This window comes from Pseudomonas sp. Soil_N_39 (assembly GCF_057655955.1).
Genome location: NZ_JBDGLI010000004.1, coordinates 314,974 through 371,279, shown reverse-complemented (window position 1 = coordinate 371,279; position 56,306 = coordinate 314,974). Strand labels below are relative to the sequence as shown.

General features: G+C 61.6%; 53 protein-coding genes and 1 pseudogene (1 of these 54 running past the window's edge). 34 read left to right on the top strand and 20 right to left on the bottom strand.

The features are described 5' to 3' along the window. The 3 genes in view from napA to AC3A5O_RS08935 are tightly spaced (at most 11 nt apart) and all read left to right on the top strand, a layout consistent with a single transcriptional unit that may run on beyond the window. On the top strand, positions 1 to 1,169 hold the final stretch of the coding sequence (gene napA / locus AC3A5O_RS08945; protein ID WP_305467438.1) for a nitrate reductase catalytic subunit NapA. It extends 1,336 nt beyond the left edge of the window; only the last 1,169 of its 2,505 coding nucleotides appear in the window; the start codon falls outside the window, past its left edge; its stop codon occupies positions 1,167 to 1,169. Positions 1,170 to 1,180: 11 nt separating this feature from the next. Next, positions 1,181 to 1,666 (top strand): nitrate reductase cytochrome c-type subunit, encoded by a 486-nt coding sequence (locus AC3A5O_RS08940; RefSeq protein ID WP_305467439.1) that lies wholly within the window; start codon positions 1,181 to 1,183, stop codon positions 1,664 to 1,666. 9 nt (positions 1,667 to 1,675) lie between these two features. After that, positions 1,676 to 2,272, top strand: coding sequence for a cytochrome c3 family protein (locus AC3A5O_RS08935; protein ID WP_163858287.1), 597 nt, complete (start codon positions 1,676 to 1,678; stop codon positions 2,270 to 2,272). Between the two features lie 72 nt (positions 2,273 to 2,344). Here AC3A5O_RS08935 and AC3A5O_RS08930 read toward each other — a convergent pair whose 3' ends face one another. Next, positions 2,345 to 3,127, bottom strand: a complete 783-nt coding sequence (locus AC3A5O_RS08930) for a hypothetical protein (protein WP_305481775.1) — start codon at positions 3,125 to 3,127, stop codon at positions 2,345 to 2,347. Between the two features lie 244 nt (positions 3,128 to 3,371). Here AC3A5O_RS08930 and AC3A5O_RS08925 point away from each other — a divergent pair, with 244 nt between their 5' ends. The 4 genes from AC3A5O_RS08925 (at position 3,372) to AC3A5O_RS08910 (ending at position 8,337) form a co-directional block, all read left to right on the top strand. Then, positions 3,372 to 3,788, top strand: a complete 417-nt coding sequence (locus AC3A5O_RS08925; protein ID WP_122565813.1) for a DUF1810 domain-containing protein — start codon at positions 3,372 to 3,374, stop codon at positions 3,786 to 3,788. A gap of 240 nt (positions 3,789 to 4,028) precedes the next feature. Then, positions 4,029 to 5,735 carry a molecular chaperone HscC gene (locus AC3A5O_RS08920; RefSeq protein ID WP_305481776.1) on the top strand — a complete coding sequence of 569 codons (1,707 nt, stop codon included), beginning with the start codon at positions 4,029 to 4,031 and terminating at the stop codon, positions 5,733 to 5,735. Next, positions 5,732 to 7,396, top strand: a complete 1,665-nt coding sequence (locus AC3A5O_RS08915) for a J domain-containing protein (protein WP_305490679.1) — start codon at positions 5,732 to 5,734, stop codon at positions 7,394 to 7,396. Before AC3A5O_RS08920 ends, AC3A5O_RS08915 begins: the two co-directional genes overlap by 4 nt. After that, complete coding sequence (locus AC3A5O_RS08910; RefSeq protein WP_487753113.1) at positions 7,393 to 8,337, top strand: DUF3829 domain-containing protein; 945 nt, start codon at positions 7,393 to 7,395, stop codon at positions 8,335 to 8,337. Before AC3A5O_RS08915 ends, AC3A5O_RS08910 begins: the two co-directional genes overlap by 4 nt. A gap of 46 nt (positions 8,338 to 8,383) precedes the next feature. Here AC3A5O_RS08910 and AC3A5O_RS08905 read toward each other — a convergent pair whose 3' ends face one another. The 4 genes from AC3A5O_RS08905 to AC3A5O_RS08890 form a co-directional block, all read right to left on the bottom strand. After that, entirely contained in the window at positions 8,384 to 8,884 is a 501-nt protein-coding gene (locus tag AC3A5O_RS08905; protein ID WP_305471225.1) for a GNAT family N-acetyltransferase, read from the bottom strand. 685 nt (positions 8,885 to 9,569) lie between these two features. Next, the gene (locus AC3A5O_RS08900) at positions 9,570 to 10,814 is read right to left on the bottom strand and encodes a saccharopine dehydrogenase family protein (protein WP_122565818.1); all 1,245 of its coding nucleotides are present in this window, start codon (positions 10,812 to 10,814) and stop codon (positions 9,570 to 9,572) included. Positions 10,815 to 10,839: 25 nt separating this feature from the next. Beyond that, a complete protein-coding gene (locus AC3A5O_RS08895) occupies positions 10,840 to 11,937 on the bottom strand; it encodes a carboxynorspermidine decarboxylase (protein ID WP_122565819.1) in 1,098 nt (365 codons plus the stop codon). Between the two features lie 252 nt (positions 11,938 to 12,189). Further along, entirely contained in the window at positions 12,190 to 13,125 is a 936-nt protein-coding gene (locus tag AC3A5O_RS08890; RefSeq protein ID WP_122565820.1) for a Ppx/GppA phosphatase family protein, read from the bottom strand. A gap of 209 nt (positions 13,126 to 13,334) precedes the next feature. On the opposite strand from AC3A5O_RS08890, the gene ppk2 reads away from it, so the two are divergent. The 6 genes from ppk2 (at position 13,335) to phnE (ending at position 19,502) form a co-directional block, all read left to right on the top strand. Further along, positions 13,335 to 14,252, top strand: a complete 918-nt coding sequence (gene ppk2 / locus AC3A5O_RS08885; RefSeq protein ID WP_122565821.1) for a polyphosphate kinase 2 — start codon at positions 13,335 to 13,337, stop codon at positions 14,250 to 14,252. Between the two features lie 66 nt (positions 14,253 to 14,318). Next, complete coding sequence (locus tag AC3A5O_RS08880) at positions 14,319 to 15,938, top strand: inorganic phosphate transporter (protein WP_487753112.1); 1,620 nt, start codon at positions 14,319 to 14,321, stop codon at positions 15,936 to 15,938. 330 nt (positions 15,939 to 16,268) lie between these two features. After that, positions 16,269 to 17,120 (top strand): putative selenate ABC transporter substrate-binding protein, encoded by an 852-nt coding sequence (locus AC3A5O_RS08875; protein WP_122565823.1) that lies wholly within the window; start codon positions 16,269 to 16,271, stop codon positions 17,118 to 17,120. Continuing rightward, positions 17,117 to 17,917, top strand: coding sequence for a phosphonate ABC transporter ATP-binding protein (locus AC3A5O_RS08870; RefSeq protein ID WP_305467451.1), 801 nt, complete (start codon positions 17,117 to 17,119; stop codon positions 17,915 to 17,917). The genes AC3A5O_RS08875 and AC3A5O_RS08870 overlap by 4 nt, the downstream gene beginning before the upstream one ends. Next, positions 17,911 to 18,738, top strand: coding sequence for a PhnE/PtxC family ABC transporter permease (locus AC3A5O_RS08865; RefSeq protein ID WP_305467453.1), 828 nt, complete (start codon positions 17,911 to 17,913; stop codon positions 18,736 to 18,738). The genes AC3A5O_RS08870 and AC3A5O_RS08865 overlap by 7 nt, the downstream gene beginning before the upstream one ends. Beyond that, positions 18,735 to 19,502, top strand: coding sequence for a phosphonate ABC transporter, permease protein PhnE (gene phnE / locus AC3A5O_RS08860; RefSeq protein ID WP_487753111.1), 768 nt, complete (start codon positions 18,735 to 18,737; stop codon positions 19,500 to 19,502). Before AC3A5O_RS08865 ends, phnE begins: the two co-directional genes overlap by 4 nt. Positions 19,503 to 20,046: 544 nt before the next feature. Here the strand turns inward: phnE and AC3A5O_RS08855 are convergent. Beyond that, positions 20,047 to 20,970, bottom strand: a complete 924-nt coding sequence (locus AC3A5O_RS08855) for a LysR family transcriptional regulator (protein WP_122565827.1) — start codon at positions 20,968 to 20,970, stop codon at positions 20,047 to 20,049. Between the two features lie 113 nt (positions 20,971 to 21,083). On the opposite strand from AC3A5O_RS08855, the gene AC3A5O_RS08850 reads away from it, so the two are divergent. The 5 genes from AC3A5O_RS08850 to yghU all read left to right on the top strand — a co-directional run bounded on the left by AC3A5O_RS08850 (position 21,084) and on the right by yghU (position 25,952). Next, positions 21,084 to 22,079, top strand: a complete 996-nt coding sequence (locus tag AC3A5O_RS08850) for an aldo/keto reductase (RefSeq protein WP_305467458.1) — start codon at positions 21,084 to 21,086, stop codon at positions 22,077 to 22,079. Between the two features lie 123 nt (positions 22,080 to 22,202). Beyond that, positions 22,203 to 22,961: a substrate-binding periplasmic protein gene (locus AC3A5O_RS08845; RefSeq protein ID WP_122565829.1), complete on the top strand. Its 759-nt coding sequence runs from the start codon at positions 22,203 to 22,205 to the stop codon at positions 22,959 to 22,961. A gap of 1 nt (position 22,962) precedes the next feature. Beyond that, on the top strand, positions 22,963 to 24,306 hold the full coding sequence (locus AC3A5O_RS08840) for a GGDEF domain-containing protein (protein WP_122565830.1): 1,344 nt from the start codon (positions 22,963 to 22,965) through the stop codon (positions 24,304 to 24,306). A 28-nt stretch (positions 24,307 to 24,334) separates the two neighbouring features. Beyond that, entirely contained in the window at positions 24,335 to 25,069 is a 735-nt protein-coding gene (locus tag AC3A5O_RS08835; RefSeq protein WP_122565831.1) for a substrate-binding periplasmic protein, read from the top strand. 43 nt (positions 25,070 to 25,112) lie between these two features. Continuing rightward, positions 25,113 to 25,952, top strand: coding sequence for a glutathione-dependent disulfide-bond oxidoreductase (gene yghU / locus AC3A5O_RS08830; RefSeq protein WP_487753110.1), 840 nt, complete (start codon positions 25,113 to 25,115; stop codon positions 25,950 to 25,952). Positions 25,953 to 26,265: 313 nt separating this feature from the next. Here yghU and AC3A5O_RS08825 read toward each other — a convergent pair whose 3' ends face one another. Next, positions 26,266 to 27,372: a hypothetical protein gene (locus AC3A5O_RS08825; RefSeq protein WP_487753109.1), complete on the bottom strand. Its 1,107-nt coding sequence runs from the start codon at positions 27,370 to 27,372 to the stop codon at positions 26,266 to 26,268. A gap of 323 nt (positions 27,373 to 27,695) precedes the next feature. Here AC3A5O_RS08825 and AC3A5O_RS08820 point away from each other — a divergent pair. Both AC3A5O_RS08820 and AC3A5O_RS08815 read left to right on the top strand, forming a co-directional pair. Beyond that, positions 27,696 to 28,850: pseudogene (locus tag AC3A5O_RS08820) on the top strand (FIST signal transduction protein); the annotation flags it as partial. A 195-nt stretch (positions 28,851 to 29,045) separates the two neighbouring features. Beyond that, positions 29,046 to 29,723: a methyl-accepting chemotaxis protein gene (locus AC3A5O_RS08815; protein ID WP_487753133.1), complete on the top strand. Its 678-nt coding sequence runs from the start codon at positions 29,046 to 29,048 to the stop codon at positions 29,721 to 29,723. Between the two features lie 212 nt (positions 29,724 to 29,935). Here AC3A5O_RS08815 and AC3A5O_RS08810 read toward each other — a convergent pair whose 3' ends face one another. Further along, positions 29,936 to 30,331, bottom strand: a complete 396-nt coding sequence (locus AC3A5O_RS08810; protein WP_003202818.1) for a DUF4280 domain-containing protein — start codon at positions 30,329 to 30,331, stop codon at positions 29,936 to 29,938. Between the two features lie 197 nt (positions 30,332 to 30,528). Between AC3A5O_RS08810 and AC3A5O_RS08805 the strand changes: the two genes are divergently transcribed. The 3 genes from AC3A5O_RS08805 (at position 30,529) to AC3A5O_RS08795 (ending at position 33,731) form a co-directional block, all read left to right on the top strand. Next, complete coding sequence (locus AC3A5O_RS08805) at positions 30,529 to 31,596, top strand: phosphotransferase family protein (RefSeq protein ID WP_122565836.1); 1,068 nt, start codon at positions 30,529 to 30,531, stop codon at positions 31,594 to 31,596. Between the two features lie 24 nt (positions 31,597 to 31,620). Beyond that, positions 31,621 to 32,388 (top strand): SDR family oxidoreductase, encoded by a 768-nt coding sequence (locus tag AC3A5O_RS08800; protein WP_003180553.1) that lies wholly within the window; start codon positions 31,621 to 31,623, stop codon positions 32,386 to 32,388. 233 nt (positions 32,389 to 32,621) lie between these two features. Next, complete coding sequence (locus AC3A5O_RS08795; protein WP_354338383.1) at positions 32,622 to 33,731, top strand: Gfo/Idh/MocA family protein; 1,110 nt, start codon at positions 32,622 to 32,624, stop codon at positions 33,729 to 33,731. A gap of 187 nt (positions 33,732 to 33,918) precedes the next feature. On the opposite strand, the gene AC3A5O_RS08790 is transcribed toward AC3A5O_RS08795, so the two are convergent. Continuing rightward, positions 33,919 to 35,361: an FAD/NAD(P)-binding protein gene (locus tag AC3A5O_RS08790; protein ID WP_305481784.1), complete on the bottom strand. Its 1,443-nt coding sequence runs from the start codon at positions 35,359 to 35,361 to the stop codon at positions 33,919 to 33,921. 17 nt (positions 35,362 to 35,378) lie between these two features. After that, a complete protein-coding gene (locus AC3A5O_RS08785) occupies positions 35,379 to 35,942 on the bottom strand; it encodes a helix-turn-helix domain-containing protein (RefSeq protein WP_305481785.1) in 564 nt (187 codons plus the stop codon). A 12-nt stretch (positions 35,943 to 35,954) separates the two neighbouring features. On the opposite strand from AC3A5O_RS08785, the gene AC3A5O_RS08780 reads away from it, so the two are divergent. From AC3A5O_RS08780 to AC3A5O_RS08745, 8 genes are all read left to right on the top strand, one after another. After that, complete coding sequence (locus AC3A5O_RS08780) at positions 35,955 to 36,959, top strand: DMT family transporter (RefSeq protein WP_305483191.1); 1,005 nt, start codon at positions 35,955 to 35,957, stop codon at positions 36,957 to 36,959. A 343-nt stretch (positions 36,960 to 37,302) separates the two neighbouring features. Next, a complete protein-coding gene (locus tag AC3A5O_RS08775; RefSeq protein ID WP_305481786.1) occupies positions 37,303 to 40,227 on the top strand; it encodes a monovalent cation/H+ antiporter subunit A in 2,925 nt (974 codons plus the stop codon). Then, entirely contained in the window at positions 40,227 to 40,571 is a 345-nt protein-coding gene (locus tag AC3A5O_RS08770) for a Na+/H+ antiporter subunit C (RefSeq protein WP_003202835.1), read from the top strand. Before AC3A5O_RS08775 ends, AC3A5O_RS08770 begins: the two co-directional genes overlap by 1 nt. Next, positions 40,568 to 42,253: a monovalent cation/H+ antiporter subunit D gene (locus tag AC3A5O_RS08765; RefSeq protein WP_305467468.1), complete on the top strand. Its 1,686-nt coding sequence runs from the start codon at positions 40,568 to 40,570 to the stop codon at positions 42,251 to 42,253. Before AC3A5O_RS08770 ends, AC3A5O_RS08765 begins: the two co-directional genes overlap by 4 nt. Beyond that, the gene (locus AC3A5O_RS08760) at positions 42,250 to 42,738 is read left to right on the top strand and encodes a Na+/H+ antiporter subunit E (RefSeq protein WP_122565842.1); all 489 of its coding nucleotides are present in this window, start codon (positions 42,250 to 42,252) and stop codon (positions 42,736 to 42,738) included. The genes AC3A5O_RS08765 and AC3A5O_RS08760 overlap by 4 nt, the downstream gene beginning before the upstream one ends. Beyond that, on the top strand, positions 42,735 to 43,013 hold the full coding sequence (locus AC3A5O_RS08755) for a K+/H+ antiporter subunit F (RefSeq protein ID WP_003202841.1): 279 nt from the start codon (positions 42,735 to 42,737) through the stop codon (positions 43,011 to 43,013). Before AC3A5O_RS08760 ends, AC3A5O_RS08755 begins: the two co-directional genes overlap by 4 nt. Then, positions 43,010 to 43,363 (top strand): Na+/H+ antiporter subunit G, encoded by a 354-nt coding sequence (locus AC3A5O_RS08750; protein ID WP_460078016.1) that lies wholly within the window; start codon positions 43,010 to 43,012, stop codon positions 43,361 to 43,363. Before AC3A5O_RS08755 ends, AC3A5O_RS08750 begins: the two co-directional genes overlap by 4 nt. Before the next feature lie 734 nt (positions 43,364 to 44,097). After that, entirely contained in the window at positions 44,098 to 44,502 is a 405-nt protein-coding gene (locus AC3A5O_RS08745) for a hypothetical protein (protein WP_487753108.1), read from the top strand. A 125-nt stretch (positions 44,503 to 44,627) separates the two neighbouring features. Here AC3A5O_RS08745 and AC3A5O_RS08740 read toward each other — a convergent pair whose 3' ends face one another. The 3 genes from AC3A5O_RS08740 to AC3A5O_RS08730 all read right to left on the bottom strand — a co-directional run bounded on the left by AC3A5O_RS08740 (position 44,628) and on the right by AC3A5O_RS08730 (position 46,976). Then, positions 44,628 to 45,065, bottom strand: coding sequence for a DUF3995 domain-containing protein (locus AC3A5O_RS08740; RefSeq protein WP_122565845.1), 438 nt, complete (start codon positions 45,063 to 45,065; stop codon positions 44,628 to 44,630). Between the two features lie 299 nt (positions 45,066 to 45,364). Next, positions 45,365 to 46,375 (bottom strand): ABC transporter substrate-binding protein, encoded by a 1,011-nt coding sequence (locus AC3A5O_RS08735; protein ID WP_122565846.1) that lies wholly within the window; start codon positions 46,373 to 46,375, stop codon positions 45,365 to 45,367. Between the two features lie 151 nt (positions 46,376 to 46,526). Beyond that, a complete protein-coding gene (locus AC3A5O_RS08730) occupies positions 46,527 to 46,976 on the bottom strand; it encodes a hypothetical protein (RefSeq protein WP_305467476.1) in 450 nt (149 codons plus the stop codon). Between the two features lie 427 nt (positions 46,977 to 47,403). Between AC3A5O_RS08730 and AC3A5O_RS08725 the strand changes: the two genes are divergently transcribed. From AC3A5O_RS08725 to AC3A5O_RS08715, 3 genes are all read left to right on the top strand, one after another. Continuing rightward, the gene (locus tag AC3A5O_RS08725; RefSeq protein WP_122565847.1) at positions 47,404 to 47,640 is read left to right on the top strand and encodes a hypothetical protein; all 237 of its coding nucleotides are present in this window, start codon (positions 47,404 to 47,406) and stop codon (positions 47,638 to 47,640) included. Between the two features lie 130 nt (positions 47,641 to 47,770). Beyond that, entirely contained in the window at positions 47,771 to 48,001 is a 231-nt protein-coding gene (locus AC3A5O_RS08720; RefSeq protein WP_122565848.1) for a hypothetical protein, read from the top strand. 87 nt (positions 48,002 to 48,088) lie between these two features. Further along, positions 48,089 to 48,325 carry a DUF2789 family protein gene (locus AC3A5O_RS08715; protein ID WP_122565849.1) on the top strand — a complete coding sequence of 79 codons (237 nt, stop codon included), beginning with the start codon at positions 48,089 to 48,091 and terminating at the stop codon, positions 48,323 to 48,325. A 173-nt stretch (positions 48,326 to 48,498) separates the two neighbouring features. Here AC3A5O_RS08715 and AC3A5O_RS08710 read toward each other — a convergent pair whose 3' ends face one another. From AC3A5O_RS08710 to AC3A5O_RS08680, 7 genes are all read right to left on the bottom strand, one after another. Continuing rightward, complete coding sequence (locus AC3A5O_RS08710; protein ID WP_436278766.1) at positions 48,499 to 49,722, bottom strand: methyl-accepting chemotaxis protein; 1,224 nt, start codon at positions 49,720 to 49,722, stop codon at positions 48,499 to 48,501. Between the two features lie 560 nt (positions 49,723 to 50,282). Further along, complete coding sequence (locus tag AC3A5O_RS08705; RefSeq protein ID WP_003202859.1) at positions 50,283 to 50,687, bottom strand: TraR/DksA family transcriptional regulator; 405 nt, start codon at positions 50,685 to 50,687, stop codon at positions 50,283 to 50,285. A 328-nt stretch (positions 50,688 to 51,015) separates the two neighbouring features. Continuing rightward, a complete protein-coding gene (locus AC3A5O_RS08700) occupies positions 51,016 to 52,038 on the bottom strand; it encodes an ABC transporter permease (protein WP_122565851.1) in 1,023 nt (340 codons plus the stop codon). Positions 52,039 to 52,072: 34 nt separating this feature from the next. Next, positions 52,073 to 53,626: a sugar ABC transporter ATP-binding protein gene (locus AC3A5O_RS08695; protein ID WP_122565852.1), complete on the bottom strand. Its 1,554-nt coding sequence runs from the start codon at positions 53,624 to 53,626 to the stop codon at positions 52,073 to 52,075. 74 nt (positions 53,627 to 53,700) lie between these two features. Next, positions 53,701 to 54,627, bottom strand: coding sequence for a sugar ABC transporter substrate-binding protein (locus tag AC3A5O_RS08690; RefSeq protein WP_305467479.1), 927 nt, complete (start codon positions 54,625 to 54,627; stop codon positions 53,701 to 53,703). A 51-nt stretch (positions 54,628 to 54,678) separates the two neighbouring features. After that, a complete protein-coding gene (locus tag AC3A5O_RS08685; RefSeq protein ID WP_163006706.1) occupies positions 54,679 to 54,831 on the bottom strand; it encodes a hypothetical protein in 153 nt (50 codons plus the stop codon). Positions 54,832 to 54,973: 142 nt separating this feature from the next. Next, entirely contained in the window at positions 54,974 to 56,026 is a 1,053-nt protein-coding gene (locus AC3A5O_RS08680; protein ID WP_487753107.1) for a Gfo/Idh/MocA family protein, read from the bottom strand. Positions 56,027 to 56,306: the final 280 nt, after the last annotated feature.

Sequence of the window (56,306 nt, the reverse complement as noted above, 5' to 3'; positions counted from 1 at the left end):
AGAAAATCTGGAAGCTGCCCGCCGGCACCATCCAGGAAAAGCCTGGCTTCCATGCCGTCGAACAGAGCCGCATGCTCAAGGACGGCGTGCTCAACGTCTGCTGGACCCAGGCCAGCAACAACATGCACGCCGGGCCGAACATCATGCAGGAAGTCCTGCCGGGTTGGCGCAACCCGAACAACTTCATGATCGTCTCCGATGTCTATCCGACCGTCTCCGCCCAGGCCGCCGACCTGATCCTGCCCAGCGCCATGTGGGTGGAAAAGGAAGGCGCTTTCGGCAACGCCGAACGCCGGACGCAATTCTGGCACCAATTGGTGAGCGCACCGGGAGATGCCAAGTCAGACCTGTGGCAGTTGATGGAATTTTCCAAACGCTTCACCACCGATGAAACCTGGCCTGCCGAATTACTGGCCAAGGCCCCAGAACTCAAGGGCAAGACCCTCTTTGAGGTACTGTTCAAGAATGGCCAGGTCGACCAGTTCCCCGTCGAGCAGATGGAAGCCGGCTACAAGAATGATGAAGCCAAGGCCTTTGGTTTCTATCCACAAAAAGGCCTGTTCGAGGAGTACGCCCAGTTCGGTCGCGGCCACGGTCACGATCTTGCCACGTTCGACCGCTACCACAGCGAACGTGGCCTGCGCTGGCCGGTGGTCGAGGGCAAGGAAACCCGCTGGCGTTATCGCGAGGGGTTGGACCCGTACGTGGAGAAAGGCAGCGAGGTGCAGTTCTACGGTTACCCGGACAAGAAGGCGATCATCTTCGCCCTGCCCTACGAGCCGCCCGCCGAATCCCCGGACGCCGACTACCCGTTCTGGCTGTCCACCGGCCGCGTCCTGGAACATTGGCACACAGGCACCATGACCCAGCGCGTCGAGGAGCTGTACAAAGCCGTGCCGGACGCGCTGGTCTATATGCACCCCGACGATGCCAAGGCCTTGAAGGCTCGGCGCGGCAGCGAGGTGAAGCTGATCAGCCGACGCGGTGAAATCCGCGCGCGCATCGAGACCCGCGGGCGCAACAAGCCGCCTCAAGGGTTGGTTTTCGTACCGTTCTTCGATGCCAACAAGCTGATCAACAAGGTCACGCTCGATGCCACCGACCCGATCTCCAAGCAGACCGACTATAAAAAATGCGCGATACGCATCGAGTTGGTCAGCGTGGCCTGAGGAGAACCGTGATGCTTTTTCGAATCCTGCCGTTGCTCCTGCTCGCGGTGATCGGCCTAGCGATCGCCGCTGATATCGACTACCCGCTCGATGCCCCCGCGCCAGACGGGCGCCGTCCCGGCGGCACGCTGACCCAGAGCATGCCTGCCCCACCCGTTGCCGATGAGGAAAACAAAGACCTCAAGCGCGAGCGTAATTACCCGGATCAGCCGCCGACCATCCCGCACACCATCCGCGGCTATCAGATCGACAAGAACGGCAACAAATGCCTGTCCTGTCACAGTCGCGCCAACAGCGCACGGACCCAGGCAACGATGATCAGCATCACCCACTACATGGACCGCGACGGCCAGGCACTGGCAGCTGTGGCGCCGCGTAGGTACTTCTGCAACCAGTGCCATGTGCCGCAGGCCGACGTGAAACCCTTGGTGGACAACAGCTTCGAGACCATCGACAAAATTCTGCAAGACGCCGCAAACGCCGCGCAAAAGCCTTGAGGAGGCAACATGAAAGCACTGTTCGCCCTGCTCAAGGACTACTGGGGTGTCCTGCGTCGTCCGAGCATGTACTACAGCCTCGGTTTCCTGACGCTGGGGGGCTTTGTCGCCGGGATCATTTTCTGGGGCGGTTTCAACACCGCGCTGGAGGCCACCAACACCGAGACGTTCTGCGTCTCCTGCCATGAAATGCGCGACAACGTCTTCGTCGAGCTCAAGGACACGATCCACTACACCAATCGCTCCGGCGTACGCGCCAGCTGTCCGGACTGCCACGTGCCGCATGAGTGGACCCATAAAATCGCACGCAAGATGCAGGCGTCGAAGGAAGTCTGGGGCAAGATTTTCGGCACCATTGATACGCGCGACAAATTCCTCGCTCTGCGACGCGAGCTGGCCGAGCACGAATGGGCCCGGCTCAAGGCCAACGACTCTCGCGAATGCCGCAACTGCCACAACTTCGAGTTCATGGATTTTACCCGCCAGGGCAAACGCGCCGCATCCATGCACTCGACATCACTGGCCAACGGCGAGGCGACTTGCATCGACTGCCACAAAGGCATCGCTCACAAGCTGCCCGACATGAGCGGTGTGAAGGGGTGGTAGACGGTTGCCATGCTCTGCGCAATCGCGTCTGCCACGACAATCCGGCAAATCTTTCGGTCCGAAACTCATCGCTTATCGCGACGTATACTGCATCTTGACGACTTCACCGATTCTCTGCGCAACGCCATTGGTGGGAGGCGTGACAGATCGGATCGACTGACCGCGATAAGGTCCGTCCGCGGGAAACCAATTCTGGACAACGACAACCTGTTTCGGTTGCTCGGCCGAAGCCGGGCCCGTGGAGATTTCATTGGTGAACTTGCAGGTATCAAACGTACCCAGGGCTGTCTTGAGCGTCTCACGCCCGTTATACGTCAGCTTCTCGACGACATCGAACTCGACCGTTGCCCCGGCGCTCACCGCTTTGTTTTTGTAGCTGACGGTGACGGTTTGCCCGGGTTGCAGATCAATCGGTGTGGAAGCGGGAGGCTGGTAGGTGGTGGTCACCAACGATGCCCCGGCACCATGGCGATCGCCGTAACGAACCAGCCGACCGTCCTTGATCTCGGCGAAGGTGGTCGTCAGGAAAAACGGCACATTATTCAAGAACGACGTGTGCACCGAAGCAACCGGATTGGCACCGGCAAATGCCTCACGCCCAAGCGTCTCGGTTTTGCCGCGACTGGTGGCTGGCGACAGGTTGTCGCGACTTTCATACTCCACCACCGTCCCGGCCTGAAAATCCGCTTCGTTGGTGCAAGCCGCGGAGGACGTCTCACTGGCCGTGGAAGCCGACGCTTCGGCGATAAAAGAACCCCAGCCACTGGCGGCAAGGGCCGAGACGGCGAACACCGTTGCCAGACGCATGCGGTAAGCCGTGTCGGCGTTGGACTTTCTGGCAGGTGTACTTTTCAAAAAACAGATCCTTGTTCAAATAGGCTCGTTGCGATCGATCGAAAACCCGACAGCGCCCATAGGTTAGGGTCGAGTGCCGACCGGCGCTATAGCGCAAGTGTGCTATAGGCTTTGCCCTCGTCCGGGCTGGGGGGGATGATCGGGACTACCGATACGCGCCAGACAATGACATCATAAGGCCACCACTTGGATCGAGCCTGGACGCGCTTCATTCTTCAGCCTTGAAACCGTATCAGAGGCTCGTATGACCGAAACACTGGAGCGCTTTGTCCAGGCGCAAGCGGCAACCTATGAGCGCGCTTTGCTCGAACTACGGCGCGGGCGCAAGGAAAGCCATTGGATGTGGTTCATCTTTCCGCAATTACGCGGCCTGGGTGTCAGCGAGAACGCCACCTACTACGGCCTGCGCGGCCTGAAAGAGGCGCGCGATTATTTGCATCACCCGCTTCTGGGACCGCGACTCGAACGCGCAACCCGCGCCGTCCTGGACTCGGAAGTCGCGGTAGAAAAACTCCTGGGGACCCTCGATGCCATGAAGTTCGCGTCCTGCATGACGCTGTTTGCAGCGGCCGCGGGCGAGCACTCCGTGTATGCCCAGGCGCTGGAGGGTGGGGTGAGTGTCGACTCAAGAACACTGGAATTACTTAAGGAACCAGAGTGATCTGGCCAGCGCTCGTTGCCTATCAATATCGAACCGATAGAGACCGTTTCCGATAAAGCGCTGGTGGGCGATGCGACCCACAGGTTGCCGAGGCTGGTCGACACGTTGGGCTGATCCGCCATGCAAAACTCGCCCATGATCGCCCCAAAGATTTCAACGAATACGCCGATACAGGCTTGATAAACTGACCGGCTCGCGGGTACGCCCTTGCGACGCAATGATTAAGGAGATCCAACGGACATGATTGTCGGCATTGACCTGGGCACCACCCATAGCCTGATCGCGGCATGGCGCGACGGCGCGGCGCAACTGGTACCCAACGCATTGGGCGAGTGGCTGACCCCGAGCGTGGTCGGCCTGGACGATGAGGGCCGGGTCATGGTCGGCCGCGCAGCCCTGGAGCGCCTGCAGACCCACCCCCAGGTCACCGCCTCGCTTTTCAAGCGCTATATGGGCAGCGCTCGTCTCACCACGCTTGGCAATCGACAGTTCCGGGCCGAGGAGCTCTCGGCCATGGTGCTGCGCAGCTTGCGCGAGGATGCCGAGCGGCATTTCGGCGAACCGGTGGAAGAGGCCGTCATCAGCGTCCCCGCCTATTTCAGCGATGCCCAGCGCAAGGCCACGCGAATTGCCGGCGAGCTGGCCGGGTTCAAGGTCGAGCGACTGATCAACGAACCCACCGCGGCCGCACTCGCCTATGGCTTGCATCAGCGCGATAGCGCCAGCACCTTCCTGGTTTTCGATCTCGGCGGCGGGACTTTCGACGTGTCCATCCTGGAGCTGTTCGAAGGCATCATGGAAGTTCGCGCCAGCGCCGGCGACAACTACCTGGGCGGGGAAGATTTCGACACGCTGCTGCTCCAGGATTTCGTTGCCGCACAGGCGGGCAACACCGAGGGGCCGATGGCCCTCGAAGACGCGCAGCTCTACGGTCGGCTGCGCCGTGAAGCCGAACGCGTGCGCAAATCCCTGGGCCAGGAGTCAAGCGCTACGTTCGCAGTACGCCAGGGCGAGCGCGAATGGCGTCGCGAATACACCCAGGCCGGCCTGACCGATCTGTATGCGCCCCTGTTCAGCCGCCTTCGAGCCCCTATCGAAACCGCTTTGCGCGATGCCCGCATCCGCGCCAGTGAGCTGGACGAAGTGTTGCTGGTGGGCGGCACCACCCGCATGCCGCTCGTGCGCAAGTTGGCCGCCAGCCTGTTCGGACGTTTCCCCTCGATCCAGCTCAACCCCGATGAAGCCGTGGCATTGGGCGCCGCCGTGCAGGCAGGGCTGAAGAGCCGCGACGCGGCACTTGAAGAAGTCGTGCTCACCGACGTCTGCCCTTATTCCCTGGGCATCGAAATTGCGGTCGAGTATGGCGGCAAGCTCGAAAACGGCCATTACCTGCCGATCATCGAACGCAACTGCGTGGTGCCCGTGAGCAAGGTCAAGCGCGTGTTCACCCTCCAGGATCAGCAAAAGGTCGTGCTGCTGAAGGTCTATCAGGGCGAAAGCCGTCGGATCAGTGAAAACATTCTCCTGGGTGAACTGGAAATTCCCGTGCCGCCCATGCCTGCCGGGGAAGTGGGGATCGACGTGCGCTTCACTTACGATACCAACGGCCTCTTGGAAGCCGATGCGCAGATCGTCCAGACTGGAGAGCGACGCAACCTGGTAATCGCCAATAACGCCGGCGTGCTGAATAGCGAAGAAATCAGCCAGCGCCTCAAGGCCTTGGAAGCACTGAAGATCCATCCACGGGACGAACAACCCAATACCCTGCTGATCGCCCGGCTGGAACGTCTTTACCAGGAAAGCCGCGGTGATCTGCGCCAACGGATCGATGAGTTGGCGACCCGTTTCGCCCAGATGCTCGATACCCAGGAACTGCACGACATCCGGGCGCTCCGGCTGCAGATCAGCGCCCAGCTCGACAGCCTGGAAGAAGGTGTCTGGCGATGACCTGCTGGGTGGTACTCGGGCTGCCGGAGGACGCCGATAAGCGCAGCATCAAGCGCCAGTATGCAAGCCTGCTCAAACAGCATCGGCCAGACGAAGATCCCGAAGGGTTCCAGCGCCTGCGAGAGGCTTACGAACAGGCGTTGGAGTGGGCTGACTGGCAGCAGGAAGTGGTGGTCGACGACGAGCAGCCAGTCCCCATCGAGCCGCCCCTCGTAGAACTGCCTGCCCCGAGGCAGGCACCGACAGGGCCCTCCCCCAGCCAGCGCCTGGCAGCGCAATGCCTGGAGGCGATAGACGCGACCAACCTCGCCAGCCGCCTGACGCAGGCGCGTCTTTATGCCTGCGAACGTGAATTCGAACACGGCCTGCTGGAGCGTTGCCTGACGCAGGAAGATACCTACGACCTGGCCGAAGCGGCCATTGCGCAGTTGCACTGGCTGACCCCCTGGCAGCGCCAGGACCTGCCCAGCGCCAGCACCGAGCAACTGCGCGGCAAGCTCATGGAGCTGGCATGGTCCCGCCTGACCGGGGCCTGCCACGATAGCCAACGCTTTCTCGATCTCGCCCGCCAGCTCGACGCCAGCCCGTGGCTACAAACCCTGGATGCTCGGCAATGGCTGAACCGCTGCCTGGCCATGGCCCTCCTGCAAGCACCGGGTTGGTCGGAGCAGTTGTTCGATGCCATCTGCGCGCAACAGGGCTGGAAGCAGACCGGCCACCATAGCCCGTGTCCGGAACCCTGGTGGAGTCAACTGCTTGCCCGCAGCCACTGCGCCACGTTCCTTCAGCAGCAGGTTCGCCTCGCCCAGGGTACCGACAGCAGCGAATCCCAGGCTGCACGCATGCTGTTTGGCTCGCTCGATGAAGACGCCCGGATGGGCTTGAGCATGAGCTTCAGCGCCGAGGATTGGGCTGCTTGCGAAACGCTGTATCGCAACGTCCAGCTTCGCTATCCCCATCTACTGGAAGAAATGCCTCAACTGGCCCCGGAACTATGGCGCTCGTTGCGTCGCGAACCGCCGATGCTAGCCGTGCCACTGGCCCTGCTCGGCACCTCGACCTACATGAGCTGGGCCTTGGAATATCAACTGGGCGGCGCGTTCCTCACCAGTTTGATCGACCTGCTCCTGCGCGCGCTGCTACTGGGTGTCGTCGCCTGGGGCCTGCATGCGTTCTGCAAAGCACTGGGCCGCGGTGCCTGGCGCCTCGACCGATCGATCCAGACGCGCTTTGGTCATTGGCTGAGCCTGCGACGTCCTGCGCCCCTGCCGATTCGTGAAAGTCTCTGGGTCGGGTTGCTGGGTGTTCCCATCTACCTGGCCGGAGGTGCTTTCGCCGCTGCAACTTATTTCGGGATCCTCGCTGCGCTCGCGGCCCTGAGCCGACGCACCGCCGCCCGACACGGCAAGTCCTTTATGGCTCGCGCCTACGAGCGCGTGCCCGGGGATGTACTGGTCGGCCTGTTCCTGGGAATACTCGTGCCCCTGGTCATGCTGGGCAATGCCTTGGCCAACCACTCGAGTCTTGCCGCAAATCAAGGCCTCCAGGCTTGGCCACAGCGTACCTGCGCCGCCCGCCAACTGACGGACTCGCCATGTCCTTCCAAACTTTCAGCCACCCAGTGGCATAAGCCCGACACCACCCAGGCAAAACAGCCATGATCAGCACCCGCGCCTTTATCACGGCGGTTGTCGTCCTGTTAACGATGGCTTGGCTGGTGCAGCGAGTCTCCAGTTCGGAAACCGTCGACAAAGCGACTCTTTCATCCTGGACCGACATCCAGGCCATTAACACTTGCCTGGTGGAAGGTGCGGAGCTGCTGGAACAGCGCTACGCCGACTATCACGCCGTTCTTACGCCGTCCAAGGATGTATGGCCGACCTGGCGGGGCTTTGTCGGGTTCGGCATGGGCTCTGACGATATCCTGAGGACCCAGGCCCCCTGCAAACCCTGGTTCCATAGCGACGATCCCGACCTGAACACCCAGGCCAAAAACTACGTCAAGGCCTATGACCGCCTACGGCCCGACGCACTGGCCATCGAGCGTTGGTTGGGGGACCGGTCGAACGAACTGCCTTCCCCCGAACTCGACCGACTCGAACAAGCCTTCAACCTGGGCCTGCAAGACGTACGTGCCCAAGCGATACCGTTGCGCCAGGCCCTGGAGCAACCGCAATTGCATGTTCGCGAGCAACAGTTGGCGGCCATCGAAACACGCCTGGGCCGTGACCAGCATTGGCAGATCCTGCGCTTCATGATCCTGGCACGTCAGACCATCAATGCACTCGACGCCATGACCGAAGGCGCACCGCTGAGCCCGGAACAACTGCTTACGGTGCAGCAGACTCTCACGACCCGTTGGACGGACGCCGAGACCTTGATACAGGCCCTGCCCCGGTTGCGCTCGGCCAACGGCAACCGGCCCGTGTGGACTCACATCAGCTTCGCCGCCAAGGAATGGATCACCGCTCTGGAGCGCTTGCAGCAACACTGGGCTTCAGGCGCCGATGCCGATGAACTGAACCAGGACCTCGCCGCCGCTCGGGCCGGTTATGACGAATTGCAATCGCGCTATAACACGGCGGTGAAGGCTCAGTATTGAGGAAACGTACGAGCGACGCCTGACGCTGTCCGGCGTGGATCGAGTTCTAGATCGAAAGCACAAAGCGGCATCCAGCCTCGATCTCCTCGCCACCCGACAGCGCTCCAGGCACAAACCCGCACCGCTCAAGGACCTTCCTTGAGCCGACGTTGCTCTCATAGACATAAGCCACCAATTGCGTAAGCCCCCAACGTATCCGCGCCGCCTCGATCAGATGTTTCAGGGCCTGCGTTGCCAACCCTTGCCCACTCGCGCGTTGATCAATGCGATAGCCCACCTCGGCGCAACCGTGCGGTGAATGGATGCCTTTCAAATTCGCCCGCCCCACGATTCGCCCGCTGGAATCTTCGATCACAAACGGATGCCAAGTGCCCTCGGCAAAATCGGCCAGATAGCTTTCAATGTGATCGGTGACGCCCGTCAATGAATAAAAGCTAGGGTCCCGTGGGTCAATCTGCGATTCGAACCATTCACGGTTATGGATTTCGAAGGCCAGCAGTGCTTGCACATCGGTCATTTCCAGCTCGCGGATCCTGAATGGTTTCACTGATTGTTTCTCCTGGGTCGTGAAGCTCAATCGTAAGGTCGAGTGATCGTTCATGGCGAGGGTTTCTGCTTGAGCGGTCTTTTGTTGGGGGGCCGCTGCGCAGCCCAGCGGGAGCAAGCTCCCTCGCCACAAAAACGGCGCAGGTGCGTCCGATGGGACAGAGGGACGGAACACCCCGAGGGCTTTTGTGGCGAGGGGATTTATCCCCGCTGGGCTGCGCAGCAGCCCCAAAAAGCTGAATGAGGTCTGCCTGAAACACCACAGGGCCAGGCTTCAGGGCCGCTACGCGCCCCAGCGGGGATAAATCCCCTCGCCACAGTTTGATGTGTACACGTGGTGAGATTTGAATGCCTCCCCCAAACCCGTGGCGAGGGAGCTTGCTCCCGCTGGGCTGCGCAGCAGCCCCAAAAAGCCGAATGCGGTCTGCCTGACACACCACAGGATCTGGCTTCAGGGCCGTTGCGCGCCCCAGCGGGAGCAAGCTCCCTCGCCACGGGGTTCATTTGATGGGAGCCATGAACGAAAAATGCTCCGTACCTTTCGATACGGAGCATTTCTTCAAGGCTTCCCGCGGATTGCCAGGGCTTCACGCAACGGTGAGGCGACTGGTTCAATCGCCTGCAGAGTCCAGAGCGACTCTACAGTTCCTATCGGGGGAGCCAGGGCGGAACCTGCCTGGAGTCCTTCAGGCGTTCTGGTTCCAGGGACGGTCTCCATGCTCGTCCTTGATGCGCGTCGGCAGGCCCATCACGTCCAGCGCCTCGAGGAACGCCTCGGCAGGCAGCTCCTCGACGTTGACCATGCGCTGCACGTCCCACTCGCCACGGGCCACCAACAAGGCCGCGGCCACAGGTGGCACGCCGGCTGTATAGGAAATGCCCTGGCTGTCGGTTTCGGCGTAAGCGTCCTCGTGGTCGGCCACGTTGTAGATGAACATTTCGCGCGGCTGGCCATCCTTGGTGCCCTTGACCAGGTCACCAATGCAGGTCTTGCCGGTGTAGCCCGGTGCCAGCGAGCTCGGGTCAGGCAGCACAGCCTTGACCACTTTCAGCGGCACGACTTCCAAGCCCTCGGCAGTCTTGACCGGTTGCTCGGAAAGCAGGCCAAGGTTCTTGAGCACGGTGAACACATTGATGTAGTGCTCGCCGAAACTCATCCAGAAACGCACGTTGGGCACGTCGAGGTTCTTCGACAGCGAGTGCACTTCGTCGTGACCGGTCAGGTACAGGTTCTGCGAGCCGACCACTGGCAGGTCGTCGGTGCGCTTGACCTCGAACATGGTGTTGCTGGTCCACTGGCTGTCCTGCCAGCTCCACACCTGTCCAGTGAATTCGCGGAAATTGATTTCCGGGTCGAAATTGGTGGCGAAATATTTGCCATGGGAGCCGGCATTGACGTCGAGAATATCGATCGAATCAATGCGGTCGAAATGCTGTTGTTGCGCCAGTGCCGCATAGGCATTGACCACACCCGGGTCGAAGCCCACGCCGAGAATGGCGGTGATGTTCTTCTCCTGGCACTCCTGGAGATGGTTCCACTCGTAGTTGCCGTACCAGGGCGGCGTCTCGCAGACCTTGCCCGGCTCTTCGTGGATGGCGGTGTCCAGGTAGGCCACGCCGGTATCGATGCAGGCACGCAGTACCGACATGTTGAGGAAAGCAGAGCCGACGTTGATGACGATCTGCGACTCGGTTTCGCGAATCAGCGCCTTGGTCGCTTCGACATCCAGAGCGTTCAGTGCAAAGGCCTTGATGTCGGCGGGTTGCTTGAGGCTACCCTTGGCCTTGACGCTGTCGATGATGGCCTGGCATTTGGAGATGTTGCGCGACGCGATAGCAATACGACCGAGCTCGTCGTTGTGCTGCGCGCACTTGTGGGCCACCACCTTGGCGACACCTCCTGCACCAATGATAAGTACGTTCTTCTTCAATTTCTTTATTTCTCCTTCCGCCAGCTCAAGAGAGGCTGGACAAGTAGTCGTCGTAAACAAACTCGCGAACCACCTCGACGCTGCCGTCGAGTTGCTTCACAACGATGGACGGCATCTTCAGGCCGTTGAACCAGTTTTTCTTGACCATGGTGTAGCCCGCTGCGTCGATGAACGACAGCCGATCGCCGATGGACAGCGGACGATCGAATTTGTACTCGCCAAAGATGTCGCCGGCCAGACAGGATTTGCCACAAACCATGTAGGTGTGTTCGCCTTCGCTCGGTGCCAGCTTGGCGTCCAGGCGATAGATCAGCAGATCGAGCATGTGCGCCTCGATGGAACTGTCCACAACGGCCAAGTGCTTGCCGTTGTAGAGCGTGTCGAGCACGGTGACTTCCAGCGACGCGCTCTGGGTGATCGCGGCCTCGCCCGGCTCCAGGTAGACCTGCACGCCATACTTCTGCGAGAAGGCCTTGAGCCGTGCGCAAAAAGCGTCCAGGGCGTAGCCCTCGCCGGTGAAATGGATGCCGCCACCGAGGCTGACCCACTCGACCTTATGCAACAAGTGACCAAAGCGCTCTTCGATAGTGCCCAGCATCTGGTCGAACAAGCCGAAATCGCCGTTCTCGCAGTTGTTGTGGAACATGAACCCGGAGATATGCTCGATGACTTGCTCGATTTTCACCGGATCCCATTCGCCCAGGCGGCTGAACGGTCGCGCCGGGTCGGCCAGCAGGTAATCGGAACTGCTCACTTGCGGGTTGACCCGCAGGCCGCGGACCTTGCCGGTCGAGGCCTCGGTGTAGCGCTGCAACTGACCGATGGAGTTGAAGATGATCTTGTCGCAGTTGGCGAGCATCTCCTCGATCTCATCGTCAGCCCAGGCCACGCTGTAGGCGTGGGTCTCGCCCGCGAATTTCTGCCGGCCAAGCTTGAGTTCATAAAGCGACGACGACGTGGTCCCGTCCATGTACTGCTGCATCAGGTCGAACACCGACCAGGTGGCGAAGCACTTGAGCGCCAGCAAGGCCTTGGCCCCGGACTGCTCACGCACATAGGCGATCTTCTGCATGTTCGCCAGCAGCTTTTGTTTGTCGATGAGGTAGTACGGCGTTTTGATCATTTTCGAGGCCTCCGGGCAAGGCGAGCCAAAAAAGGATGCGCATTGTGCCTTCACTGACTGCAGATCGAAAGAGCGAAAAGCCCCGTTCGCGCAATCATCCTGATCCAGGCCGACGCTTTGCGATCACCGGACATACCGGCTGCCCAGGCGACGAAATGCTGGATGATCTGACAAAGGGGGGTAACCGCAGAGCGCCGATGCTCGACCTTGAGCCGTTGCGCATGTTCGGCACAGCGGGACAACCGTTCGGGATCAGTGCTTGTGCATCAGGCCATGAAGCACACCGAACCTGAGACCCGCTTCGCAAGCGAGCATGTCTGTAATACCGAAGACCTTGAACGCCGCCAGCATGATCGCCAGGCCACCGGGCAGGATGCCCAGGCGATGGCTCTGCAAACCGGCCAACCTGAGGCGGTCGACATGCCCGACTTCCAGCAGCCGCAACGACAGGCGCAACAACCCGCTGTAGGTAATACCACCTTGCCCAGCGTCATTGAGACCATTGGCCTTGAGCACCTTGGCCAACATCCGCGCCGTACCGGATGAGCCGATCACCTGCTGCCAGCCCTGCGCGCGATAACGCGCCGCCACTTCTTCAAACTGCAGGACTGCTACTCGTTCAGCCTCCAGCAGCGCCTGAGCGGTGATACGTCCGCCCGCAAAGTAACGCGCGCCAAAGGTGCCACTGCCGATGGCAATGCTCTCCGTCAACAACGGCTGAGCGCCCTGTCCCAGAATCAGTTCGGTCGAGCCACCGCCGATGTCCACCACCAGTCGTGTCTGCTCGACACCGGGCACCGCATGGGCCACACCGGCATACACCAGCCGGGCTTCTTCATGCCCGGACAGCACGTCGATCCGAAACCCCAGGTGCCGCTCGGCGCTGGCCAGGAACAGTTGGGCATTGGCCGCTTCGCGCACGGCACTGGTCGCCACCGCCCGTACCCGTCCGGCTTCAAAGCCACGCAGCTTTTTGCCGAAGCGGGCCAGGGCCTGCCAGCCTCGATCCAGTGCCAACTCGTCCAGAGCCCCGGCTTGCAGGCCCTCGGCCAATCGGACCGGCTCGCGCAGGGTTTTCACTTCCTGGATCACCAACTGTCGATTGCGCTTGACCGACTGGCCAATCACCAGGCGAAAGGCGTTGGAGCCCAGGTCAATGGCCGCGAACAGGGGGGCGTCGCCTTTCATAGGGGTGTTCCTTGATTCATCAGCCAGCAGGCACAAGCGCTGCGGGCATCCCACGATGGTTTGCGAGGATCCTGCCATGGGTTCGATGACACCTGGATGACACCCCCTGTTTTAGCCTGCGACAGGCCCATGAAGCGCAGATGACCGTCACTACTATGTAACAAATTGCAACTAGCGTGGGTCGCGCCCCCACGACCGAGTTTTTCATCATGTTTTCAACCCAGGACACCTTGGTACAGCGCATCCACCGCGAGCTGCTGGATCACAATGACGAAGAACTGGAGCTGGAGTTATCTGAAGACGGGCATGACCTGAACGCCTTGTTCGATGAACACGCCCCGGATGGCAGCGAGAAGGAAATCCGCCGATTGTATTTCAGCGAACTGTTCCGCCTTCAGGGCGAACTGGTGAAGCTGCAAAGCTGGGTGGTCAAGACCGGGCACAAGGTCGTGATCCTGTTCGAAGGGCGCGACGCCGCCGGCAAGGGTGGCGTGATCAAGCGCATCACCCAGCGGCTCAACCCCCGGGTGTGTCGCGTCGCCGCCCTGCCCGCCCCGAACGACCGTGAACGGACTCAATGGTACTTCCAGCGCTACGTTTCGCACCTGCCGGCGGCGGGGGAAATCGTGCTGTTCGACCGCAGTTGGTACAACCGCGCCGGGGTCGAGCAAGTCATGGGGTTCTGCACCGACGACCAGTACGAAGAGTTCTTCCGTACCGTGCCGGAATTCGAGCGGATGCTCGCCCGCTCCGGCATCCAATTGATCAAATACTGGTTTTCCATTTCCGACCAGGAACAGCATCTGCGCTTTCTCAGCCGCATCCATGACCCGCTCAAGCAATGGAAGCTCAGCCCCATGGACCTGGAGTCCCGCAGGCGCTGGGAGGCCTATACCAAGGCCAAGGAAATCATGCTCGAACGCACGCACATCAGCGAAGCCCCCTGGTGGGTGGTGCACGCCGACGACAAGAAAAAAGCCCGGCTCAACTGCATCCATCACCTGCTAGGGCAAATGCCCTACGAAGAAGTGGAACTGCCGACCATCGAACTGCCGCAGCGAGTTCGACAGGAAGACTACTCCCGCAGTCCGACGCCACCGGAGCTCATCGTGCCCCAGCTCTATTGAAACCCGCCAGGCAGGGACGCCCGGCACCGAGCCCCACTTTCACTGCCCACTGAATCGGACTGCATCATGACGAACCAGACCCTGGCCATGGACTCATCGAGTGCCATCGCCCCCAGTTCAAGGCCGCAACTCAACCGCAAGCCAAGCGTGCTCACCCTGGTGGTGTTTTTCGCGGTACTGGGCAGTGGCCTGCTGTTTACCGCCTACAGCCTGATGCACGACATGAACGAGCTCGGCACCGTGGTGACCACCTGGACGCCGTTCCTGCTGTTGGGCGTGGCCCTGGTGATTGCCCTTGGCTTCGAGTTCGTCAACGGTTTCCACGACACCGCCAACGCGGTGGCCACCGTCATCTACACCAACTCCATGGCGCCGAACGTGGCCGTGGCCTGGTCGGGCTTCTTTAACTTCCTCGGGGTGCTGCTCGCCAGCGGCGCGGTGGCTTTCGGCATCATCGCTCTGTTGCCGGTGGAACTGATCCTGCAAGTCGGCTCCTCCGCCGGCTTCGCCATGATCTTCGCCCTGCTGATCGCCGCTATCCTATGGAACCTGGGCACTTGGTGGCTGGGCTTGCCGGCCTCTTCGTCCCACACCTTGATCGGCTCGATCATCGGCGTCGGCGTCGCCAATGCCCTGATGCACGGGCGTGACGGCACCAGCGGCGTGGACTGGGCCCAGGCGACCAAGATCGGCTACGCGTTGCTGCTCTCGCCACTGGTAGGCTTCGGCTGCGCCGCGCTGTTGCTGCTCGCGCTGCGGGCCTTCGTCAAGAACCGCTCGCTGTACAAGGCTCCGCAAGGCAACACCCCGCCGCCCTGGTGGATTCGCGGCATGCTGATCCTGACCTGCACCGGCGTGTCATTCGCCCACGGCTCCAATGACGGCCAGAAAGGCATGGGCCTGATCATGCTGATCCTGGTCGGCACCCTGCCGATGGCCTATGCGCTGAACCGCACCATGCCCGCCGACCAGGCCCTGCAATTCGCCGCCGTGGCGCAAGTCACCCAGCAGGCCCTGGTGAAGCACTCGCCGCTGCCGGCCCCGACGGACCCGCGGGCGATCCTGACCACCTACGTTGGCAGTAAGGAGGCGACGCCGCAGTTGGTGCCGGCCCTGGCCGCCATGACTGGCAGCATCGGCGCCGAGGTCAAGGGCTACGGCTCGCTGGCCAAGGTACCGGCCGAAGCCGTGGGCAACGTGCGCAACGACATGTACCTGACCAGCGAAACCATTCGCCTGATGGACAAGAACAAGGTCGGCAACTTCGACGCCGACACCAGCGCCCAATTGCAATTGTTCAAGCAGCAGATCGACAACTCCACGCGCTTCATTCCACTGTGGGTGAAAATCGCCGTGGCCATCGCCCTCGGCCTGGGCACCATGGTCGGCTGGAAGCGCATCGTGGTGACGGTGGGTGAGAAAATCGGCAAGACCCACCTGACCTATGCCCAAGGCGCTTCAGCCGAAACCGTCGCCATGCTGACCATTGGCGCCGCCGACATGTTCGGCTTGCCGGTGTCCACCACCCACGTGCTGTCCTCCGGCGTGGCCGGCAGCATGGTCGCCAACGGCTCTGGCTTGCAGATGCGCACCATCCGCAACCTGTTGATGGCCTGGATGCTGACGCTGCCGGCCGCCATCCTGCTGTCCGGCAGCCTCTACTGGTTGTTCACCAAGCTGTTCTGACCGCCTGTTCGCCGAGGCCTCACCTGACGAGGCCTCGGTTCTCCCGCCCGCCACGGCCCCCTGTGGGAGCGAGCTTGTTCGCGATAGCGAAGGATCAGTTACAAGGTTGGTGACTGACACACCGCTATCGCGAGCAAGCTCGCTCCCACATGAACCATCGCTATCGTCGGGTCGTCGCCCGGAGCAAGCCCCCACAAGGGGATTGGGTGAGTTCACAACCAGAAACGGTTAACATCCCTCTCCTTCGTCTACCCTCTCAGAACGGCGTACCGCCATCCCTGTGGGCGTGATGCTTCAACTTTCCTTGCCTTCCCGTACCGGAGATCTTCCATGCTCAAGCCCTCCCTGGCATTGGCCGCTGGTGTTGCCCTGTCGTTTTGCAGCTTTCTGGCGCAGGCCGCCGACACCCTGAAAGTCAGCGCGATTCCCGATGAGGCCCCGACCGAGCTGCTGCGCAAGTTCAAGCCGCTGGGTGCCTACCTGGAACAACAAACCGGCATGAAGGTCGAGTTCGTCCCCGTGAGCGATTACCCGGCGGTGGTCGAGGCCCTGGCCACTGACCGCATCGACATGGCCTGGCTGGGGGGCTTCACCTTCGTCCAGGCGCGCCTGAAAACCGGCAACGCCATCCCGTTGGTCCAGCGCGAACAGGACGCCCAGTTCACCAGCAAATTCATCACCGCCGACCCCGCCGTCAAATCCCTCGCCGACCTCAAGGGCAAGACCTTCGCCTTCGGCTCGGTGTCGTCGACGTCCGGCAGCCTCATGCCGCGCTATTTCATGCTGCAGGACGGCATCAAGCCGGAGAGCTACTTCAGCCGTGTGGGCTACTCCGGTGCCCACGACGCCACCGTCGCTTGGGTCCAGGCCGGCAAGGTCGACGCCGGGGTGCTGAACGCCAGCGTCTGGGAAAAACTGGTTGCGGCCGGCAAGGTCGACACGACCAAGGTCAAGGTCTTCGCCACCACCCCTGCCTACTTCGACTACAACTGGACGGTGCGCGGAACCCTCGACCCGGCGTTGGCGGCCAAGATCAAGGCGGCCTTCCTGGCCCTCGACCCGGCCAACCCGAAGGACAAGGAAATCCTCGACTTGCAAGCCGCCAGTCGCTTCATCGAAACCAAGCCTGAGAACTACAAGGGCATCGAGGAAGCCGCACGCGCCGCCGAACTGCTCAAATGACCCTGCAACTGACCCAGGTCAGCGTGACCCATGCCAACGGCGTCCAGGCGCTACGGGGCATCGACCTGCACATCGGCGCCGGCGAACAGGTCGCGATCATCGGCCCGTCCGGCGCGGGCAAGTCGAGCCTGCTCAACCTCCTCGCCACCGCCCTGCGCCCGGGCAACGGCGAGCTGCAGTTGCTCGGCGAACGCGCCTGGCAACTGTCCGCCCGTCAGCGTCAGCGCCTGCGCGCGCGCATCGGTCTGATTCACCAATCGCCGCCCCTGCCGCCACGCCAGCGTGTGGTGACGGCGGTCCTGGCCGGAAAACTGGGTCAGTGGGGCATCGGTAAAAGCTTGTTGAACCTGCTGCACCCGCTGGATATTCCAGGCGCCAGGGCGGCATTGGCCCGGCTGGACCTGGGGGACAAACTGTTCGCGCAATGCCAGCAACTGTCCGGCGGACAGCTGCAACGCGTGGGCATTGCCCGGGTGTTGTACCAGGCGCCGGAGGTGTTGCTGGCCGACGAACCGGTTTCGGCTATGGACCCGGTCTTGGCCGAGCACACGCTTTCGGTGCTGTGCCGTCACGCCCGGGAACACAACGTCACCCTGGTCGCCAGCCTGCACGCGGTGGAACTGGCCTTGGCACACTTTTCCCGGGTCATCGGCCTTCGGGACGGGCAGATCCTCTTCGACCTGCCCACCGAGGCGGTCGACCGTCCGTTGCTCGACACGCTCTACGCCAACGAACAGCTGCAGTCTTCGCCAACAACGCCCCACGCGCCCTTGAGCGTGCAGATTCCCCGATGCTGACACGCGATACCCGAGACCCCGCCACCCGCCCGCGCCTGCTGCTCAGTCTGCTGGCGCTTGTGCTGCTGTGGCCGGGCATCCGGTTCAGCGAGCTGGATCTCGGCGTGCTGCTGGCGAGCGACAGCCAGAGCGAAATGGGCCGGTTCGTCGCGGCGTTCTGGCCGCCCGCCCATGGCGACGAATTCGTTGAATTGCTGTGGCAGGCCACCTTGCAAACGCTGGCGATCGCCACGGCCGGCATGGCCCTGGCATTGCTGCTGGCGGTGCCCGCGAGCCTGCTGGCCAGCCGCGCCCTCTCACTGTCGGCGGCCTCCCGCGCCGGGCACCCGGGTTATTGGGGTCAACTGCTGCGCTGGCCGGTACGCGGCGTATTGATCTTCTTGCGCAGCGTGCCGGAAATCGTCTGGGCCTTGCTCTTCGTGCGCGCCGTAGGCCTCGGCCCAACGGCCGGCGTACTGGCGATTGCCATTACCTACAGCGGCATGCTGGGTAAGGTCTATGCGGAAATCTACGAATCGGTCGACCAGCGTCCGGCCCACGCCCTCTTGCAGTCCGGCAGCAGCCGGCTTGCGGCCTTCTGCTACGGGATCCTCCCCAATGTCGCGGCGGAACTGTTGTCGTACACGGTGTACCGCTGGGAATGTGCGATCCGCGCCTCGGTGGTGATGGGTTTCGTCGGGGCCGGAGGGCTGGGTCAGCAAATGGACCTGTCGCTGCGCATGTTCGCCGGCGGTGAAGTGGCCAGCTTGCTGCTGACGTTCCTCGCACTGGTGCTGCTCGCCGATCAACTCAGCCGCCTGCTGCGCTGGAGGCTGGCATGAATCGCCTGCTCAACGCGGTCATGCTCCTGTGCATCGGTGCGGCAGTCGTGGCTTCGTTCATCTACCTGGGCATCGACCTGGGCGAGCTCGGCGACAGCGGCAATCTGCAGCGGATGGCGGCTTATGCGCAGCGCTTTCTCAGCCCGGACCTGAGCCCGAGCCATCTGAAGGCGATCGGTCATGGCGCCCTGGAAACCCTTGCCATGTCCGCCCTTGGCACCCTGCTCGCGGCGATGTTCGGCCTGCTATTGGCCTTGCCGGCGGCCGGGCGCTGCGGCTGGCTGCTGCAAAGCGCTTCGCGCCTGGTGCTCAACGCCTTGCGCGCCGTTCCAGAACTGGTCTGGGCGGCGCTGATGGTCCTGGCCGCCGGGCTTGGTCCCAACGCCGGCACCCTGGCCTTGGCCCTGCATACCACTGGCGTGCTCGGCCGACTGTTCGCCGAGGCCCTGGAAAATACCCCCTCCGAACCGGCCGATGCCATCCGCCTGCAAGGTGGCAATGCCGTGTTGGCGTTCTGCTACGGCACGCTGCCCAACCTCCTGCCCCAGCTACTGGCCTATGTCCTGTACCGCTGGGAAAACAATATCCGCATGGCCAGCGTGCTCGGCTTCGTCGGCGCCGGGGGACTGGGGCAAATGCTCTACGTCAGCCTCAGCCTGTTCCAGGAAGCCCAAGGCAGCACGGTGATCCTGGCGATGCTGTTGCTGGTTTTGGCGGTCGATACGTTGAGCGGTTGGAGTCGCCAGCGTTGGGTCAAGGCTTGAGGTGTTGGGGTAAAACCAACACGTTCGATAAAAGCCTTCCCGAGATCCTGGTCTTTCATTCCGAGAGGCATCGTTTTTTTGGTGTGTATATCCGTTGCTGCGGTAACGGCCACTTAGGGTTGCGCCCTGACGGCGAGTCACTTTCGAAAATCCGGAAGCCGGCCCAGGCGAAAGTGACCAAAGCGCTTCTGCCCCACCGCTCGGTGCCTGCGTTCGGCCATCGTGGTTAACGGGGCACCCCAGATCAACGTCCACCCCGAGGCGGCCTGATAGCCGATCTGGCTCTTGATGGGGACCGCGTTTTTCCTGTGGGAGCGAGCTTGCTCGCGATGAGGGCGGTAGGCTTAACATCCATGTGACTGAACCACCGCCATCGCGAGCAAGCTCGCTCCCACACAGGTTCTTGGTCGTTTATAAGATCAGTGTCCACCGCCGATCCCTGTGGGAGCCGAGCTTGCTCGCGATGGCGGTGGGTCTGCTTGCATCAATGCTGAATGTGCCGCCCTCACGAGCAGGCTCGCTCCCACAAAGTTTTCCCATGGCTCTACGCCCTCTCCATCAACGCCGGCTGCACATCCGCCTCACCCTGCAACAACTCAACCACCCAATCGATAAACACCCGAACCCTGGGCGACAGCTGTCGATGGGGCGGGTACACCGCTGAGATCGGCCACACCGGCACACTGTACTCGCTCAACACTTCGACCAGCCTGCCCTCGGCCAACTGCCGTTGCACGTGGTAACGCGGCACCTGGATCAAGCCGAATCCCGCTTCACAGGCCGTCACATAAGCGTCGGCGTTATTGACGGTCAACTCACTCGGCAATTGCATTTCCCGCACCCGCCCCGCCACCTCGAATTCGAACGGGAAGAACCGTCCATTGCCCGACGCAAAGCCAATGGCCTGATGCGTCGGCAAATCCTCCAGCCGCCGAGGCGTGCCGACCCGAGCGAGGTAGCCGGGGCTGGCACAGGTCAACTGATGCAGGCGCACGATGGGCCGCGCCACCAACCCTTGATCAAGGATAGTGCCGGCGCGGATTGCGCAATCCACGCCCTCGCGCTGCAGATGGACTTGGTGATCGTGAAAACCCATGTCCAGTTGCAACGCCGGGTAGCGGCGATAGAAATCCGGTAGGCGCGGCAGGATCCAGGTGCAGCCAAAGGCAATGGGCATGTCCACCTTCAAAGTGCCACGCGGCTGGCTCCGTTGCGCCGACAACGAACTTTCCAGGTCATCGAGGTCGTCCAGCAACTGGCCGCTGCGCTGGTAATACGCTTGGCCATCGAGCGTTGCGCGCACCTGTCGGGTAGTGCGCTGCAACAGTTGCACGCCCAAATGGGCTTCCAACTGCTGGATCAACAGACTGACCGTGGCTCGGGGCAAGCCAAGGTCATCAGCCGCCTTGCCAAAGCCGCCCAGTTCGACGATTCGCCGAAACACTTGCATGGCCTGTAATCGGTCCACTGTCGCGCCTAATTATTTAGATATTCCGAATAGTTAAACCAATAAACGGGGATTTATCCAGGAAATCCCTTGCTGGAGACTACACAGGTCGTTCATTTCCAGGAGCTATCAGCATGAAGACCCGCCAACTCGGCCATCGCGGCCCTTACGTTTCCTCCATCGGCCTGGGCTGCATGGGCATGTCGGACTTCTACACCACGGGCACGGACGAGGGCGAAGCGATTGCCACGCTGCACCGCGCCGTGGAATTGGGCGTGACGCTGTTCGACACCGCCGACATGTATGGGCCGCATACCAACGAAGCACTGCTCGGACGTGCCCTGCGAGGCAAGCGTGAAAGCCTGTACCTGGCGAGCAAGTTCGGCCTGGTGCGCAGCAGCGATCCCCATGCCCGTGGCGTCAATGGCCGCCCCGAATATGTGCGACAGTCGATCGACGGCAGCCTCAAGCGCCTCGACACCGACTACCTCGACCTCTACTACCAGCACCGCATCGACCCGGAGGTGCCCGTCGAAGAAACCATCGGCGCCATGGCCGAGCTGGTCAAGGCCGGCAAGGTCCGCCACATCGGCATCTCGGAGGCCAGCGCCGAGACCATCCAGCGAGCCCACGCCGTGCACCCACTGGCTGCGGTGCAAAGCGAATACTCGTTGTGGTCCCGCGAACCTGAACACAATGGCGTGCTCGATACCTGCAAACGCCTGGGCATTGCATTCGTCGCCTACAGCCCCTTGGGCCGGGGCTTTCTGACCGGCGAGCTGAAGTCACCGGAGGATTTTGCCGCCGATGACTATCGCCGCTTCAACCCGCGCTTCCAGGCCGACAACTTCAAGCGCAACCTGGCGCTGGTCGAACGGGTCAAGGCCTTGGCCTCGGACAAGGGCATCAGCGCCTCGCAACTGGCCCTGGGTTGGGTATTGGCCCAGGGTGACCACGTCATTGCGATCCCGGGCACCAAGCAGCGCAAGTACCTGGAGAGCAATGTGGCGGCGGCTTCGGTGGCGTTGAACGCTGACGAATTGGCCCAGCTGGATGGGATTTTCACAGGCGACGGTGTGGTGGCGGGCGACCGATACCAGGCGCAGACGATGACGTTGTTGAACGGTTGATCCGTCGGCTGGGCTGTCGGTTTCGACGGGCCGTACTCAAGCAGGCGTCAGTCCAGCCGATAACCCTATCAATAACAGCCCAAGGCCTCGCCGGGCTCTGCCAGTTGCATAGGGTAATAATCAATGGGTTTGCCGCTTAATCGCCTGCTGATGTGGGGCGTCCTGATGTTCCTCGCTGCAAGCACTTACGCGGCAGAGACACCGCTGCGCATCGTGACGGAGGAGCTGCCGCCCTACAACATGACGCAGAACGGGCGCGTGACCGGCATGAGCACCGAAGTGGTCCAGGCCGTGCTCAAGGAAGTCGGCATGGACGCGCCCATTCAGCCGATGCCCTGGGCCCGGGCCTACGACCTGGCGCTCAATGAAAGCAACGTGTTGATCTATTCGATCGTCCGCACGCCTGCACGCGAATCGCTTTTCCAGTGGGTGGGCACCATTGGCCCGACGCAGTGGTATATCTACTCGCTGGCGGACCGGCCGGTAAAACTCGACTCGCTGGCCGACGCCCATGGTCACCAGATCGCCACGGTCAATCAGGACGTGGGCGAGCAATACCTGGTCTCGAAGGGGTTTCGCATCGGTGAGGAATTGCAGTCGAGCACCAAGTACGAACACAACTACCGCAAGCTCAAGGTCGATCACGTCGAGCTGTGGATTTCCAACGAGCTCAACGCGCTGTACCTGACGCGCCAGAATGGCGAAGACCCGGACAAGGTGCTGATCCGCTCCCTGGCGCTTCCCGAACTGAGCAGCGCAGATGGCCTGAACATGGCCTTCAGTCGCAAGACGCCGGCCGAGACGGTGGAGAAGTTCCGCGCCGGTCTTGAGACCATCCGCCGCAACGGGGTCTACGACGCCATCCTGCGCAAATGGTTATGACATGGGTGACCCTTTCCGCACGGCGTCCTCCCAGCCACCACCGACCAAGGCGTTCAGCTCCCTGGGGCGACGCCTGGTGCTGGCAACGCTGCTGTTCTGCCTGTTCTTTACCCTGGCGATGGTCACCTGGCGCACCTGGCTGGCCTGGGAAAACAACCTGGCGGAAATGAATTCGGAGCTGGCCCTGATCGACCAGGTGTTCCAGAACACCCTGGCCCATGCCATTTGGGAACTGGATCGCGAATCTCTCGACCAACAAATCACCAGCGTTGCCGGGGCAGCCCCCGTGGGTCGCGTGGTGTTGAACATCCTGCGCCCCGGGCAAGCGCCTGAAGTCATCGAGCTCAAGCGCTACGCCGTCGATCAATCGGGCGTGGTGCCGGTGCTGCATCGCCAGCTCATCGCCCAGCCCTACGCCGGAGCCCATGAAAAAGTCGGTGAGCTGACCATCGAAGGCGACAACAACCTGCTGTGGGAGCGCCTCTGGAGCGAAGCGCGCAGCATCGTCATCACCCAGCTCATCCAGTCCTTGCTGCTGGCCGGGTTGATCATGACCATGTTCAACCGACTGGTGACCGTGCATGTGGTGCATATCGCCCGTCACCTGGGCGAACTCGCGCCGCATACCCTCAAGCGTCACCTCAAGCTGCAACGGGCGGTGCATCGCCAGGACGAACTGAGCCTGCTCGAATTCCAGGTCAATGAACTCCAGGACAATCTGCGCGCCCACCTCGAACGCCAGCGTTCGGATGAACTGGCCCTGGCCGCCAGCCGCGATCAAATGGCCGAACTGGTGGAGGCACGCACCGCGGAACTGAAAGCAGCCAACCAATCCCTCGAAGCCCTGTCCCGTCACGATGCCTTGACGGGCCTGGCCAATCGTCGCTACTTCGACGAATTGAAGGAAATCGAGTTTCGCCGGGCAATCCGTCACAACACCCCGCTGGCCGTGCTCATGTGCGACGTCGATTTCTTCAAGATCTACAACGACACCTACGGCCACATGCAGGGCGACCTGTGCCTGAAAGAGATCGCCGAAACCTTGCGCAGCGTGTTCGGCCGCTCTGGCGAACTGACCGCCCGCGTAGGCGGCGAAGAGTTCGTCGTGGTCCTGCCCAACATCAACGCCGCCCAGGCCTGTCAGGCGGCTCAACGCTTTCGCACCAGCCTGGCGGAACGTGAGCTGCCCCACAGCGGCTCCAAGGTCTCGCCTTTCGTCACCGTGAGCATTGGCGTCGCCGAGCTGGACCCGGAAACCATGGACCATTTCGATCAATTGCTGCAACGCGCCGACCAGGCGCTGTACCGGGCCAAACACCAGGGACGCGACCGCGTTGCCCTGTAACAACCATCACGCGTCATGAGGTCTGCCTATGCACGTTCGCCTGATACTCTGCTCATGCTTGCTACTCGCCTCGATCAGCCTGCAAAGCCACGCCGAGGCAATCGAAGTCGTGACCGAAGACTCCCTGTACGCCTATCAGCGTGACAACAAGGTCGTCGGGCCGGGCATTCTCATCGCCGAGGAGACGCTGAGAAACGCGCAGCTCACCGATTACAGCCTGTCGCTGTACCCGTGGGCCCGGGCCTACGAAAAAGCATTGCACGAGCCCAACGTGCTGATCTTCCCACTGGACCGCACCCCGGCCCGCGAGGCATTGTTCAAATGGGTGGGTGAAATACATCGGGTGGCGAGCCGGCTCTATAAAATGCGTGACAATAAAGATATCGCCGTCAACAACCTCGAAGAGGCCAAGCAGTACAGCATCGGTGTGGTGCGCAATGACGCCAAGCAGATTTACTTGCAACAGCGTGGGTTTACCCGGTTGGTCATCTCGGCCAACAACCACGACAACTTTCAAAAACTGCTGAATCGGCAGATCCAGTTGCTGCCGATGCCGGAAAACACCGCGCGCCTGATGAGCCAAGATGCCCAAGTGGATTTCACTTCATTGGAAGAGGTCTATACCCTCGATGAACAACCCCACAGGGTCCACCTGGCCTTCAGCCTGAGCACGCCGGATGACGTCGTCGCCAAGGCCCAACTCGCTTTCGAAAAACTCAAGGCGTCCGGTGAAGTCGCACGGATCATGAACGAACAGCGGTAGACTCTGGGGGATCACACCGCAAGCAACGATGAGGTATGTCCCGATGAGTAAAGCGTCCTACGTTCCGCCCAAGGTCTGGGAAAACGACGCCCCGTCTGGCGGCCAGTTCGCCAGCATCAACCGCCCTGTCGCCGGGCCGACCCATGACAAAACCTTGCCGGTTGGCAAGCACCCGCTGCAGCTCTATTCCCTGGCCACGCCCAACGGCGTGAAGGTGACCATCCTGCTGGAGGAACTGCTGGCGCTGGGTCATACGGGCGCGGAGTACGATGCCTGGTTGATCCGCATCGGCGAAGGTGACCAGTTCTCCAGCGGCTTTGTCGAGGTCAACCCCAACTCCAAGATCCCGGCCCTGCTGGACCGCAGCGTGGAACCCGCCATCCGGGTCTTCGAATCCGGCTCGATCCTGCTTTACCTGGCGGAAAAATTCGGCGCCTTCCTGCCCACCGACCCGGCGGGCCGCACCGAAACACTGAACTGGCTGTTCTGGCAGATGGGCTCCGCCCCGTACCTGGGCGGTGGCTTCGGACATTTTTACGCGTACGCGCCGGAGAAACTCGAATACCCGATCAACCGCTTCACCATGGAAGCCAAGCGCCAACTCGACGTCCTGGACCGCCGCCTCGGCGAAAGCCAATACCTGGCAGGCAACGACTACACCATCGCCGACATCGCGGTCTGGCCCTGGTATGGGCAACTGGTGCGCAACAACGTGTACGGCGCCGCCGAATTCCTGAGTGCCCACGAATACACCCATGTGCAGCGCTGGGCAGAAGAAATTGCCAAGCGCCCAGCTGTCCAGCGCGGACAGCGGGTCAATCGCACGTGGGGTGACGAGGCGAGCCAGGTGCCGGAGCGGCATGAGACTGGGGATTTGGGCTGAGGCCGGGTCGCATGTCGGATCGCTGGTAAACCCCGGTTTTTTTTGACCAGCACAGCCCCCTGTGGGAGCGAGCTTGCTCGCGATAGCGGTGGATCAGCCGACATCGATGCTGAATGTGCCGACCTCATCGCGAGCAAGCTCGCTCCCACACTGGATGGGTGGTGAACCTCGGTTTCTCGACTGGCACCGCCCCCCTGTGGGAGCGGGCTTGCTCGCGAAAGCGGTGGATCAGCTTGCAGTGATGCTGAATGTGCCGACGCCATCGCGAGCAAGCTCGCTCCCACAGTTCTTTCCCCAGATTTTCGTCAAGTGTTCAGCGGTTGGCTTCCAGCCTGTACCCATCGCCCGCCGACGCCGGAGTCGTTTCAGTGGCCAGGGCAAAAACACACTCATCCAGATAAGGCCTGACATCTGCCCATTTCTTGCGATCGGCGATAAACCCCCGCAGCTTCTTGCCGGCATCCACAACATCCGGTTCATGCGCCATCAACATGAGCCTGGCGACTGAACTGGCGTCATCGTCCTTGTGCTTGGCATGATCCTGCCGCGCGTAAGAATGAAACTCCTCGATCCGCCCCAGCACAGCCTCGGCGCCTCCCATGCACTTGTCACCCAGCACCTCTTCGCGCCGCTGCGCATGCCCCCCGGCAAAGCTGTCCTGGACAAGGTGAAGCAAACTGCCAAACGCCACCTGATTCACATTCGCCCGCAACCATGGACGCCCCACCGCAAAAAGATCCTGCACGGTCTGGCCGTTATTGAAATGCTGTTCCCAGCCTTCGATCTTGATGTCTTTCAAATAGGTATTGATGGGATAGGTTCCATCGGCAACCCCCCAGGCGAACTCGGCCCACATCATGATTTCACGCTTGGTCTTCTCCGGCGCGTTGCCTTCTTGGGACGCCATTGCATGCAAGAATTGCAGATCGCCAAAATGCGAACGAGAGATGTAGTTCCCCGCTCCCATGAACGCCATCGGATCGGAAACGCTTATGGCCTCTGCTTTCTCGAAGAGATTGACCCAACACCGCGTCTGCGAAATAAACCCAACCGAGTAACGCCCATTGCAGCCCTTGGTCTTGGCGTCTTCCGCGCCCGGCATGAATACCGGATCATCGTTCCAGCGAACCCCGGCAATAACGTAGGCGCCGGCATTCTCCAGGTTGGGGTTACTGCAATCCTGCCAATCCCCGTCACATCCATAGATCTTCTGCGTCAGCGCCTCATGGGCAGAATCGGAAAAGTTATGCAGCGCAAAACTGGCGAAAGGCACCGTCGCCTTATAGGAAACCCCATATTTCTTGGCCATCTCCCGCTCAGCCAAGGTGCCATCCGGCGAGAGCTGAAAAGCGTTGGCCTGGCAGATGCAACCCAACAAAACACCCCAAGCAACTCCCGACATGGCTTTGTATGTATTCATGGATTGTCTCTGGGCGATGACGAGCTGGTTCTCGTTTCGCGCTTGGGGTTGGTTGTGGTGAATGGCAAGACGCCATCGTCGAAGCATAGCGGGTGAGTCTTTGCCGTCCAGCAAGAACTGGTTCTTCCGTAGGTTTCCCCGAGACCTATACGAAAGTCTCTGCCCAACAGACGGAGCAAACCCCAACCAAAAGCCCCTATGGACCACCCCCGCAAATAGCACAAGCTCACGCCCACACAAGCCCCTCAGCCGTGACCGTTACAGCGAAAGGACCCCGCACGCATCCCTCGTACGCATCACGTCGCGCTCAACCGAGTCCAGCCATGAACCTACCGAACCTCTTCAACCAAGCCCGACCCCGCACTCAAGGGACGGTCAGCGTGGCCTGCACTTCGGGTGAACTCGACCAGGCGCTGGCCAACGTACGTATCACCCCAGTATTAATCACCGGTTTCGTCTCCCCTCACCTGGACATCGACCAGATCGCCACCAAGATCAAGAAGCGCTTCCCCCACAGCGCTATCAGCCTGTGCACGACCTCGGGTGAGCTGTGCAACGCTGCAAACACACTGTATTGCCAGACCGGCGAGACCTGGGATCGGGTGGTGTTGCAGCTGTTTGACGCCAGTGTGATTGTGTCGGCCGAGGTGGTGATGGTGCCGCTGGAGTGCGAAGACATTCGCGGGGGCGGCAAGCGCTTGGCCATGCGTGAGCGCATTACCCGATTGGTGAATAACATCAAGCAGGCGCAGGTGAGCACGCCCATCGACCATCGCGATACCTTGGCCTACGTGGTGTTCGATGGTCTTTCGGCTTCCGAGTCGTTTTTTATGGAAGCGCTCTATGAATCGGGACGCTTCCCCTGCTTGTTCGTCGGCGGCTCGGCCGGTGGCAAGACGGATTTCAAAAAGACCCTGATCAGCGATGGGCAGCGCAGCTATCAGAACCATGCGCAGATTGTCTTCCTGAAAACCGCGGCGGACGTGCGCTTCGGGGTGTTCAAGAGCCAGAACTTCCAACCGGCCGGGTTGACCTTCAGCGTGCTGACCGCGTCGGTCGAGGACCGCACCATCGACCAGGTCATCGACAGCCGCGGGAACATCAAGAGCATGGTCCAGGCGCTGTGCGAGGCATTCGAGTGCAGTGCCCAGGCGCTGGAGAAGAAGCTGGCCGATTATTCATTCGCCATCCGCGTGGGTGATGAGCTGTTCGTCCGTTCCATTGCCCGCATCGACTATCAGCAGCAGATCATCCAGCTGTTCTGCGACGTGGCGCCCGGCGAAGAGCTGGTGATGGTCAAGCGCACGCCCCTGCGCGAGGCGACCCGGCTCGACTACGAGAAATTCCTCAAGGGCAAAGGTGGTCGGCCGGTGGCCGCTATTCTCAACGATTGCATCCTGCGCCGGCTCAACAACAGCAGCGATCTGGGCAGCATGGCCGGCATTTTCGGGGATGTGCCTTTGGCCGGCTTCTCGACGTTTGGTGAAATCCTCGGCTTGAACCTTAACCAGACGCTCACGGCGATTTTCTTCTTCAGAGTCACCAAGGGCGCCGGTTTTGTCGATGAATACGTCGATAACTTCATCGCCCACTATGGCGAGTTCAAGGCGTTTTTCCTGCGCCGCCAGATCAAGAAATTGGCGGGCCTGAACCATGTCGTGGTCAAGCAGATCATGGCCTTCAAGATGAATGATTTCAGCAGCGCCTTGGACACTCGCGGCCTGGACCAGACAATCCTGCCGGTGTTCGACGGCCTGACAGACCTGGGCCAAGTATTGGCGCAGGCCAGCCAGCAGCAAGCGCAGATGGCAACGCAAATCAAGCATTACTCGGGCGAGCTTCACCTGTCGATGGATGACCTGACGGGCACGATAGACCGGCAAAACAGCGTCGCCGAGCAGGCCGGTACCACCGTCGAGCAACTGGCCACGCAAGCGGGTGAAGCCGTGGTCGGTGCCCGAGCGCTCGCCAGTTCGAGCTTGCGTATTCAGTCGATCGTGCAGGTCATCCAGCAAATCGCCGGACAGACCAACCTGTTGGCCCTCAACGCCGCCATCGAAGCCGCGCGGGCGGGTGAGATGGGCAGAGGGTTTGCGGTGGTGGCCGATGAGGTCCGCAAGCTCGCGGAAATCACCCGCCAGAATGCTGCGGAAATCGGTGTGGACATCGACCTGCTCTCGACGGAGATCCAAGGGGTCGCCCAACAGATCGAAGACCAGTCCGTCGCCGTGAGCGCCCTGCGCGAGATGCTCGATGCACTGGAAGACTCGAGCCGTACCACCGAAGGCACGGCACAACGCACAAAGGCCATCGCGGACACCTTGACCGGGCTGACTCACGCCAGTGCTTGAGGCCGAGTCGCCCAGGCACTGGATCGAGATTGGGCGACCACCGCAGATCCTGCTGTGGTGGATCAGTTTGCAGTGATGTTGACTGTGCCGCCGTCATCGCGAGCAAGCTCGCTCCCACAGTTTTTGAGTTGCCCGCAGGCATCACAATTACCCTGAGCTCCCACAGGGATTTGTGCCCACTGGGAGCTTGTGGTTGTTCGCAGCCGTCACCGTCAGGGAATCAACATCTGCACCTGCCCCGGCACGACGATCTTGATCACCCCCGCCCAGGTGCACATCAAGGTGCTGTTCGCATCGATGGCCGGCATGTTGCCCAGCAACAGGGTCGGTGCGCCGCCGGGGATCCACGGGGCGGCGGTGGCCGGGATGCAGGGCATGGGGGTCAGCACGCCAAGGGCCGCTGCGGTGGCCGCGGCCACGGTGGGGTTCGCCAGGCTCATGCACATGCCGAAGGTGGTGATGTTCACCAGCGGGATGTGATCCATGATGTTCGCCGCCGGCATCCCGCCGGTCAGCAGGCGATTGACCGGCAGCACATTGAGCACCGCCGGGGCTGCGCCGAAGCTGCATTGCAAGGTCGCGGTGCCACAGACTTGCGGGCATCCCATCGCGGCGGCTCCTTTGAAAGCGACTCATCCAAAACCATAGCTCGCCCGCATCCGATGCGCACGCCGCCATGCATCAAGCCCGCTGATTATCCGGCAACACGCTAACCTATAAGACCCTGGCGTGCTTGTGACGCCTCCCACGCGCCATTAGATTAGCCAATGATCGATGGCCTCCAAAATAAGCAGAAGGGATAAGCATGGCGTTTACTGATCAGTCCACCCGCGTGCGCGACGGTGAAGAACTCGATGCCAACCTGATCGACCCGTACCTCAAGGCCCACATTCCCGGCCTGACCGGCCTGCCGCGGATCAGCCAGTTTCCCGGGGGCGCGTCGAACCTGACCTACCTGCTGGAATACCCCGAACAGGAATTCGTCCTGCGCCGGCCGCCGTTCGGCCACAAGGCCAAGTCCGCCCACGACATGGGTCGTGAGTTCCGCATCCTCAACCAATTGCGCGAAGCGTTCCCGTACTGCCCCAAAGCCTATGTGCATTGCACCGACGAAGCGGTGATGGGCGCTGAGTTCTATGTGATGGAACGCGTCAACGGCATCATCCTGCGCTCCGACCTGCCGCCGGAGCTGGGCTTCGACACCGCCCGCACCGAAGCGCTGTGCAAGAGCTTCATCGACCGGCTCGTCGAATTGCACCGCGTCGACTACAACGCGTGCGGCCTGGCCGACCTGGGCAAGCCCGAAGGCTACGTGGCCCGGCAGATCCGTGGCTGGAGCGACCGCTACGAAAAGGCCCTGACCCCCGATGCGCCGAAATGGGAGACGGTCAAGGCCTGGCTCAACGACAAGATGCCCGCCGACCACCCGACGTCCAGCATCGTCCACAACGACTACCGCTTCGACAACGTGATCCTCGACCCGCAGAACCCGATGCAGATCATCGGTGTGCTGGACTGGGAACTGACCACCCTCGGCGACCCGTTGATGGACCTGGGCAACAGCCTCGCCTACTGGATCGAGGCCGACGACCCGGCGCCAGTGCAACTGATGCGTCGCCAACCGAGCCACGCCCCCGGCATGCTGACCCGCCGCGAATTCGTCGATTACTACGCCGAGCGCGCCGGGATCCGCATCGACAATTTCGACTTCTACTACACCTACGGCCTGTTCCGCCTGGCCGGGATCGTCCAGCAGATCTACTACCGCTTCTTCCACGGCCAGACCCAGGACAAACGCTTCGCGCAGTTCGTTCAGATGAACACACTGCTGGAGCAGATGAGCCTGCAGGTCATCGGTAAATCCACGCTCTGAGCGCCCCCATAACAAGGAAACAGCATGTCCAAGACCCAGTTGTTCGACCTCGACGGTAAAATCGCCTTCGTTTCCGGGGCCAGCCGCGGCATCGGCGAAGCCATCGCCAAACTGCTGGCCCAGCAAGGCGCCCATGTAATCGTGTCCAGCCGCAAGCTCGACGGTTGCCAGCACGTGGCCGATGCGATCATCGCCGCCGGCGGCAAGGCCACCGCCATCGCCTGCCACATCGGTGAAATGGAGCAGATCAGCCAGGTGTTCGCCGGTATCCGCGAACAGTTCGGGCGCCTGGACATCCTGGTGAACAACGCCGCCACCAACCCGCAATTCTGCAACGTCCTGGACACCGACCTGGGGGCGTTCCAGAAAACCGTGGACGTGAACATCCGCGGCTATTTTTTCATGTCCGTGGAAGCCGGCAAGCTGATGCGCGAAAACGGCGGCGGTAGCATCATCAACGTGGCGTCGATCAACGGCATCTCGCCGGGGATCTTCCAGGGCATCTACTCGGTGACCAAGGCCGCGGTGATCAACATGACCAAGGTCTTCGCCAAGGAATGCGCGCAGTTCGGCATCCGCTGCAACGCCCTCTTGCCAGGCCTGACCGACACCAAGTTCGCCTCGGCGCTGGTCAAGAACGACGCGATCCTGAAGACCGCCCTGGCGCAGATCCCCCTCAAGCGCGTGGCCGACCCAAGCGAAATGGCCGGCGCGGTGTTGTACCTGGCCAGCGATGCGTCGAGCTATACCACGGGCGTGGCGTTGAATGTGGATGGTGGGTTCCTGTCCTGACGGCGGGCTTAATGGAATTCCTGTGAAATCACCTGTGGGAGCGAGCTTGCTCGCGATAGCGTTTCATCAGTCATACAAGTACTGGCTGACCCGCCGCTATCGCGAGCAAGCTCGCTCCCACAATGGATTCTCTGGGATCGCAGAAATGAATATTTATTCCAACATTTGCAATTAAAGAATATTTATTCCATAAAGAGCCCTCCTGAAAACAAAAATTCAAAGGGCTCTTTCTCATGCGCGAACTCGGCATCGGTCTGATTGGCACCGGCTTCATGGGCCGTGCCCATGCCTTGGCGTTCCACAATGCCAAAGCGGTGTTCGACCTCCCCCTGAACCTGACACTGACGGCCCTGGCCGACGCCGATCCGCAGCGTGCCCGGCAATGTGCCCAAAGCTGGGGGTTCGAGACGGCCCATAGCGACTGGCAACGGCTGATCGACGACCCGAAGGTTCATCTGGTCGCCATTACCACACCGAACCATCTGCACTTCCCGATGGCCATGGCCGCGCTGGCGGCTGGCAAAGCGGTCTATTGTGAAAAGCCTCTGGCGGTTTCCCTGGAGCAGGCCGAGCAGATGCGCCAGGCGGCCAAGGTCGCCGGGGTGGTGACGCGGGTCGGCTACAACTACCAGCACAACCCGATCATCCAACGGGCGCGGGACATGATTCAACGCGGCGAACTGGGGCAGATCATCAGTTTCCAGGGCGAATTCAGCGAAGACTTCATGGCCGATCCCGCCTCGCCGTGGTCATGGCGTTGCGAAGCGACCCACGCCGGTGGCGCACTGGCGGACCTGGGCAGCCACTTGCTGGCCATGGCCCGGCACTTGTTGGGCGATGTCGAGGCCGTGTGCGCCGACAGCCAGACCGTGCACCACCAGCGCCCTGCCAGCGCCGGCAATGTCGAACAGCGGGCCATCGCCGTGGATGACCAGGTCCACGGGCTGCTGCGTTTCGCCAGTGGCGCCCGGGGCACGGTGAGCAGCAGTTGGCTCAAGCACGGCTACAAGAACCACCTGAGTTTCGAGATCAGCGGCACCCTCGGCACCCTGGCGTTCGATCAGGAACGGCTCAATGAACTGCGCCTGTGTCGCGCCGGTCAGCCAGGCTTCCAGCGCCTGCTGGCGGGCCCGGACTTGCCTGGCTATGCCGCGTTCAGCCCGGCTGCCGGGCATCAGTTGGGTTACAACGAATTGAAGACGTTGGAGGTGCAGGAGCTGATCATGGCCCTCACTGGCGAAGGCGCCGGCGGGACAGACTTCGACGAGGCCTGGGAAGTGGAGCGGCTGGCGGCGGCGATTCGTGTGGCGGCGCGGGAGGAGCGTTGGGTCAAGGTGAGGTGAGCTATAACCGCTCATTTGTGCCCATTTTGTGAACCTTTGGAAAGGGACTTATCCCCACCTGTGGGAGCAAGGCTTGCCCGCGATGAAGATGACGCGGTCTCCCTGGGAACCGAGGCGCCTGCATCGCGAGCAAGCTTTGCTCCCACGCAGCGGGGATAAATCCCCTCGCCACAGAGGGTGTCCAACTTCAATCTTGGGTTTGCAATTCAACCAACCTTGCCGCCAACGCCTTGGCCTGGCTCGCCACATCGGTCACGGCAGTACTTTCCCACCACATCCCCCGCAGTGGCGGGCCCATGGCGAACAGGCGGCTGGCCGGCTCGCCGTGGGCATCCCGCACCGCGCCATCGGCACGCGCGGCGATGCCCAGGGCCAGCGGCCCCGGCTGGATCAGCCCTCGCGCCAATAGCTGTTGCGGTAACGGTCTGGCAACGCGACGCCAGTCATATTCGATGCCGCTGGAGTTGATCAACGCGGCGCCCTGCACCACTTCCAGTCCAGCCTCGTTCCGTCGGCGAATGCAAATGGCCACTAAGCCTTCGGCAGACGTTGCCAGCCCCTTGAACGACGCCGCATGAATCCGCAACCGCCCTTCCCCGTGCAAACGCGCCACCAGCTCCGCACTCAACGGTGGCGAGCGATGGTGATGGCTCTCCCACCATGGCCGCACATGCCGCACGAACTGTCGGCGCTGCACATCGCTGGCCTGGTTCCACAAACGCCCGATGTGCGCGCGTACCGTATCCAGCGGCGCCTGCCAATCGATCCCTTGGGCTTGGGCCTGGCGGCATTGCTCGCGCAGGGCTCGCATCAGTTGGCGGGGCGAACGCAGGCTGGGATCCTCGGCGAGGAAATCCACCCAGGCCGGCGGTTGGCGGCGCACATGGGGCAGCAGGCCATGGCGGGAAAACACTTCGATCAGCCCGCGATGCCCGGCCTGTTCCAGGGACACGACGGCATCGACCATGGTCAGCCCCGAGCCAATGATCAGCACCGTGGACTGCGGGTCGAGCTGACGCATCGCAGCCACATCCCAGGGATCCAGGGCCGCGGCATTCAAGCCGCTGGATTCGGTTTGCGGGGTGCGCGCCGCCGGGAACATGCCGGTGGCCAGCACCGCGAAACGGCCACGCAAGATTTGGCCATCGTCCAGCGTCACCATCACGGCATCGTCGACAAGCCGCAGGTCCACGGCCTCCCCACGCACATGCTCGGCGGTCGAACCGTTTTGTGCGCCCCTCTCGCGCGCTTCGGCCAGGCGTTGCTGCACATAGAGGCCAAACATCCCCCGGGGTGGGAACAACTCGCTGATGGGCACGTGCTGCTGATCCGACTCGGGCCAGCCGCCGGCTTCGATGAACGCGGTGAGCCATTGAGTCAGGTCATCGGCGTTGTCCGGGTCAACGCTCATGCGCGCCGCGTTGCCGTTCAAGGTGTGGCCCAGTTCCACGGCACTGTAGGCTTCGCCCCGGCCCAATTCACTGCGCGGCTCGACGATCAGCACCTCGCGCCGGCCCGGCAGGCGCAGCAACTGCGCGGCCAGCATGGCACCGCTCAGGCCGCCGCCGATGATCAGCATATCGGCTTCGCGGATGAGCCCGCCGCCCTGTCGCTCCAGCGCTGTGTCCATACCGCTCTCCCCAGGCATCAAATCACCACGTTGCGTACGAATCTCGCCGCCACCGAGCCATCGTTGCGATAGGCATGGGGCTGGTTGCTGGCGAACATGAAGAACTCACCGACGCCTATGCGACGCTCTTCGCTGCCCAGCAACAACGTCAGGCAGCCTTCGAATACATAAAGTTGTTCGCTCCATCCATCTGCGTCGCACTCGGAATGGTAATGCTCGCCCGGCTCCAGCCGCCATTCCCAAAGTTCTACCTCACGGCTGGCGGTGGCCTTGGCGAGCAACACAGCTTTGCTGCCCGGGATCACACCGGTCCAGACCAGTTCGTTGATGCGGCTCGGGTCGCGGGCGTCGGGCGCTTGAATCAAGTCGCTGAAGGCGACATCGAGGGCTTCGGCGACCCGGTCCAGGGTGGTCAGGCTGACGTTCTTTTCGCCGGCCTCGATAGCCACCAGCATCCGCCGGCTAACTCCCGACAGCTCGGCCAGCGCCGTCTGGCTGAGCTCGGCGGCATGCCGCAGACGACGGACGTTCTGGCTGACGTGTTGCAGGACGGAGGCCCGCTGGCCGGATTCTTTGTGCACTATATTGCTCACATGGCTGGGTTGCGCATTATACTGCCCAACTTCGGACGCATTGTGCGTCCGCCTCAAGTGGCGCGCAAGGTCATGGCATCGGCGAACTCCCCGCAAGCTTCCCCCCGTTTCTCAAGGTTCAGCAAGGCCGAATGCGTGCTGGTGCTGATTACCATGATCTGGGGCGGGACTTTCCTGTTGGTGCAGCATGCCATGACGGTCAGCGGGCCGATGTTTTTCGTCGGCCTGCGCTTCGCCGCCGCAGCCGCGTTTGTCGCGCTGTTTTCCTGGCGGCAGCTGCGAGACCTGACCCTGTTCGAACTCAAGGCCGGGTGCTTCATCGGCGTGGCGATCATGCTCGGTTACGGCCTGCAGACCGTCGGCCTGCAAACCATCCCCAGCAGCCAATCGGCGTTCATCACCGCGCTTTACGTGCCGTTCGTGCCCTTGCTGCAATGGCTGGTGCTGGGCCGTCGACCGGGCTTGATGCCCAGCCTCGGTATCATGCTGGCGTTCACCGGACTGATGCTGGTATCGGGCCCGGCCGGGGCCTCGCTGAACTTCAGCCCCGGTGAAATCGCCACGCTGATCAGCGCCATCGCGATTGCCGCCGAAATCATCCTGATCAGCGCCTATGCCGGCCAGGTCGATGTGCGCCGGGTGACCGTGGTGCAACTGGCGAGCACGGCGGTGCTGGCGTTCCTGATGGTGGTGCCGACTCAGGAAGCGATCCCGGATTTTTCCATGTTGCTGCTGATCAGCGCCGTGGGCCTGGGCGCCGCCAGCGCAGCGATCCAGGTGGCGATGAACTGGGCACAGAAAAGCGTCTCGCCCACCCGCGCCACACTGATCTATGCCGGCGAACCGGTCTGGGCCGGCATTGCCGGACGCCTGGCGGGTGAGCGGCTGCCGGCCATTGCCTTGTTCGGCGCGGCGCTGATCGTGGCGGCGGTGATTGTCAGTGAGCTGAAGACCCGGAGCAAAGGTGAGGTCGAGGTTGATGAGGTGCTTGAGCGCGAGCAGTGAGGCCGGTGGACCAGCGAAATAGCAGCGGGCAAAATCCTGTGGCGAGGGGATTTATCCCCGCTGGGTCGCGTAGCGGCCCCGAAACCTGCCGGTGCGGTGTGTCAGCTCTATGGAATTACCTGCTTTGGGTCTGCTGCGCAGACCTGCGGGGATAAATCCCCTCGCCACAGGTGATGTGTATCACGCGGTATTTGTGGCTAGCTCTGACTCTATCTCCCCTCCCCCAAACAACGCAAAGCCCGAAAATTCAACCAACCTTGTAGGATTCTGCGACACCCTCGCGGTTGGTGATCGGGAATACGCCACGTATGATCCTTCACAACCTCCCGCCGAATAGAAGCCTATGTCACTGATAGTTCTATTGCTTTTGCCCTTCATCGGCAGCTGTGTCGCGGCGCTGCTGCCGCATAACGCCCGTAACGCCGAATCGCTGCTGGCCGGCCTCGTAGCCCTGGCCGGCACGGTTCAGGTGGCCTTGCTGTACCCGCAGATCGCCGACGGCGGCGTGATCCGCGAGCACTATGAGTGGTTGCCCAGCCTGGGCCTGGACTTCGTGCTGCGCCTGGACGGCTTTGCCTGGCTGTTTTCGTTGCTGGTGCTGGGCATCGGCACGCTGGTGTCGCTGTACGCCCGCTATTACATGTCGCCGGACGACCCGGTGCCGCGTTTCTTCGCCTTTTTCCTGGCGTTCATGGGCGCCATGCTCGGGCTGGTGATCTCCGGCAACCTGATCCAGATGGTGTTCTTCTGGGAACTGACCAGCCTGTTCTCGTTCCTGCTGATCGGCTACTGGCACCACCGCGCCGACGCTCGACGCGGTGCCTACATGGCCTTGATGGTGACCGGGGCCGGCGGGCTTTGCCTGTTGGCTGGGGTGATGCTGCTCGGCCATGTGGTGGGCAGCTATGAGCTGGACAAGGTCCTGGCCGCCGGCGACCTGATCCGTGCCCATGCCCTCTACCCCATTCTGTTGCCACTGATCCTGATCGGCGCCCTGAGCAAAAGCGCCCAGTTTCCCTTCCACTTCTGGCTGCCCCACGCCATGGCCGCTCCCACGCCGGTGTCGGCGTACCTGCACTCGGCGACCATGGTCAAGGCCGGGGTGTTCCTGCTGGCGCGGTTATGGCCGTCGCTGTCGGGCAGTGAAGAATGGTTCTACATCGTCGGCGGCGCGGGGGCCTGTACGTTGCTGCTAGGCGCCTACTGCGCGATGTTCCAGAACGACCTCAAGGGCCTGCTGGCCTACTCCACCATCAGCCACCTCGGGCTGATCACCCTGCTGCTGGGCCTGAACAGTCCGCTGGCGGCCGTGGCGGCGGTGTTCCATATCCTCAACCATGCCACGTTCAAGGCATCGCTGTTCATGGCCGCCGGGATCATCGACCACGAAAGCGGCACCCGCGACATTCGCAAGCTCAGCGGCCTTGTGCGGCTGATACCGTTCACCGCGACCCTGGCCATGGTCGCCAGCGCGGCCATGGCCGGGGTGCCGCTGCTCAATGGTTTCCTGTCCAAGGAAATGTTCTTCGCCGAGACGGTGTTCATTTCCGCCACGGCTTGGGTCGAGCTGGCGTTGCCGATCATCGCCACCATTGCCGGGACCTTCAGCGTCGCCTATTCCCTGCGCTTCACCGTGGATGTGTTCTTCGGCCCCACCGCCACCGACCTGCCCCATACCCCTCACGAACCACCGCGCTGGATGCGTGCGCCAGTGGAATTGCTGGTGTTCACCTGCCTGTTGGTGGGGATTTTTCCGGCCCAGGTGGTCGGCTCGTTGCTCGCGGCCGCCGCGTTGCCGGTGGTGGGCGGCACGCTGCCCGATTACAGCCTGGCGATCTGGCACGGCCTGAACGCGCCGATGATCATGAGCCTGGTGGCGATGTCCGGCGGCATCGTCCTGTACCTATTGTTGCGCAAGCAACTCCGGCTAGGTCACATCAAGCATCCGCCGTTCATTGGCCGGCTCAGCGGCAAGCGGTTGTTCGAACGTTGCCTGGTACTGATGATGCGCCAGGGCCGACGATTGGAACGCAAGATCAGTACCCGGCGCCTGCAAGCCCAACTTTTTTTCCTGGTGCTGGCGGCGGTATTGGCCGGGCTGATCCCGATGCTGCACAGCACGCTGGTCTGGGGCGACCGACCGAAGATCCCCGGTTCCATCGTCTTCGTCACCTTGTGGCTGCTAGCGATCGCCTGTGCCCTGGGGGCGGCCTGGCAGGCCAAGTATCACCGGCTCGCGGCCCTGACCATGGTCAGTGTCTGCGGCCTGATGACCTGCGTGACCTTCGTCTGGTTCTCCGCCCCCGACCTGGCCTTGACGCAACTGGTGGTGGAAGTGGTGACCACGGTGTTGATCCTGCTGGGCCTGCGCTGGCTGCCACGGCGGATCGAGGACGTCTCGCCGCTGCCCAACAGCGAGCGCCGCGCGCGCATCCGCCGCCTGCGGGACTTGCTGCTGTCCATCGCCGTCGGCGGCGGCATGGCGCTGTTGTCCTATGCGATGCTGACACGGCAGACGCCCAACGACATTTCGTCGTTCTACTTGAGCCGCGCCCTGCCCGAAGGCGGCGGCAGCAATGTGGTAAACGTGATGCTGGTGGACTTCCGTGGCTTCGATACCCTAGGGGAAATCACCGTGCTGGTGGCGGTGGCCCTGGCGGTGTTCGCCCTGTTGCGGCGTTTCCGCCCACCGAAGGAAAGCATGCAACTGCCGGCGCAACAGCGCCTGCTGGCACCGGACGTGGTCACCGACCTGGTCAACCCGCGCCATGCCAGCGACACCGCCTTGGGTTTCATGATGGTGCCGTCGGTGCTGGTGCGCCTGCTATTGCCGATTGCCCTGGTGGTGTCGTTCTACCTGTTCATGCGCGGTCACAATCAACCCGGTGGTGGCTTCGTGGCCGGGCTGGTGATGTCCGTGGCGTTCATCCTGCAGTACATGGTCGCCGGCACCCAGTGGGTCGAGGCGCAAATGAGCCTGCGACCGCTGCGCTGGATGGGCACCGGGCTGTTGTTCGCCACCGCCACGGGCCTGGGATCGATGGCCGTGGGTTATCCGTTCCTGACCACCCACACCTGGCATTTCGAATTACCGCTGCTGGGGGATATCCATCTGGCCAGCGCGCTGTTCTTCGATATCGGCGTATACGCCGTGGTGGTCGGTTCCACCCTGTTGATCCTCACCGCCCTGGCTCACCAGTCGGTGCGCGCCCATAAACCGGGCCTGCAAGCCAAACCCGTCGCCCCCGTCAAAGGAGCCACCGCCTGATGGAAGAAGTCATCGCAATCGCAATCGGCGTACTGGCCGCCTCCGGTGTCTGGCTGGTGCTGCGGCCACGGACCTTCCAGGTGGTCATGGGCCTGTGCCTGCTGTCCTACGGCGTCAACCTGTTCATCTTCAGCATGGGCAGCCTGTTCATCGGCAAGGAGCCGATCATCAAGGACGGCGTGCCCCAGGACCTGCTGCACTACACCGACCCGCTGCCCCAGGCACTGGTGCTGACCGCCATCGTGATCAGCTTCGCCATGACCGCGCTGTTCCTGGTGGTACTGCTGGCGTCCCGGGGCCTGACCGGTACCGACCATGTGGACGGTCGGGAGCCCAAGGAATGATATTGACGCCCCATCTGATCGCCGCCCCCATCCTGCTGCCGCTGCTGACCGCCGCGTTGATGCTGATGCTGGGCGAGAAACACCGCCCGCTCAAGGCCCGGATCAATCTGTTTTCCAGCCTGCTGGGCCTGGGCATCGCCGTGCTGTTGCTGTACTGGACCCAGGACCAGGCCTTGCCTGCCTCCATTGGCGTGTACCTGCCCGGCAACTGGCAGGCGCCGTTCGGCATCGTCCTGGTGGTCGATCGCCTGTCAGCGCTAATGCTGGTGCTGACCGGCATCATCGGCGTCAGCGCCCTGCTCTTCGCTACGGCCCGCTGGGACCGCGCCGGTGCCAGTTTCCATGCGCTGTTCCAGATCCAGCTGATGGGCCTCTACGGCGCCTTCCTGACGGCGGACCTGTTCAACCTGTTCGTGTTCTTCGAGGTACTGCTGGCAGCTTCCTACGGTTTGATGCTGCACGGGTCAGGTCGGGCGCGGGTATCCTCGGGCCTGCATTACATTTCCATCAATCTGCTGGCCTCGTCGTTGTTCCTGATCGGCGCGGCGCTGATCTATGGCGTCACCGGCACGTTGAACATGGCCGACCTGGCCCTGAAAATCCCCCTGGTGCCGGAGGCCGACCGCGGCTTGCTGCACGCCGGGGCAGGCATTCTCGCGGTGGCGTTCCTGGCCAAGGCCGGCATGTGGCCGCTGAATTTCTGGCTGGTGCCGGCCTACAGCGCCGCCAGCGCACCGGTGGCGGCGCTGTTTGCGATCATGACCAAGGTTGGCGTCTACACGATCCTGCGCCTGTGGACACTGCTGTTCTCCGGCCAGGCCGGCGCCTCGGCGTATTTCGGCGCCGACTGGCTGGTCTACGGCGGCATGGCGACCATCGTCTGCGCCGCCATCGCCATTCTCGCGGCCCAACGCCTGGAGCGCATGGCGAGCCTGAGCATCCTGGTCTCGGCCGGAATCCTGTTGTCGGCCATCGGCTTCGCCCAACCGAACCTGGTAGGTGCGGCGCTGTTTTACCTGGTGAGTTCGACCCTGGCGCTCTGCGCGCTGTTCTTGCTGGCCGAGCTGATCGAACGCTCGCGCTCGGCCAACGAGCTGTCCCTGGACGACGACTTCGACACCTTGCCGCGACCGCTGGAATCCTTGCAGCCGCCCAAGGGCATCAATCTCGATGACGAGCAGAAAGCCGTGGTCGGGCAAGTGATTCCCTGGACCATGGCTTTCCTTGGCTTGAGCTTTATCTTTTGTGCGCTGTTGATCATCGGCATGCCGCCGCTTTCGGGGTTCATCGGCAAGCTGAGCCTGCTGAGCGCCTTGCTCAATCCCCAAGGGCTCGAGGCCAGCGCCGGGGCACCGGTGTCGAACCAGGCGTGGGGCTTGCTGGCGTTGCTGATCCTATCGGGATTAGCCTCGTTGATCGCCTTCTCGCGCCTGGGCATCCAGCGCTTCTGGACGCCGCAAGAGCGACCGTCACCGTTGCTGCGGCCATTCGAATGCCTGCCGATCATCGTGCTGCTGGGCCTGGGCATCGCCCTGGCCTTCAAGGCCGAGCCGTTGCTGCGCTATACCCAATCCGCCGCCGATGCGCTGAACACCCCGGAACATTACGTGATGTCGGTACTCGCCACCCGCGCCGTGCCCAACCCGGAAACCCGCGCCGCGTTGCGGGAGGTGCAGCCATGAAGCGCCTGTTTCCCGCCCCGTGGTTGTCCCTGGCGCTGTGCGTGCTGTGGCTGGTGTTGAATGTGTCTCTCAGCGCCGGCCATCTGCTGCTGGGCGCCGCGCTGGGGTTCCTCGCCCCATTGATGATGCGCCCGTTGCGACCGCGGCCCATCCGTATTCGCCGGCCGTGGGTGATGTTGCGCTTGTTCCTGCTGGTGGGCCGCGACGTGCTGGTGTCCAACCTGGCGGTGGCCTGGGGCGTGCTGAACGCCGGGCGCCGCCCGCCTCGCTCGCGGTTCATCAAGGTGCCACTGGACCTGCGCGATGCCAACGGCCTGGCCGCGCTGTCGATGATCACTACGGTGATTCCCGGGACCGTCTGGTCGGAACTGGCCCTGGATCGCAGCATCCTGTTGATGCACGTGTTCGACCTGGCAGACGAGGCGTCATTCATCGCGCATTTCAAGGCCACCTACGAGCGCCCGTTGATGGAGATTTTCGAATGAGCCCGCTGCTGTCCAATGCGATCCTGTTGAGCCTGTTCCTGTTCTCCCTGGCGATGGTGTTGACCCTGTGGCGGCTGTTCAAGGGCCCGTCGGCCCAGGATCGGGTATTGGCCCTGGACTATCTGTACATCGTGGCGATGCTGATGATGTTGGTGCTGGGCATCCGTTATGCCAGTGACACCTATTTCGAGGCGGCGCTGCTGATCGCCCTGTTCGGCTTTGTCGGCTCGTTCGCCCTGGCCAAGTTCCTGCTGCGTGGCGAGGTGATCGAATGAACGGCGAACTGTCGATGTGGGTGGAAATCCCGGTGGCGATCCTGCTGGTGCTCAGCGGCCTCTTCGCCCTGGCCGGAGCGATCGGCCTGGTGCGCTTGAAGGACTATTTCCAGCGCATGCACCCACCGGCCCTGGCCTCTACACTGGGTGCCTGGAGCGTGGCACTGGCCTCGATCATTTATTTCTCGGCGCTCAAGTCCGGGCCGGTGTTGCATGCCTGGCTGATCCCGATCCTGCTGTCGATCACCGTCCCGGTGACCACCCTGCTGCTGGCCCGGGCGGCCTTGTTCCGCAAACGCATGGCTGGGGATGATGTGCCGGCGGAAGTGAGCAGCCGCCGAACCGACTGACAGGTATCTCGAGCCGGTACAGCTTTTGTGGCGAGGGAGCTTGCTCCCGCTGGGTTGCGCAGCAGCCCTGAGACCTGCCACTTCGGTGTGTCAGGCTTACATGTGTTCAGCAATTCTGAGCTGCCGGGTTTGGTCGATAGCTGACCGCCAGAACCTCCGTTACTTATATGAGTAGAGTCAGCGACAACACTCGAAACGGTAACAATGGAACGCTTAATATTGGGGCGGCAAACATTTGTGCCAAGTACATCCGCTCAGGTCATACCCATCAGGCAAACTGGAGCACTCGGCCAATAACAGGTCCGCCTATGAGAACTTCTTTTTTAACGAGGATGATTGTTTGGCTGACATATGGGCTGGCCCTGAGCGGTTGCAGCCAACTCGAGCCACATTCACGAGCAAGCTGGGAGACAGATTCACGAGTGTCGACCGAAGAAGTTATGTCATGCGCGCAAAAAACCATTCAAGCTTTATCAGTTAAGAATCCCAAATGGGAAACGACTGTGACTCGACTGGACGTTCATGACGGGACACTGGAAACAGGCGACTATCCAAACACTAATGCAACTGGATTAAGAACCCGTGTCACTTTCCAGCCCGAAGCACATCAACTCATAGTGGACATTAAAGGTAGCGGCCCCTACTACATGGATCTTGGGGCCAAAGAGGGCGCATTCCACTTCAGGCACAGCATGGAAAATTGCCTAGCAAGATAGTCTCTCAGAGGAAGATCAATGGAGAAAAAATCATTCTTTTTGGTTGCTTTTTTGATGCTTTCAGGGTTTTCCACTGGCGTTTTTTCTCGAGAAATCGAGTGGAAGGAGAATGCGTCGGTTGTGAGGACTATAGAAGATCCAAAAGTAATGATCGAGCGCACAGAAGCATTCAATAAAAGCTTGAAGCGCAAAGGCTACTCAGGCGCCATAAAAGACTGCTCTGACATCTATGACTTCCCTGTTGGGGTTGCAAGAGGAAACCATAGTTTTGGCAGCATTTGCACTTACCAGCATGATCAATCCATAAAAAAGGTTTTTGTTTGCAACGATCTGATGGTGGGACATTTTGCGATGCTGAATGAATTTACGGATACGGACCGGTGGAAAGCCAAAGCCATTTATGAGAACTGTTATGGCGGATAGGCTGACTTGTGTTCGGCCTTTTTGAAGCTGCTGCGCAGCCCAGCGGGAGCAAGCTCCCTGGCCACAAAGATTGCGGTTGGCTGGGTTTGTCTGCAATTACATGCAGCCCTGGGTGAGTTGGAAACTCAGGCCCACGCCACCGTCAGCAACCCAGCCCCAAGCACCACGCACAACGGCGAATAGACCCAGGTGTCGAGCCTGGCGAAAGTCGAGCCCTTGACCTCCTTGAAGAAACCCACCAGCTCCGACTCGCCAATGGCCCGGGCGAACATCAGCAAGGCGATCGCACTGATCAGCCACTGCAACGCCCGGTGGGTGACCGGCTGCGCCAGCAGGCCGACCCGCAGGCACACCAGCAGTGCAATCATCAGCAGTGCCAGGGCCACCAGCAAAGTCAGCCAGCCCGAGGGGTCGAACGCCGGTCGCAGCGCCTCCCCTTGCTTCACCGGTACCTGGGGGACCACCGCCAGGGCCGCCCACCGCCCGCCGAGGGCCCAATACAAATGAATCAAGCTGATGGTCGCAAACACTGCGACCAGCGACCGAGCCAAGAAAAGCGTCATTCGCCAGCCTCCTGAAAAAGGTTGAACAATCATCCTAGCTCGAATTTGGCATTTTGCTGGACGGGCGCAGGTTGCCAGTTTCCAGTGAATGATTCATTGCCCAGGATCAAGCGTTCAACCCGCTGGCATGCGCGCCGTCCTAGTATCCTGTTTCGCAAATACGTTTCTTTTTTGGCGAGTGGCTGTTGTCGTCAGGCAAGGCGCCGCGACGAGTCATAGCCCGCTATGGCGAGGAGCGGCAACCCAGCATGACGACAACAGACGCCGTCAAAAAGGAACAGTATTTGTGATACAGGACACTAGAGACCGGCGGACACCTTGTCGGCGACCTCCTTGGGCAACCAGGCCTGCCAGACCTCAGGGTGGGCCTTAAGGAACGCCTCGGCGGCTTCACGGGGTGGCGTGCGCTTCTCGCTCATGTCGGCCAGGGCCTTGTTCAACGGCTCGATGGGCAAGTCGACCTTGCTGAAGAACTCGGCAATGTCCGGGTATTGCTTCTGGAAGGGCACGGAGACACCGATCGACAGCTTCGAGGCCAGTGAACGGGTCGGCTTCGGGTTGGGGTTATCGGCGTCGGTCAGGGTCTTCCAGGCCTCGGCATCGAACGGCGGTTCTTGCAACTGCACCAGCTTGAAGCGCCCGAGCAGCGGCGTGGGCGACCAGTAGTAAAACAGGATTGGCTTGCCCCGGCGGATCGTCGAGCTGATTTCCGCATCCAGCGCCGCCCCCGAGCCGCTGCGAAAATTCACGTAGCTGTCAGACAAGCCATACGCCTTGAGCTTCTGTTTGTTGACCACCTCGGAGGTCCAGCCGATAGGGCTGTTGAGGAAGCGGCCCTTGTCGGGGCTCTCCGGGTCCTTGAACACGTGCTTGTAGCGCGCCAGGTCCTCGACACTGCGCAGGTCCGGCGCCAAGGGCTTGATGCCCTTGGCCGGATCGCCCTTGATGACGTACTCGGGCACCCACCAGCCTTCGGTCGCGCCTTTGACCGTATCGCCCAAGGCGACCACCTTGCCTTCGGCCTCGGCCTTGACCCACACCGGGCTGCGGCCGGCCCATTCCTCACCGATCACCTGGATGTCGTTATTGGCCAGGGCGGTTTCCAGGGTAATGGTGGTCCCGGGCAAGGTATCGGTCTGCAATCCATAGCCCTTTTCGACGATGACTCGCAGGATATCGGTGATCAGGCTGCCACTTTCCCAGTTCAAGTCGGCAAAGTGGATCGGCGCTGTGGCGGCCGACACCGGAAGGGGTGAAACCAACACAGCGAAGGTGGCCCAGGCGGCCAGCCACTGTCGAACTCGTTTCATGCTTTGCACCTCATGCCAGATACAGCAATCGCTGAACGGCCCTGCGTAACCGAACGCAAGCCTTGAATAATTCAGTCAATTGACTGTAGCCGAGGTTCCAGCGAGGCCTTGCGAAACTGTCAGCGGTTTGGGCGCACAGGCTCTGAAACGGTCACTCACTGGCCTTGAAAGTCACCAGTTCGCCCTTGCGCCACTTGGCGGCCTTGGCGGTGACCGCCTTCAAGGTCTTGGTCAAGCCTTCCTGCAACTGTTCGTTGGCCGCGAACACGGTCACCACGCTGTGGCCTTCCTTGAACAGGATGGCATGGCCACCAGGGGTCGTGACGAAGGCGTAATCGCCAATGCCATAGACCGTCAGCTTGATTTCGCGAAAACGGATTTCAAACTTGCCACCTTCGCGGCTGGGCAATACTGCCGCGCGAAAATGATCACCGACCTTGAGCTCGAGCCTGGGCTTGTCATCGACCACCAGGGCCGACTCGGTGTCGATTTCGGCGACATAAATACCTTCGGCGGTCTGCTCAGTGATGTAGACGAAACGTGACTGGAATTGCTTGACCAGTTTTGCCCGCAGGTCACCAAGTACAAATAACGCATGCATGTCGAGATTACTTACTGCCAAGGAAACATCCCCATTTTTGAAAAAGACCCGCCCTGCGCAAAGGACGGACCACGAGAACCCGTACCGACTGTAGTGTCGTAATGGACCTGTCACTGAAATTCGAAATGAACGGCGCGCCCTGTCCCGGGCCGAGAGCAGACTAAAGGTTGCCGCTCTCGCCGTCTTTCCCGGGGGGTCGCCAGAGGCTGAAGGAAAACGCCACTCTGAGCATCGGAAAAGTTGGGACGACTAACTTTAGGGAAATTTCTCACTTAAAAAAGCATTTTTCTGACATCGAGCCCAAAAAAAATTGCTTTAGATAGGCGCAACCGTCCACACGACGCTGCCGATTCTAGAGCAGCGGAAGGCGTGGAGACTACTCGAAGTACCCGGCAATTCGTCGGTAAACCATGAAAAGGAATTCATTATGGCCACTTTTACCACCCTGCCCCACCCCGTCGCACCTTGCATCGTTGAAACAGCCAACGGCATTGATGGGGTCGATTGCCTGCCAATTTCGTTGATTCAACCGCGTTATCGAGTCGTCTTGGCCGGCAAGTGTTTTTTTCACATAGAAGAAACATCGACTGGACGTGTAAGAGGATTCCGAACCGACCATAACGAGGCCTGCTACCTGGCCAGGCGTCTGGAACACAGCGCCTGACCGCCTATTTGCCCGTCCATGACTTAACTCAGCCACCGACGGGCAACTGCTGCCATACTGCCCGCCCAGCGAAGTCCGTCGTTCATCGGCGGATCGCGCACCCACAATGGTTTCGAGGAGCAGGCGCGACGTGACGGAATTTGATATTGGCGAGTTTTTTATCCGGGGCGAGGCCAGAGAAGTCGAAGGCGAGTTCCAGGCCGTCATCGTGATGCGTGCCAAGCCACCGTTGACCACCGTCACTTGCCACCAAGTGGAAAAGGATCGCTGGTTCAAGACTTCGCAGCTCGCGGCTGAGGCTGCCAGGGAAGCGGCCAGGGCGTTGAAGACCGCTGTGGATGAAGGCGCCTTGAAAGCCTGATTCCAATCGAACTCCTGATGATCGCTTGCCTCAGATAAAGAGAGGCAACCGAGGCGCCATGACGGCGCCCGCTCAAAGGAGTCCCCCATGGAACAACCATCCTACGAACTCACTACCCTTTTCGACCAACTGGGCCTGCCCTCGGACGACAAAGCCATCGACGACTTCATCATGGCCCACCCGCTGGCGCCGGAGATCAAGCTGGTGGATGCCGATTTTTGGGAGGAACACCAGAGAGTCCTGCTCAAGGAATGGATGCGCGCCGACGGCGAAGAAGCGGTGGTGGTGGATCAACTGAACGTGCGCCTACACGACGGTAAGTAACGCCAGGAACCATGAGTGCCCTGTGGCCAGGGGATTGGTGGGAGCAAAGCTTGCTCGCGATACAGGCGCCTCGATCCCTCATGAAACCGCGTCGCCTTCATCGCGGGCAAGCCTTGCTCCCACAGATAATTCCCTCGCCACAAAAGCGCCTTTGCCACTCGGTGCTATAAAACCTAGCGTGGCTTCTCGGGTTTGTAGCCCAAGCGCAAACCACCCCAATGCCGCCCCTTGAGCATGATCGGTACGGAAAGATCGTGCATCAACTCCCCCGTATCCCGGGTGTAGGTCTGGAGCAGCACCGGCTGCTGGTGGCTGCCGCAGCGAATCCCGGTGCGATCGGAGAATTTGCGCTTGGTGCGGTTATTTAGCGTATCCACTTGGGGATCGCCAGTCAGCGGCTGGCTGAAGACCTTATTGTGGGTCGGCACATAACCCTGCTGGGTGCAGGCAATCGCAAACACAAGGCCCTCGTGGCGGGCCAGCAACGGTTCCTGAATCGCCGGCAGGACCTGGTCGGTGTAGCGGTCGAAACGGGTCTGGAATTTGGCCGGTTGGGTATTGGGGATCGGCTGGTAGTTACGGTCGAACAGGTCCTCCAGGCTGACACGACCCTGGTCGATGTCGGCCTCGAACTGCGCGGCGATCTGGCTCGCCCCTTCCCGCGCCAGGTCGTAGACCCGTTGGTGATAATCATCGAGCCCTACCTCGGCCAGGCGTTCGCTGATGGTTTCGGCCTGGCCTTCCATCTGCACCGCCGCCTCGGCCAGACGCTGGGTCTGCTGGTCGCTGATGGACAGGTCGCTGCGCATCTGCTCGATCGCATGGAACAGGCTGTCGAGTTGTTCGCGATTGGTGTCGGTGCCTTGGGCGATGGCACTGACCTGGGTTTCGACGCCGGCGGCGAGCCGGGCGATGTTTTCCAAGTGCTGGCCGGTGTGCTCGACCTGCTGCACGCCGCTGTCCAGGTCAGCGGCCAGTTGACGAATCTGCTCCACCACCTGGGTCGTGCGCTGCTGGATGTCGGCCACCATCACCCCGACTTCGCCGGTCGCCGCGGCGGTGCGCCCGGCCAGGCCGCGGACCTCATCGGCCACCACCGCGAACCCACGGCCATGCTCACCGGCCCGGGCCGCCTCGATGGCCGCGTTCAGCGCCAGCAGGTTGGTCTGGCTGGCAATCGATTGGATCACCAGGCTGACCCGCTGGATTTCATCACTGCGCACGCTCAAGGCCTCGATCAACTCACGGCTGTCATTGGCGCGCTGGCTGAGCTGGTGCATGCGGCTGATGGACTCCACCAATTCGCTGCGCCCGGCTACGCTGCTGCGATGGGCCTCGCTAGCGGCGCCGAGGGCCTGCTGGCTAAGTTGCGAAGTGGCTTGTTCAGTGGCGATCATCGACTCGGCATTGCTGACGATCTGCGCCGCCGCATCGAGTTGGGACTGGACCTTGCCGGCCAGTTGCTTGACCGAATAGGCGACACCGGCTGCCGACAGCGCGTTATGGCTGGTGGTGTAGGACAGGTCGCGGGTCAGCTCGGCCAACGTGTCGGTAGTGGGTGCGGCTGACGCGGCCACGCGCGAACGCAGGCGCGGCAACCAGACGATGAGCATGACCAGCGGCAGGCCCAGGTACAGCGACCAGCCGCCCAAAGCCATGCCGCACAGCAGCAAGGCCAGGGCGAGACTCTGCAAGGTCGGCGTCAACCAGCGCGCCGCGCCTTTCGTTTCGGGTACCGAGGCCGGCACCGCACCCGCCAGCGTTCCGTCTGTCGCCATGTTCGTCACCCACACTCTCGTTGTTATGACCGCATTAAACGCCACTACCGAGCCATTATCCATGGTCCATTAGTCGTGTTCTTGCAGCAGATCAACGGGAGCAGACGAACGCGCACGGGCGAAAGCAAAAGATCGCGGCCTTCGTCAAAAGGTCGCGATCTTTTTTCGGAAAACGCGAATCAGGCCTGACGCTGGTGCTTGTCGATCTGTTCGTGACGTTCCTGGGCTTCGATGCAGTACTTGGTGGTCGGGCTGATCAGCAGGCGCTTGAGGCCGATCGGCTCGCCGCTGTCGTCGCACCAGCCGAAGCTGTCGTCGTTGATGCGGTCCAGGGCCTGCTCCAGTTGAGGCAGCATGCGCTGGTCGCGATCGATGGCGTTGACCAGCCAGGTACGCTCTTCTTCTACGGAAGCAGCGTCCGCCGGGTCGGCCGGGGTGTCCAGGCTCTCAATGGCGATTCGGTTCTGTTCGATGCGCTCGTGGGTTTCGACCTTCATGTTCTGCAACAGCTTGGTGAAGAAAGCCAGCTGCTCGGCATTCATGTAGTCATCCGCCGGCATGGCCAGCAACTTTTCCTTTGTCATTGATTTCTCTATAAAAAAACGTGCATTAAGGCGAATTATGGAGCGTCCCGCAGCGCAGCTGCCACGCTCATCGGGAAAGGCGCCGTTTATTCCAAGCGCCACCCGGCACTCAATTTACGAGGGGCGGCAGTCTAAGGCCGAGTCGAGGCCTCAGCAACTGAAAACATAGGGAAAATGTCCGACAACCCCCTCAAATGTTCTCTGACAGGCTTTTAGCAGTCATCGGAGTGCGTTTATAACAAGAAATTCGGTGTAATAGCTGTATTAAGAAGACAAATGGCAACGCCACGCGGGTCAGGCGTGGCGCTTTGTCGCAACCTCGGGGGGATCAGCGCTTGAGTTTGCGCTTGTTGCGGTACTGGTCGATGACCACCGCCACCACGATGATCAAGCCCTTGATGATGTCTTGGATGTAGGCATCGACACCGACGAAGGTAAAGCCGCTGGCCATCACCCCGAGAATCAGCGCGCCGATCACGGTCCCGGTGATGCGCCCCACCCCGCCAGCCAGGCTGGTGCCGCCGATCACCGCCGCCGCAATCGCGTCCAGCTCATAGGACATACCCATGCCCGCTTGCCCGGTCGCCGCCCGTGCCGAAGCCACCACGCCAGCCAAGCCCGCCAGCAACCCGGCGATGCTGTAGACGATCACCAGGTGGCGCTTGACGTTGATGCCCGATGTGCGCGCCGCCTGCATGTTGCCGCCGATGGCGTAGGTGTACTTGCCGTACTTGGTGTAGCGCAGGGCGATGTGGAAGATCACCGCCACCACCAGGAAGATGATCACCGGCATGGCGCCATGGCCGATGGCGGTGTAGGAATCGGACAACATGCTCACCGGCTGCCCTTCGGTGTAGTAGCGCGCCAGGCCACGGGCCGAGACCATCATGCCGAGGGTGGCGATAAACGGCGGGATGCCGGTCATGGCGATGATGCTGCCGTTGATCGCCCCGGCCAGCAGCCCCACCCCGAGCCCCGCCACCACCGGTATCCACACCGGCAAGTCCGTCAACGAGGGAAATACCGCCCGGGCGAAGTCCGAGGTCTGGGCCAGGCTGGCGGCAATCATCGCCGACAGCGCCAGCACCGAGCCCGACGACAGGTCGATACCGGTGGTGATGATCACCTGGGTCACGCCGATGGCCAGCAGGCCGATGATCGACACTTGCAGAATCATCAACACCAGGCGCTGGGAGTTCATCAGGAAACTCTGGTCACGCATGATCCAGCCAAACATTTCGAACACCAGGCCGATGCCGATCAGCACCAGAAAGATACTCAGCTCCGTCGGCAGCCGCCGCCGAGACCGGGTCGGTGCTGCTGCGGGTTTGTTTTCCAATATCGCGTTCATAGCCACTTACCTTTTTTATCTGGACTGACGGGCATCAGGACAGGCCCGAGGCCAGTTGCATCACTCGTTCCTGGGTCGCTTCGCTGCGGTCGAGGGTGCCCATCAGGTCACCTTCGTGCATCACCATGACCCGGTCGCTCATACCCAACACTTCCGGCAGTTCCGAGGAAATCATGATCACCGCCATACCTTCGCTGGCGAGGTAGGCAATCAGCCGATAGATCTCGGCCTTGGCGCCGACGTCGATGCCGCGGGTCGGTTCGTCGAGAATCAGGATGCGCGGGTTGGTCATCAGCCAGCGCGCCAGCAGCGCTTTCTGCTGGTTGCCACCGGACAAGGTGTCGATGCACTGTTCCAGCGACGGGGTCTTGACCCGCAACTTCTTGCACATGTCTTCACACAGGGCGCGCAGGGCTTTCTGCTGGATGAAGCCGTTGCCGACGTAATGGGGCAGCACGGCCATTTCCATGTTTTCCAGCACCGACAGGCACGGAAACAGGCCGCTGAGCTTGCGATCTTCGGTCAACAGCGCGAAGCCCTTCTCGATGGCCATGTGCGGGTCGGTGATGCGCACCGGTTGGCCGTCCAGCAGGATTTCGCCGCCGGTGCTCGGGGTCACGCCGAAAATCGCCTCGGCCACGTTGGTCCGGCCCGAGCCCATCAAGCCAGCGATGCCGAGGATTTCGCCGGCATGCAGGTCGAAGGACACGCCTTTGAAGATACCGTCCAGGCTCAGGTCGCGCACCGACAGCACCAACTCACCGATGGGGGCCTCACGCTCTGGGAACAACTGGCTCAACTCGCGCCCGACCATCATCGAGATCAGGCTGTCGCCGTCCATGCTGTCGGCTCGTTGCAGGCCGATGTAGGCGCCATCGCGAAACACCGCCACTTCATCGGCGATGGCGAACACTTCGTTCATCTTATGGGTGATGTAGATGATCCCCTTACCCTGGGACTTGAGGTCGGCAATGATCGAGAACAGGTGGGCGACTTCGGTCTCGGTGATGGCCGAGGTCGGCTCGTCCATGATCAGGATGTCGGAGTCATACGAGACGGCCTTGGCAATCTCCACCATCTGCCGCTCGGCGATGCTCAGGTTGCCCACCTGCTCCTCGGGATCGAGATTGATGCGCAGGCGCTCCAGCAGCCGGGCGGTGCAGCGGTGCATCTCGCCATGGTCGACCATGTGCAGGCCGTTGAGCTGCTCGCGGCCGATCCAGATGTTTTCGGCGATGCTCATGTGAGGCATCAGGTTCAGTTCCTGATGGATCATCGCGATGCCGGCCTGCAACGCCGCCAGCGGCGTGTCGAACGTCACCGGCTTGCCGCGCAGGCGCAGTTCGCCGGCGTCCGGCTGGTAGATGCCGGCGATGATCTTCATCAAGGTGGATTTGCCCGCCCCGTTCTCGCCCATCAGGGCCAGCACGGAGCCAGGGCGCACCCGCAATTGGACATCGGACAGGGCCACCACACCGGGAAAGCCCTTGCTGACATTGACGACTTCCAGCAGGTACGGCTCATCAAGTGATACATCCGGCTGGAAAGTCATGGCCGGGGCGCTCGAAGCAGTCGCTGAAGCGAACATGATCAGGTACTCCCTCGGCAAGGTCGGCGTGGCAACCTTGCCTGCTTATTGTTGTGGTGGGACCGGGTTGAACGTCACTTGAACTGATCGACGTTTTCCGGCGTGATCAGGCGGTACGGCACCCAGACGGCCTGCTCGACCGGCTGCTTCTTGACCATTTTCACCGCTGTGTCGATGGAGCCATCGGCCTGGCCCTTGGCGTCCTGGAACACCGAGACCGCCATTTGGCCTTTCTTGATGGCGTTCAAACCGTCCGGCGTGCCATCGACCCCGGCAATCAATACGCTGCCTTTCTTGGTGCCTGCTTGCTTGAGGGCCATGGCGGCGCCGATGGCCATCTCGTCGTTGTTGGACACCACGGCCTGGAAGTCGCGGCCCTGGGTCAGCCAGTCGTTGACCAGGGTCATGCCCTTGTCCCGCGACCAGGTGCCAGTCTGTTCCTGTTCAATCTTGATGCCCGGGTACTTGGCCAGCACGTCCTTGACGCCCTTGGTGCGGTTGGTGGTGGAGTTGTTGGCCAGGTCACCCAGCAAGATGACGATGTTGCCCTTGCCGCCCATCTTGTCGGCCAGGTATTGCATCTGCATGTGCCCGGCTTCGAGGTCGTCGGAGGCGACGGTGACCACCCCTTCCGGCAACTTCGGTTCGTCCGGGCGGCGGTTGACGTAGACCAGGGGGATGCCGGCAGCCACCGCGGCCTTGGTGATGCGCTGAGTCGCGGCGGTGTCCACCGGGTTGACGATGAGCGCATCGACCTTCTGGCTGATGAAGCTTTCCACCTGGCTCAGTTGCTTGACCACGTCACTGCGCGCATCTTCGAACTGCAGGGTGACGCCGTCCGGCAGGGACTTGGCTTTCTTGTCCATGGATTCGCGCAGGTAGGTCAACCAGGTGTCATCGAACTGGGACATGCTGACGCCGATTTTCAGGTCCGCCAGGGCAGCGCCGCTGGTGAGCATCAACGACAGGGCCAGCGAGGCGATACGGGTCTTGGTCTTCATGAACGGTCTTTCTCCACTTTTTTGTTGGTTTTATGGATAAGGCGTGACGGATCAGGAACGGGGCAAGCGCACGATGGGCGCGCCGGGCATGCAACAGACCACGGCGCCGTTGCGCTGGATACACAGGGATTCGAACAGGGGAAGTACTGCGGACAGGTGCGGCAGACGTGGCAGGTGAAACGCAGAACGGCTGAAGGTTTTCATCGACGGTACCTAGCTGTGTTTCTTGTTTTTGTTTCGTCTGTCGTCCGTTCAAGGTTGGCTTGGCGGGAGGCAGACAGGGTTGTCGGTAACCTGGATTCGACTTTATTGGAAAATATTTTCCATATCAACTCATTTTAGAATTTTATTCGTTTTTTATTCCATGCCCTACAGACATGGACAAACGCACCACTTCGCCCTGCTCGGCACTCTGCCTGGCCGCGTCGAGGATGCGTGTGGTCGCCAGTGCATCACGGGCTTCCACCGGCAGCGGGCCAGCGCCCTGCAACGCGGTTTGCAAGTGTTGGTAGAACGCCAGCCAGCAGCCACGTTCCGAGGTCACCCGCTCGCGCTCGGTGCCGTGTTCGAACCAGCCCCAGCGTCGATGTTCTTCAGCCCCCCAGCGTTCGCCCTCGGTCGCCGGGCTCAACCCGGCCAGTGCCTGGGCCTCTTGCCCATCCAGGCCTTCGACGGTGTAGCAACCCTGGCTGCCGTTGACCCGAAAGCGCGGGCGCGCTGCGTTTTGCACGCAATTGCCGCTCAAATGAGAGATCACGCCACTGGCATGGGACAAGGACATGAAGAAGCCGTTGTCGAACACCTGGCCGGGCTGCCGGTAATCCAGTTCGGCGTAAACCCGCACCACCGGCCCGAACAGTTGTAGCGCCTGGTCAACCAGGTGGCTGCCCAAATCCCGCAGGAACCCGCCACCGCTGCCTTTGCCCACCGAGCTTGGCGAATAACGCTCGACACTCGACTCAAAACGAATGACTTGCCCGAGGGCGCCGGAGGCCAGCAATTTGCGCAGGGTCAGGAAATCCGAATCCCAGCGGCGGTTCTGGTACACGCTCAAGGGCACGTTGCGACGTTCGGCAGCCAACACCATTGCCTCGGCCTGCGCGGCGTCGGGGGCGAACGGTTTGTCGCTGACCACCGCCACGCCGAGTTCGATGGCCTGCAGCACAATGGCCGGGCGACCGTCCAAAGGCGTGGACACCACCACCGCATTGACACCGGCCGCCACCAACTGTTCGAGGGTGTCGAAGGCCTGGGCCTGCGGGTGATCGCTGGCCAGTTGTTGGCGGCGCTCGGCGGACCGGGTCACCACGCCGACGAATGTAGCCCCCGGCAGACTGCTGATCAGCGGCGCATGAAAGAACCGCCCACCCTTGCCGTAGCCCACTAGTCCGATTCGCATGAAAGCTCCTTGTTTGAATATAACGCCGCCCCTTGTGGGAGCGAGCTTGCTCGCGATGGCGTCGGATCAGCTTGCATTATGTTGACTGACCCACCGCTATCGCGAGCAAGCTCGCTCCCACAATTTGACCGAGTACCTTCAGAGGCAACGCGGTCGACTGTATGTAGGGCTTGCCCGCGAAACTGAAGCATCCGCGCGCCCCTGTGGGAGCGAGCTTGCTCGCGATGGCGTCGGATCAGCTTGCATTATGTTGACTGACCCACCGCTATCGCGAGCAAGC

What these genes read in the sequence shown, in the direction of transcription:
- AC3A5O_RS08940 (WP_305467439.1), top strand. Translation starts at nt 1,181, where the DNA reads ATGCTTTTTCGAATCCTGCCGTTGCTCCTGCTCGCGGTGATCGGCCTA.
- AC3A5O_RS08935 (WP_163858287.1), top strand. Translation starts at nt 1,676, where the DNA reads ATGAAAGCACTGTTCGCCCTGCTCAAGGACTACTGGGGTGTCCTGCGT.
- AC3A5O_RS08925 (WP_122565813.1), top strand. Translation starts at nt 3,372, where the DNA reads ATGACCGAAACACTGGAGCGCTTTGTCCAGGCGCAAGCGGCAACCTAT.
- AC3A5O_RS08920 (WP_305481776.1), top strand. Translation starts at nt 4,029, where the DNA reads ATGATTGTCGGCATTGACCTGGGCACCACCCATAGCCTGATCGCGGCA.
- AC3A5O_RS08915 (WP_305490679.1), top strand. Translation starts at nt 5,732, where the DNA reads ATGACCTGCTGGGTGGTACTCGGGCTGCCGGAGGACGCCGATAAGCGC.
- AC3A5O_RS08910 (WP_487753113.1), top strand. Translation starts at nt 7,393, where the DNA reads ATGATCAGCACCCGCGCCTTTATCACGGCGGTTGTCGTCCTGTTAACG.
- AC3A5O_RS08895 (WP_122565819.1), bottom strand. Translation starts at nt 11,937, where the DNA reads ATGATCAAAACGCCGTACTACCTCATCGACAAACAAAAGCTGCTGGCG.
- AC3A5O_RS08890 (WP_122565820.1), bottom strand. Translation starts at nt 13,125, where the DNA reads ATGAAAGGCGACGCCCCCCTGTTCGCGGCCATTGACCTGGGCTCCAAC.
- ppk2 (WP_122565821.1), top strand. Translation starts at nt 13,335, where the DNA reads ATGTTTTCAACCCAGGACACCTTGGTACAGCGCATCCACCGCGAGCTG.
- AC3A5O_RS08880 (WP_487753112.1), top strand. Translation starts at nt 14,319, where the DNA reads ATGACGAACCAGACCCTGGCCATGGACTCATCGAGTGCCATCGCCCCC.
- AC3A5O_RS08875 (WP_122565823.1), top strand. Translation starts at nt 16,269, where the DNA reads ATGCTCAAGCCCTCCCTGGCATTGGCCGCTGGTGTTGCCCTGTCGTTT.
- AC3A5O_RS08870 (WP_305467451.1), top strand. Translation starts at nt 17,117, where the DNA reads ATGACCCTGCAACTGACCCAGGTCAGCGTGACCCATGCCAACGGCGTC.
- AC3A5O_RS08865 (WP_305467453.1), top strand. Translation starts at nt 17,911, where the DNA reads ATGCTGACACGCGATACCCGAGACCCCGCCACCCGCCCGCGCCTGCTG.
- phnE (WP_487753111.1), top strand. Translation starts at nt 18,735, where the DNA reads ATGAATCGCCTGCTCAACGCGGTCATGCTCCTGTGCATCGGTGCGGCA.
- AC3A5O_RS08850 (WP_305467458.1), top strand. Translation starts at nt 21,084, where the DNA reads ATGAAGACCCGCCAACTCGGCCATCGCGGCCCTTACGTTTCCTCCATC.
- AC3A5O_RS08845 (WP_122565829.1), top strand. Translation starts at nt 22,203, where the DNA reads ATGGGTTTGCCGCTTAATCGCCTGCTGATGTGGGGCGTCCTGATGTTC.
- AC3A5O_RS08840 (WP_122565830.1), top strand. Translation starts at nt 22,963, where the DNA reads ATGGGTGACCCTTTCCGCACGGCGTCCTCCCAGCCACCACCGACCAAG.
- AC3A5O_RS08835 (WP_122565831.1), top strand. Translation starts at nt 24,335, where the DNA reads ATGCACGTTCGCCTGATACTCTGCTCATGCTTGCTACTCGCCTCGATC.
- yghU (WP_487753110.1), top strand. Translation starts at nt 25,113, where the DNA reads ATGAGTAAAGCGTCCTACGTTCCGCCCAAGGTCTGGGAAAACGACGCC.
- AC3A5O_RS08825 (WP_487753109.1), bottom strand. Translation starts at nt 27,372, where the DNA reads ATGAATACATACAAAGCCATGTCGGGAGTTGCTTGGGGTGTTTTGTTG.
- AC3A5O_RS08815 (WP_487753133.1), top strand. Translation starts at nt 29,046, where the DNA reads ATGGCCTTCAAGATGAATGATTTCAGCAGCGCCTTGGACACTCGCGGC.
- AC3A5O_RS08810 (WP_003202818.1), bottom strand. Translation starts at nt 30,331, where the DNA reads ATGGGATGCCCGCAAGTCTGTGGCACCGCGACCTTGCAATGCAGCTTC.
- AC3A5O_RS08805 (WP_122565836.1), top strand. Translation starts at nt 30,529, where the DNA reads ATGGCGTTTACTGATCAGTCCACCCGCGTGCGCGACGGTGAAGAACTC.
- AC3A5O_RS08800 (WP_003180553.1), top strand. Translation starts at nt 31,621, where the DNA reads ATGTCCAAGACCCAGTTGTTCGACCTCGACGGTAAAATCGCCTTCGTT.
- AC3A5O_RS08795 (WP_354338383.1), top strand. Translation starts at nt 32,622, where the DNA reads ATGCGCGAACTCGGCATCGGTCTGATTGGCACCGGCTTCATGGGCCGT.
- AC3A5O_RS08790 (WP_305481784.1), bottom strand. Translation starts at nt 35,361, where the DNA reads ATGGACACAGCGCTGGAGCGACAGGGCGGCGGGCTCATCCGCGAAGCC.
- AC3A5O_RS08780 (WP_305483191.1), top strand. Translation starts at nt 35,955, where the DNA reads ATGGCTGGGTTGCGCATTATACTGCCCAACTTCGGACGCATTGTGCGT.
- AC3A5O_RS08775 (WP_305481786.1), top strand. Translation starts at nt 37,303, where the DNA reads ATGTCACTGATAGTTCTATTGCTTTTGCCCTTCATCGGCAGCTGTGTC.
- AC3A5O_RS08770 (WP_003202835.1), top strand. Translation starts at nt 40,227, where the DNA reads ATGGAAGAAGTCATCGCAATCGCAATCGGCGTACTGGCCGCCTCCGGT.
- AC3A5O_RS08765 (WP_305467468.1), top strand. Translation starts at nt 40,568, where the DNA reads ATGATATTGACGCCCCATCTGATCGCCGCCCCCATCCTGCTGCCGCTG.
- AC3A5O_RS08760 (WP_122565842.1), top strand. Translation starts at nt 42,250, where the DNA reads ATGAAGCGCCTGTTTCCCGCCCCGTGGTTGTCCCTGGCGCTGTGCGTG.
- AC3A5O_RS08755 (WP_003202841.1), top strand. Translation starts at nt 42,735, where the DNA reads ATGAGCCCGCTGCTGTCCAATGCGATCCTGTTGAGCCTGTTCCTGTTC.
- AC3A5O_RS08750 (WP_460078016.1), top strand. Translation starts at nt 43,010, where the DNA reads ATGAACGGCGAACTGTCGATGTGGGTGGAAATCCCGGTGGCGATCCTG.
- AC3A5O_RS08745 (WP_487753108.1), top strand. Translation starts at nt 44,098, where the DNA reads ATGGAGAAAAAATCATTCTTTTTGGTTGCTTTTTTGATGCTTTCAGGG.
- AC3A5O_RS08740 (WP_122565845.1), bottom strand. Translation starts at nt 45,065, where the DNA reads ATGACGCTTTTCTTGGCTCGGTCGCTGGTCGCAGTGTTTGCGACCATC.
- AC3A5O_RS08735 (WP_122565846.1), bottom strand. Translation starts at nt 46,375, where the DNA reads ATGAAACGAGTTCGACAGTGGCTGGCCGCCTGGGCCACCTTCGCTGTG.
- AC3A5O_RS08730 (WP_305467476.1), bottom strand. Translation starts at nt 46,976, where the DNA reads ATGCATGCGTTATTTGTACTTGGTGACCTGCGGGCAAAACTGGTCAAG.
- AC3A5O_RS08725 (WP_122565847.1), top strand. Translation starts at nt 47,404, where the DNA reads ATGGCCACTTTTACCACCCTGCCCCACCCCGTCGCACCTTGCATCGTT.
- AC3A5O_RS08715 (WP_122565849.1), top strand. Translation starts at nt 48,089, where the DNA reads ATGGAACAACCATCCTACGAACTCACTACCCTTTTCGACCAACTGGGC.
- AC3A5O_RS08710 (WP_436278766.1), bottom strand. Translation starts at nt 49,722, where the DNA reads ATGATCGCCACTGAACAAGCCACTTCGCAACTTAGCCAGCAGGCCCTC.
- AC3A5O_RS08705 (WP_003202859.1), bottom strand. Translation starts at nt 50,687, where the DNA reads ATGACAAAGGAAAAGTTGCTGGCCATGCCGGCGGATGACTACATGAAT.
- AC3A5O_RS08700 (WP_122565851.1), bottom strand. Translation starts at nt 52,038, where the DNA reads ATGAACGCGATATTGGAAAACAAACCCGCAGCAGCACCGACCCGGTCT.
- AC3A5O_RS08695 (WP_122565852.1), bottom strand. Translation starts at nt 53,626, where the DNA reads ATGTTCGCTTCAGCGACTGCTTCGAGCGCCCCGGCCATGACTTTCCAG.
- AC3A5O_RS08690 (WP_305467479.1), bottom strand. Translation starts at nt 54,627, where the DNA reads ATGAAGACCAAGACCCGTATCGCCTCGCTGGCCCTGTCGTTGATGCTC.
- AC3A5O_RS08685 (WP_163006706.1), bottom strand. Translation starts at nt 54,831, where the DNA reads ATGAAAACCTTCAGCCGTTCTGCGTTTCACCTGCCACGTCTGCCGCAC.
- AC3A5O_RS08680 (WP_487753107.1), bottom strand. Translation starts at nt 56,026, where the DNA reads ATGCGAATCGGACTAGTGGGCTACGGCAAGGGTGGGCGGTTCTTTCAT.